We start from the raw sequence: 57,196 nt of genomic DNA, 5'->3' as shown, positions 1-57,196 counted from the left end.
CTGTTCGGCGTCTCCCCGGCAGCCGACGCCGCGGTCGGCGAGATGTTCGCCGAGCTGGCCAGACGACTGAGCGGGGGCTTCACCTCATACCAACCAGTCGGTAACGTGCGTCCATGACTTCTCTCACGCCCTCGTCCCCGGCCGCCGCGCTGCACCCGCGCGCGGGACGTCGATGTCACAACATGCTCAACTCGCTGCACTCCACGCACTACTTCTCGCCCGACGTGGGCCGCGAGCTCGCCGGCATCGGGATCACCAACCCCCGGGCCGTCAACTTCGCCGTACGCACGGCGGCGATGGGCCCGGTCGGCGCCGGGGCGGTCACCGCCGCGTTCTACAACTACAAGTACGACCTCGTCGCGGAGCACGTGCCCGCGATCTGGCGCGTCGCATCCCCCGAGGACGTACTCGCGGCACGCGCGCGTGCCGTCGACGCGACCCTGCGGCGCCTCCTCGGCGAAGAGGCCATCGCATCCCCGGAGATGGCGGAGGCGGCGGAGCTCGCCCTGCGCGCCGCCGAGGCCTGCTCCCGCTCCGGGCGCCCGCTGTACGCCGCGCACGCGGACCTGCCCGTCCCCGAGCAGCCGCACCTCGCGTACTTCCACGCCGCGACGCTGCTCCGCGAGCACCGGGGCGACGGGCATCTGGCCGTCCTCCTGAACGCCGAACTCGATGCGGTGGAGGCCCTGGTGAGCCACACCGCGACGGGCAAGGGCATGACTCCGAAGTGGATCTTCACCACACGCGGCTGGACCCAGGAGGACTGGGACGCCGCCGTGGAGCGGCTGCGGGCCCGCGGACTGCTCGACGGGGCGGGCGAGTTGACGGAGGCGGGCGTCGCGCTGCGCGGGGACATCGAGGAGGCCACGGACCGCCTCGACCGCGCGCCGTACGAGCACCTGGGCGCAGCGGGCGTCGAGCGCCTCACGGAGCTGGGGTCGGCGTTCATCGGAGCCGCGCTGACGGCGGGCGCGTTCCCGGCGGATCTGCTCGGCAAGGCCTGAGCGAGGCATACGGCGGGGACCCGGCCGGGCACGCCGGGTCTGATCCCCCCGCTGTCGGTGCCACCTGCCACAATTGCCCGGCAACCCCAGTGAGAAGGCGGTACCGGAACGTGGCACCTCTGCAGACGTCCACTCCAGCATCCATCGAAAGCAGGATCGCCGAGGAACTCGGTGTACGGGAGCGGCAGGTGAAGGCCGCCGTCGACCTGCTCGACGGCGGTTCGACGGTGCCCTTCATCGCGCGCTACCGCAAGGAAGCGACCGAGATGCTCGACGACGCGCAGCTGCGCACGCTCGAGGAGCGGCTGCGTTATCTGCGGGAGCTCGAGGACCGGCGCGCGGCGATCATCGAATCGGTCCGTGAGCAGGGCAAGCTCACCGACGAGCTCGAGGCGCGGATCCGCGCGGCGGACACCAAGGCGCGCCTCGAGGACATCTACCTGCCGTTCAAGCCGAAGCGGCGCACCAAGGCGCAGATCGCGCGCGAGGCGGGTCTGGAGCCGCTGGCCGACGGCCTGCTCGGCGACCCGTCGGTGGACCCGCATGCGGCGGCCGCCGCGTTCGTCGACGCCGACAAGGGCGTCGCCGACCCGCAGGCCGCCCTGGACGGCGCCCGCTCGATCCTCGCGGAGCGGTTCTCCGAGGACGCCGATCTGATCGGCGAGCTGCGCGAGCGCATGTGGGTGCGCGGCCGGCTCGCCGCGAAGGTCCGCGACGGCAAGGAGGAGGCGGGCGCCAAGTTCGCCGACTACTTCGACTTCGCCGAGCCCTTCAAGGAGCTGCCCTCGCACCGCGTCCTCGCGATGCTGCGCGGCGAGAAGGAGGACGTCCTCGACCTCGTCCTTGAGCCCGAGGAGGCCACGGAGGGCCCGTCTTCGTACGAGGGGATCGTCGCCCACCGCTTCGGCGTCGCGACCCACCCGGAAAGCAGTCGCCCGGCCGACAAGTGGCTGCAGGACACGGTCCGCTGGTCCTGGCGCACCCGCATCCTCGTGCACCTGGGCATCGACCTGCGCCTTCGCCTGCGCACGGCCGCCGAGGACGAGGCGGTGCGGGTCTTCGCGTCGAACCTGCGCGACCTGCTGCTCGCCGCACCCGCGGGCACGCGCGCGACGCTGGGGCTCGACCCCGGTTTCCGTACGGGTGTGAAGGTCGCCGTCGTCGACGCCACCGGCAAGGTCGTCGCGACGGACGTCATCAATCCGCACGTCCCGGCCAACAAGTGGGACCAGTCCCTGGCCACCCTGGCCAAGCTCGCCAAGGAGCACTCGGTCGACCTGATCGCGATCGGCAACGGCACGGCGTCCCGCGAGACGGACAAGCTCGCCGGTGAACTCATCACCAAGCACCCGGAGTTGAACCTCACCAAGGTGATGGTCTCCGAGGCGGGCGCCTCCGTGTACTCGGCCTCCGCGTTCGCCTCGCAGGAGCTGCCGGACATGGACGTGTCGCTGCGCGGCGCCGTGTCCATCGCCCGGCGCCTGCAGGACCCGCTCGCCGAGCTGGTGAAGATCGACCCGAAGTCCATCGGCGTCGGCCAGTACCAGCACGACCTCGCCGAGGTGAAGCTCTCGCGCTCGCTCGACGCGGTCGTCGAGGACTGTGTGAACGGCGTCGGCGTGGACGTGAACACGGCGTCCGCCCCGCTGCTCGCCCGGGTCTCCGGGATCGGCTCGGGTCTCGCCGAGAACATCGTGGCGCACCGCGACGCGAACGGCCCCTTCTCGTCCCGCAAGGGCCTCAAGGACGTGCCGCGCCTCGGCCCCAAGGCGTACGAGCAGTGCGCGGGCTTCCTGCGCATCCGGGGCGGCGACGACCCGCTCGACGCGTCCAGCGTGCACCCCGAGGCGTACCCGGTGGTGCGCAGGATGGCGAAGAAGACGGGCGGCGAGGTCGCCTCGCTCATCGGCGACACGGGGACGCTGCGCTCGCTCAGGGCGGACGAGTTCGTGGACAAGTCCTTCGGTCTGCCGACCGTCACCGACATCATCAAGGAGCTGGAGAAGCCCGGCCGCGACCCGCGCCCGGCCTTCAAGACGGCGACTTTCAAGGACGGCGTCGAGAAGATCTCCGACCTCGCGTCCGGAATGGTCCTGGAGGGCGTCGTCACGAACGTGGCGGCGTTCGGTGCCTTCGTGGACATCGGTGTCCACCAGGACGGGCTCGTGCATGTCTCGGCGATGTCCAAGACGTTCGTCAAGGACCCGCGGGACGTGGTGAAGCCGGGCGACATCGTCAAGGTGAAGGTGATGGACGTCGACATTCCGCGCAAGCGGATCTCGCTGACGCTGCGCCTGGACGACGAGGCTGCGCCCGCCGGTGGCGAGCAGCCCAAGCGCGGCGGGCGCCCGCCGCAGCAGAGGGGGCAGCGGCCCCCTCGCCAGCAGGGCGGCCAGGGTCAGCGGCAGCAGAAGCGGCAGGGGCCGCCGCCGGCCAATGACGCGATGGCTGACGCGCTGCGCCGGGCCGGGCTTCTGGACCCCAAGCAGCGCTGAGCCCACGGAGGTGGGCGGAGGTCAGGGTGACAGCTCGGTCACCTTGCCCTCCGTCACCTCCAGGCGCCGTGTCACGCGCACCGCGTCCAGCATCCTGCGGTCGTGCGTGACCAGGAGCAGCGTGCCCTCGTAGGACTCCAGGGCGGCCTCCAGCTGCTCGATCGCCGGCAGGTCGAGGTGGTTCGTCGGCTCGTCGAGGACGAGGAGGTTGACGCCTCGCCCTTGCAGGAGTGCGAGCGCCGCGCGGGTGCGTTCGCCCGGGGAGAGGGTGGCCGCCGAGCGCAGGACGTGCCCGGCCTTCAGGCCGAACTTGGCGAGCAGCGTGCGCACTTCGGCCGGTTCGGTGTCCGGCACGGCGGCGCAGAACGCGTCCAGGAGCGACTCGGAGCCGTGGAACAGCGCACGGGCCTGGTCGACCTCGCCGACGAGCACGCCTGAGCCGAGGGCCGCGTGCCCCGCGTCCGTGGGGACGCGGTTCAGCAGGGCGCCGAGCAGCGTCGACTTGCCCGAGCCGTTCGCACCGGTGATGGCGACGCGGTCCGCCCAGTCGATCTGCAGGGTGACCGGGCCGAGCGTGAAGTCGCCGCGGTGCACCTCCGCGTCGCGGAGCGTGGCGACGACGCTGCCGGAGCGCGGCGCCGACGCGATCTCCATGCGCAGCTCCCACTCCTTGCGGGGCTCATCGACGACGTCGAGGCGTTCGATCATGCGCTGTGTCTGGCGCGCCTTCGCCGCCTGCTTCTCGCTGGCGTCGCTGCGGAAGTTGCGGCCGATCTTGTCGTTGTCGCCCGCCTTGCGCCGGGCGTTCTTGACGCCCTTGTCCATCCAGGACCGCTGCATCTGGGCGCGGCCTTCGAGGGCGGACTTCTTGTCGGCGTACTCCTCGAACTCGTCGCGTGCGTGGCGGCGCGCGACGTCCCGCTCCTCCAGATACGCCTCGTAGCCGCCGCCGTAGAGGTTGATCTGCTGCTGGGCCAGGTCGAGTTCGAGGACCTTGGTGACCGTGCGGGTGAGGAACTCGCGGTCGTGGCTGACGACGACCGTGCCGGCCCGCAGTCCTCGTACGAAGCTCTCGAGGCGGTCGAGGCCCGCGAGGTCGAGGTCGTTGGTCGGCTCGTCCAGGAGGAACACGTCGTAGCGGGACAGGAGCAGCGAGGCGAGGCCCGCGCGGGCGGCCTGACCGCCGGAGAGGGAGGTCATGGGCTGGTCGAGGCTGACGCTCAGGCCCAGGGACGCGGCGACCTCGTCGGCCCGCTCGTCCAGGTCGGCGCCGCCCAGGGCCAGCCAGCGCTCCAGGCTCTGCGCGTACGCGTCGTCCGCGCCCGGCGCCCCGTCGACCAGGCCCTGGGTGGCCTCGTCCATCGTCCGCTGGGCCTCGGCGACGCCGGTGCGGCGGGCCAGGAATTCGCGGATGGACTCGCCGGGGCGGCGGTCGGGCTCCTGGGGCAGGTGGCCCACGGACGCGCTGGGCGGGGAGAGCCGGAGTTCGCCGGTCTCCGGGGTGTCGAGGCCCGCGAGGAGACGCAGCAGCGTGGACTTGCCCGCGCCGTTGGCGCCGACCAGGCCGATGACGTCGCCGGGGGCGACGACCAGCTCCAGGGCGGAGAACAGGGAGCGGTCGCCGTGGCCGGCGGCGAGGTTCTTGGCGACGAGGGTTGCGGTCATCAGGGGGTCGAGTTTAGGCGAGGCCCGGGGCCGGATCGTCCGGCACCTGGGAGGACCCTTCCAGCACACTCGGCCCGCTCGGCCCACCCGGCCCGCTGAGCCCGCTCAGCTTCTCCGGGTTGAACTGGAAGCGCATGTTGTGGATCAAGCCGTCGGCCAGGTCGAAGGTCAGACAGCCGCCGATGTAGTCGCCCGCCTTGAACAGGATGCCCAGTTCGCCGTTGATCGTGGCGGGCTCCAGCGTGACGCCCGTCAGCGCGGGCTTCGCCAGGACGCCCAGGAACCAGCGCGCCACATGGTCCGTGCCGTACAGCGGGCGGCGGGCCGCGGTGACCTTGCCGCCGCCGTCGGACCAGGCGGTGACGTCGGGGGCCAGCATCTCCATGACCGCGTTGAGATCGCCGCCCGAGCACGCCGCCAGGAACCGTGTGGTGACCTGGCGGCGCCGGCCGGCGTCGGTGTCGAAGCGGGGGCGGCGCGCCTGGACGTGCGCGCGGGCCCGGTGCGCGATCTGCCGGACGGTGGCCTCGGGGCGTTCGAGGACATCGGCGATCTCGGCGTGCGTGTAGCCGAAGACCTCGCGGAGCAGGAAGACCGCGCGCTCGACCGGGCTGAGCGATTCGAGCACGACGAGCATCGCCGTCGAGACGGTGTCGGCCATCTCGCTCTCCTCCGCGATGTCGGGTGACGTGAGCAGGGGTTCGGGGAGCCACGGGCCGATGTAGGTCTCGCGGGTGGCCCGCGCCGAAGTGAGCCGGTTGAGCGACAGGTTGGTGACCGTGCGCACCAGATACGCCTTGGGGTGGCGGACGGCGTCGCGGTCCGCCGAGTTCCAGCTCAGCCAGGCGTCCTGCAGGACGTCCTCGGCATCGGCGACGCTGCCCAGCATCCGGTATGCGGTGGAGTGCAGCAGCCGCCGGTGCTCGAGGAACGGGTCAAGTGCGGGCGTGGCGTCGGTCATCGGGGCATGCTCCCAGGGTGTCGACGGGATGCCTAGGTGTACGCGTCCCGCTACGCCCCTTCTTCACTTGCGGAGGCGGGCCGCCCGTACCGCGGTGACCAGGATCCAGAGGATCGCCGTGAAGCGGCCGAGCGGCAGGAGCAGCATGAGCGACTCGCTCACGAAGCTGGCGAGCGAGAGGAGCGCGAGCCCGGCCGACGTCAGGCCGAGGACCGTGGTCCAGCGCGGGACCGACGCACGGAAGGCGAGGGCGCTCGCACCGACGACGATGCCGAGGAACGGGACGTGGGCGGGGCCGCCCGCCATGAAGGTGAGGTAGTGCAGCGTGTGCAGGGCGTCGCCGCTCGCGTCGAGCACGGGGATGGCGAGGCCGATGAGCGCACAGGCCGCCAGGCCCGCGACGGCGCAGAGGCCGCCGGCCCTCGCGAGTCCCGGCCTCTTGGTCAGCGCCAGCACGAAGGCGGCCAGCGGCACGGCGGAAAGGAGCTGCAGGATGCCCATGCCGAGGACGACGCCGCCGTTGTCGGCGAAGTACGCCTCCGCCACCTTGTCCGCCTCGAACGGCGACGGGTAGGTGGCACTGCCGGCGAGGCCGGAGAAGACCAGGCTCGCGATGAAGAGGACGGCGAAGCCGACTCCGGTGAGGGCGAGGCGGTTGGACGCGGGTGCGGCCGCTGTGGCCGGTGCGGGAGAGGTGACGGCAGACATCTGGCTGACTCCTGGATGGGGATGAGGTGTTGGTGAGGTTCTGGTGCGGCGGCGACATCACGAGAATCGCGGTTCGCGCCGCGTACCGCGTCGTACGAGGGGCACGACCCGGGCTGCTCCCTACGTCGTATCCGCGGGCCGCGCCCTGCGCCCCGCGGCGTACTGCACGGGCTCCCAGTCGAGTTCCGCACGGGCCTTGGCGTGCGAGGCGCGGAGCGTGGTGTCGGCCATCAGCACACCGAGGTACGGGACCGTCCGGCGCAGCAGCCAGGTCGGGAGCCGCAGCGGGCGACCGCCGCGCGCCGCGGCCGTCGCGGCGGCGACCTCGCCCCAATTCGCGGGCCCTTCCTCGACGATGTTGTACGCCTCGCCACCGCGCCCCCGCTCCAGCGCGGCCACGGTGGCGGCCGCCGCGTCGGTGACGTGGATCCACGGGACGGTGCCGCCGCCGTCGCGCGGCACCGGGGTGGGCCTGCTGCCGGGCGTGGGGTCGAACCAGGTGCCGGGGCCGTGGAAGACGCCATAGCGCAGTGCGATGCCCTCCAAGTGGCCTGCGGTGAAGACCTGTTCCTCGGTGGAGCGGAGGCCGTCGATGATGAAGTCGGCGACATTGCCGTGCTTGACGGCGAAGTCGTCGGCCTCGGTGAAGGTCCGGGTGCCGTGGTCGGCGTACCCGTGGCCGAGGACCATCGACTGGGTGAGGAACCGGCTCGCGCCGACGGCCTTGGCGGCCTGCAGCAGGTGGGCGGTGCCCCGGGTGCGCAGCAGGTTGCTGGGGTCGTTCGCGTCGAGGGTGCGCCGGGGTGTCTTCAGCGAGGTCAGCTGGTGGATGACCGCGTCCGCCCTCAACCCCTCGACGGCGCGGAGGAGTTGGGTGCGGTCCAGGGCGTCGGCGCGTACCGGTTCGGCGCCGAGTGCGCGTACGGCAGCGGCGGCCGCATCGCTGCGGGACAGGGCCAGGACGTGATGTCCGGCCGCGGTCAGCGCACTTGTCAGGGGGCGGCCGATCGCGCCGGTGGCTCCGGCGAGCAGGACCCTCATCGCGCGTTCCGCTCGGGCCGGGTGGCGCGGCCGCCCTTGGAGAGGGAGGCGGACACGGTCATGCGCTTGTTCATGCGGTAGAGCTTCAGCGGGCTGCCGCTGATCGTCTCCTTGTAGGCGACGGCGGGCCTTCCGTGCAGGAACCAGCGGCGCGGGGTGTCGTCGGCGTGCGTGAACTGGATGACGGCGTCGCGGCGGCCGAGGCTGACGGGCTGGTGGAAGTAGCCGAAGCGGAACGGCTTGACGGCCTTGCCGCGCAGCCGGCGGGCCAGCGCGTCCGCGGTGTACGCGGCGACGGGGAGGCCGCTCTGGCAGGTGCCGTGGACCTGGCCCCACGCCTGGCGGACGGCGGCGGCGTCACCGATCGCGTGGATCTCCGGGTGCGAGGTCGAACGGAGGGTGGCGTCGACCAGGATGAGGCCGCGCCCGTCGACGGCGATTCCGGACTCCGCGGCGAGCGCCGGGACCCGTACGCCGGTGGTCCACAGGCATGCGTCGGACGCGATGTGCCGGCCATCGGCCAACTCGACGCCGTCGGGCAGGACTTTGGTGATCGCGGAGCCGGTGCACAGGGTGATGCCAAGGCGCTCGAACGCGGCGTCGAGATGGGCGCGCGCCTTCCGGCCCATCATGGCGCCCGGTTCGCCGCGGCTGATCAGCGTGACGCGCAGGCCCGGGTGGCTCTCGGCGATCTCGGTGGCCGCCTCGATGCCGGTGAGGCCGCCGCCGCACACGGCCACGGTGCCGCCGTCCGCCGCGAGCCGGGCGAGCCGGGTGGCGAAGTGGTGTGCCCCGGCAGGGCTGTTCAGGGTCTCGGCGTGCTCATCGGCGCCCGGCACCGCACTGGTGTCGGTGGAGCTGCCGATGGCGTACACCAGGTTGTCGTAGGGCAACTCGGCCGCACCCTCGGGCGTCCGTACCGCCACCGTCCGGCCCGCGGTGTCGATGCCCGTCGCCGTGCCCTGCACGAACTCGACGCCCGTGCCCGCCAGGAGCTCGGGGATCTGATGGTCCGCCAATTCCTGTCCGGCGACGACCTGATGCATCCGCAGCCGCTCGGTGAACCGGGCCGACGGATTGACCAGCGTGACGCGGGCGCCGGTACGCCGGGTGCGGCGGGCCAGGCGGATCGCGCACAGCAGGCCGGTGTAGCCGCCTCCGACGATGACGATCCGGTGGTCGGTGCTCATGCGCAACTCCCCTGCTCGTGCCCCGTATTCGGGGGGCGTCGTTTCGGTGACGCCCATGGGACAGACGAGCTCGGCCGCGCGTGACAGACCATCGATGTGATCCAGGTCACATCCCCAAAAAGGGTGCGGGCTACCTCCTTATCGGTGCGACCAGGACACTGTCCGTCGTCCGGGCCACCACGAACGACTCCCCCTTCGTCGTCTTGCCGTCCAGCGGGATGCGGTGCGCCCCCGGTTCGAGCACGTCCTCGAAGACCTCGTGGACCTGGGTGCGCGAGAGCCGGTCGAGGCGGTACGCGACGAGCTGGACCCGGCAGGTCGAGGTGATCTCGACGTCCGCCGAGCCGTCCATCGCCGCGAGACGCGTCAGGCGCCGCTGCTCCGACGGGCTGCGGTCCAGGGCGTGCTCTATCTGCGCCACCAGGAGCGGGATGATCGGGGCGAGGCCGTCGACGTACGCGACCTGGAGTCCCGCCCCTTCGAACGCGGCGCGCACCCCGTCGCGCGTCGCGGCCGGGACCGCGCGGCCGAAGGCCACCGCCCCGTACGTGCGCAGCTCGTCCGGTGGCACGCCCGCCGCGTCCGCGGCGATGTCGGCGCCGACACCGATCGTGCGCAGCGCGGCGGCGAGCTTGGCGAGGACGGCGACGCGCGCCCCGATCAGGAGCACCCGGCGGCGTGCCGCCGATTCACCGCCGCCGGTGAGCAACTGGCCGAGGGCGTCGCGATATTCGGCACCGCGGAAGCGGAAGGGCCCTATGCCGTGGTAGCCGTTGAGCTCCAGATCGGCCCGCTCGGCGGTCTGCCAGGCGAAGTCACGCCAGACATAGGCGTCGGCACCGTCCGGCGCCCGCTCGATGACGGCGGTGACCGCCCCGCACTCCAGGCCCTCGCATTCGGGGCATCCGTAGATGACGTGCCGGCCGTCGAGCAGAGGCGCCTCCGTTTCCAGGAGCAGTCCGCGCACATGATGGGTGAAGATCGCGGGTGGTACGTCGGCGGCGAGAGGGGATACGGCGTCGAGGTCGGAGAGCTGGAACAGCAGCGGTCGTCCGTTCACGATGAAGTCGACGAAATCCCGGTGGACTTGGTAGTCACCGTTGGCGAGAACTCCACCGGCGCGCATGGCCGGTGCCAGACCGAAGGTCGCGTACTCGGCAGACATGGTGTGAGTATCCCCATCTGAGACGTGATGTGAGCACGGCATGACGCATTCCGCTACGTTCCTGGGATGGACGAGGCGCGTGACAGCGATGTGATCGTGGTGGGCAGTGGTGTCATCGGTCTGACGACCGCCGTCCTGCTCGCCGAACAAGGGCGCCGGGTGCGGGTGTGGTCGCGGGAGCCCGCCGAGCGCACGACCTCGGCGGTCGCGGGCGCGCTGTGGTGGCCCTATCGCATTGAGCCCGCCCGGTCCGTGGGCGACTGGTCGCTCCAATCCCTGTCCGTGTACGAGGAGTTGGCGACGCGGGCCGACGAGACCGGCGTACGCATGGTCGATGGCGTACACGGCGAGACCCGGCTGGACGACCTCGGGCCGTGGGCGGCCCGGGTGACGGGGCTGCGGACCGCGAGCCGCGCCGAGTACGACGGCCCTGGCCTGTGGGCGCGGCTGCCCCTCATCGACATGCCGGTGCATCTGCGGTGGCTGCGCGAGCGTCTCGCGCGGGCGGGCGGGACCGTGGAGGCGCGCACGGTGGAGAGCCTCGCCGAGCCGCTGGCCGAGGCGCGGTGCGTGGTCAACTGCTCGGGGATCGGGGCGCGGACGCTGGTGCCGGACGCCTCGGTGCGGCCGGTGCGGGGGCAGCTGGTGCTGGTGGAGAACCCCGGGGTGCGGACGTGGTTCGCCTCCGCGGCCGCCACCGCGCAGACGTCGACGTACTTCTTCCCGCAGCCGGGCCGGCTCGTGCTCGGCGGCACGGCGCAGGAGGACGACTGGTCGTTGGAGCCGGATCCCGCGGTGGCCGATGCGATCGTGAAGCGGTGCGCGGAGGTTCGGCCCGAGATCGCGGGGGCGCGGGTGCTCGGCCACCGGGTGGGGCTGCGGCCCGCACGCCCCGCGGTGCGGATCGAGCGTGAACTCCGCGACGGTGGCCGGGTGTTGGTGCACAACTACGGCCATGGGGGCGCCGGGGTCACGGTGGCGTGGGGATGCGCCCAGGAGGCGGCGCGTCTCGCGGACGGGACGGCCGCCTCCTCCTGAAGGGACAGGGTCGGTCTTGACGGAAAGGGTCAGCCGGACTTGACCGGGTTCCCCTCGGACTCCGAGTCGCCCCCGCTCTCGACCGGGCCGATCTGGATCTCGAACTCGCCGTCGTACTGCTCGTGACCCGCGATCACGGCCTTCTCGACCGCTTCCGTGCCGTGCTCGCCCCGCACGATCAGCGGGTCGTGGCGCAGGTCCCGCATCAGCGCCACACACATCCCGATCATCACCAGGGTGAAGGGCGCCGCGACAAGGATCGTCAGATTCCGTAGCCCGGTGAGCGCGTCGTCCGAGCCGTCACCGATGAGCAGCATGATCGCGGCGACGGCGCCGGTGACCATGCCCCAGAACACGACGACGAGCTTGCCCGGTTCGAGCGCGCCCTTCTGGGAGAGCGTGCCCATCACGATCGAGGCCGCGTCGGCACCCGAGACGAAGAAGATGCCCACCAGGATCATCACGAGCAGGCTCGTGGCCGTGGCGATCGGGTACTCGTGAAGGAGGCCGAAGAGCTGGGACTCCGGGGTGTCCTGACCCTCGAGGCCGCCGCGGTCCTTGACCGTCATCGCGCTGCCGCCGAAGACGGCGAACCAGATGAGGCTGACCGTGCTGGGGACGAGAATGACGCCGCCGACGAACTGGCGGATCGTACGACCCCTGCTGATCCTGGCGATGAACATGCCGACGAAGGGCGTCCAGGAGATCCACCAGGCCCAGTAGAAGACCGTCCAGCCGCTCAGCCACTCCGCGACGCCCTTGCCGCTGGAGGCCTCGGTGCGGCCCATCAGCTGCGGGAGGTCGTCGAGGTAGGCGCCGAGCGAGGTCGGCAGCATGTCCAGCATGATGACGGTGGGGCCCGCGATGAAGACGAACAGCACGAGGATCCCCGCGAGCACCATGTTGATGTTGGAGAGCCACTGGACGCCCTTCTCCACACCGGAGACGGCGGACGCCACGAAGGCCAGGCTCAGCACGGCGATGATGGTGACGAGCAGGCCCGTGCCCGCGTCGTCCATCCAGTCGAGGACCTCGACGCCACTGCCGATCTGCAGGGCGCCGAGACCCAGCGACGCGGCGGAGCCGAAGAGCGTCGCGAGGATGGCCAGGATGTCGATGACCCTGCCCCAGGTGCCCTTGGAGTGCTTCTCACCGATGAGGGGCGTGAACACGGCGCTGATGGTCTGCCGCCGACGACGCCGGAACGTGCTGTACGCGATCGCCAGACCCACCACCGCGTAGATCGCCCACGGGTGGAGCGTCCAGTGGAAGAGGGTGGTGGCCATGGCGGTTTCCATCGCCGCGGCGGAGTCGGCGGGATCCGTGCCCGGCGGGGGCGTGGTGAAGTGGGCGAGCGGCTCACTCACGCCGTAGAACATCAGGCCGATGCCCATGCCGGCGCTGAACATCATGGCGACCCAGGAAACGGTCCTGAACTCCGGTTCCTCGCCCTCCTTGCCGAGGGTGATCTTCCCGTACCGGCTGATCGCCAGCCAGAGCGCGAAGACCACGAAGCCGCTCGCGGTCAGCATGAAGAACCAACCACCGTTGGTCATCAGGCCGTTGAGCATGTCCGTGGAGACTTCCTCCAGGGAGTCCGTCGCCACGGCACCCCAGACCACGAAGGCCAGGGTGAGCACGGCGGTCACTCCGAACACGACCCGGTCGGTCTGTGGAGACCGGCCGGAGGAGGAGAGCGCCGGATCAGGCGCCTCTCCTCCGCCGTCCGCTTTCTGCAGGTCTTGCGTCACAAGTGCACCTTTCACGGATTTCGTATTCGTACAATCTCTGTGCTCCGCTACCCACTACCACATGTGACGCACCACCCAACTGCTCAACAGGCGGTGTCGGGCCGACCTGTGACCAGGTGATAGGGAGCGCGCTCGTCGAGGAGCAGCGGCACGAGGGCGCGCGCGGACTGCCGCAGCGGCACGTACGCGCCCGAACCGTCCCGCTTCGCCTGCACTCCGTGCAGGGCGAGTTCGTCCTTGATGTCGCCGTACTGGGCGGCGTCGAGCCGGTAGCAGGCGGGCGGGTCCTGGATCACCTCGGACGGTTCGGCGGGGTCGTTGTCGGCGCCGCCGATGTAGACGGGACCGCTGTCGCGGAAGCCCTCGAGCCGGGCCGCGCCGGTGGCGGCCTCCAGTTGACCGCGCCGTTCGTCGGCGTAGGCGAACAGGCCGCCCAGGGCCGAGAGTTGGGACTTCACGCGGCGGCGGTTGTTCAGCGCCTCGTCCTTCTTCTCGGCATCCGTGAGCGGATCGACCCGGCTCTCGATGAGCAGGCCGGCGGCGTGCTTGATGCCGGAGACGTTGCGCAGGATGCGCTCCTGCCCGTCGCCCGCGGTCTGCTTGATGGGCTCACCGGTCACGGGGTCGGTCCAGATTCCGTACGTCCCCGTCGTGTACCCCGACTTGTTGGCGGCCGGCCTGACGTACGCCTCCGACAAGGTCTTCGCCTCGCCGTGGACCGCCTCGTCGGTGTTGAGGTTGCGCGGCCACAGGTCGAAGAGGTCCTTGTCGTAGTACTTGGGCGTCGCGCCGTACTCGTGCAGGTCGTAGATGGCGTCGGGCTTCCGGTCGCGGATGAGGGCGGCCATCGTACGGCCCTCCGCCGTCTGCAGGGCGATGTGGTCGCGGTTGATGTCGACGCCGTCGGAGTTGCCGCGGGTGTCGGCGGCGCGGCCGTCCGGGTTGGCGGTGGGGACGACGAGGAGCGTGGTGCGGGAGAGGAACTTGTGGGTCTGCTTGTCCTTCGCGTACGCCAGGTCGCGGACCGTCGACAGACACGCCTCACGGCCCGAGGGCTCGTCGCCGTGCTGGCTGCAGATCAGCAGCACCGTGTTCTTCGCGGGCCGGTCGCCGATGCGCACCAGTTGGAGCGGCCGGTTCTGCTTGGTGGTGCCGATGCGGGCGACGGAGACGCGGTCGGTCGACTTGTCGACGGCGGCGAGGAAGTCCTGCTCCTCGGGCTGGCTGGTCCAGCGCGCGCCGTTCGTCTCCTCGAATCCGGTACGTGGCGGGGTCCCCGATGCCTGCGCGGGCGCGGTCAGGAGCGGTGCGGCGAGCGCGGCGGTGGCGCAGGCAAGCGCCAGGGTGCGGATACGGGGTCTCATGAAGTGCTGCCTCCCGGGACGGGGCGGAACGGACGCGGCGGGGCCACGCCGTCGAGACGGGATTCGCGGGGGGTGACGTCTGGTGAGGTGGTGAAGGCACCGGCGCCGCCGACGAGCGGCACCTTCGCCGACGTACGGGAGAGGTCGATGGCGAGCGTCGGGGTGTCGGCGGGCGGATCGATGAGGTCCTTGTCGGTGCCCGCGACGATCAACGCGAGGCGGTGCCCCTTGGGTACGACGTGGTCGCTCGCGGCCAGGTCCAGGGTGATGGTGTGCGGCTTGCCCGGCGTGAGGGGGCGGCCCTGGTGGTCGTCGGCCCAGTTGCCCAGGTCGGCCCAACCGCGGCTGAAGACCGTGTAGTCGACGTCGGCGGTCTTCGCCTTCGTCTCCTTGAAGCAGGAGCTGTCGCCGCCGGTGCTCGCGCCCCAGCAGGTGCGTTCGGTGAGCGTGCTGATGCCCTCGCCGGCGCTCGCGTAGTCGCGGATGGTGTCGGGGCCCAGGTCGACGAGGACCGCGGAGAGGTGCGCGGTGCGGGTCGTCGGGGTCGCCGTGACGGTCACCTCGGAGGAGCCGGACAGGCGCAGGTCGCGGCCGAGCGGGCGGCTGATGAAACCGGCCTTCGAGGGCGTCGAGGTGTCGATCTGCGCGGCCCAGTCGGTCTCGCTCAGCTTCGGGTCGTCGGTGAAGGTCTCGCTGCCGGCGCCGGGACGGGTGCCGAGGGTGCCGACGCCCGGTGAAGTGCCCTTGCCGGGACGGAGTTTGACCGTGTCCGTGGCGCGCGGGGGCCAGACGCGGTCGGTGGTCCACCGGTCGGGGGCGCGCTCGATGTCGGCCATCGGCTCGCGGTCGATGCCGTTGTCGTAGCCGAGGAGTTCATGGTCGAACCAGCGGTGCAGGGTGCGCACCCAGTCGCCGCGCCGGAAGTCGAACGGATCGACGTGGCCGGTCTGGCTGAGCCACACCTTGCGGTCGACGCCCGCGTCGCCGAGCGCGTCCCACCACTGACCGAAGTGCTTCATCCGGACGTTCAGGTCCTGCATGCCGTGTACGGCGAAGACGCTGGCCTTCACCTTGTCGGCGTCCGGGACGTGGTCGCGCTCGCTCCACAGCCGGGTCCAGTCGCCGGTGCGGGGCGCCCCGTCGATGAGCCGCTGCTGCACGGCGCCGCAGCGGGCCCTGGCCTCCGGGCTCTCCACGTAGTCCGAGAGCCATTCGGGGCCGCTGTCGTAGAGCGGGGCGCCCTTGGCGAAGTAGTAGTCGTACCAGGAGGAGATGGCGCCGATCGGCACTATGGTCTTGAGACCTCGCACTCCAGTGGCGGCCACGCCCTGCGCGACGGTGCCGTCGTAGCTCTTGCCGATCATTCCGGTGGCGCCGTTGGTCCAGGTCGCCTTGGCGGATTCGGTTCCGGTCCGTGTCGTGTAGCCGCGGGCCCGGCCGTTCAGCCAGTCGACGACGGCCTTGGCGGACTGGACGTCGGAGCGGCCGCCGACGTCGACGCAGCCGTCGGAGCGGTTCGTTCCGGCGAAGTCGACGGCGACGAAGCCATAGCCGCGGGGCACGAAGTAGTTGTCGTAGTAGAGCGGCATCTGGACGACGTCGCCGTTCGCGTCGTACGTCTTCTTCTGGCTCTCGTTGCCGCGCCCGCAGCAGGAGTAGTACGGGCTGGCATCCATGATCACTGGTATCTTCCGGCCCTGCTGTGCCGGTTCGCGGGGGCGGACGATGTCGACGGCGACCCGGTCGGTCTTCCCGTCGCCGTCTCCGTCCATCTGTGTGTCGACCCAGACGGCTTCGCGGATCGCGCTCTCGTACGAGTAGACGGGCTTGCTCTCACGCGGGGCGCTCGGCGCCCCTTGTGCGGTGGCCGGGGACAGGAGCGTGGCCAACAGGGCGGCCAGGGCCGCCGTCACGAGGGATCTCCGGATCAGGCGTGTGCGTCGCGCACGTATCGGCATGGCGCGGAAGCTACACCGGTCAACTCCTGTGCGACAGAGGGCAGTACGCGGCGGTGACAGGTTCGTGGGGCGTATTGGCACATGTCGGCCGAATGGCGATCGTGTGACAGCTGCGGCCATGGACATGACCCGTGACCCGAGTGCTCAATAAGGTCGAACCCATCTACCGATGTGCCCCTACGACTTGGAGCTCTTGTGCACCGCAGACTCATCGCCCCTGGCGCGCTCGCGGCCTCTCTGCTGCTGGCGATCCCGGCATCGGCCGCCGACTTCACGCCCGGGGCGCCGGGGATCGGCGATCCCTATTACCCGGCGAGCGGCAACGGCGGCTACGACGTGTCGCACTACGACCTGCGCCTCAAGTACCAGCCGAAGACCGATCTGCTCGAAGGCACGGCGACCATCAACGCCACCACGACGCAGGACCTGTCCCGCTTCAACCTCGACCTCGGCCTGAAGGTCAGCGAGGTGCGGGTCAACGGCAAGAAGGCGTCCTTCAAGAAGTCCGGCGAGCAGGAGCTGGAGATCACCCCGGCGGCGGGACTGCCCAAGGGCACGCCGATCACCGTCGTCGTCCGTTACGCGGGCAAGCCGTCCGAGGTGAAGATCAACGGCTTCACGGCCTGGGCGCGCACGCCGGACGGCGGTGTCGCCGCGCAGGAGCCGGACTCGGCCGCCTGGTGGTTCCCGTCCAACGACCACCCGCTCGACAAGGCGACGTACGACATCTCAGTCTCTGTGCCGGACGGCTCGCAGGCCATCTCCAACGGCGTGCTGCAGTCGCAGAGTTCGAGGCTCGGCTGGACGCGCTTCAACTGGCGCTCGAACAAGCCGCAGGCCAGCTATCTGGCGACGCTCGCCGTCGGCAAGTTCGACATCACCACCGACAAGACGGCGGACGGCCTGCCCGTCCTGAACGCCTACAGCAAGGACCTCGGCGACAACGCCGGGGCCGCGCGGGCGAGCATCGAGCGGTCCACCGAGGTCGCGGAGTGGCTGGAGACCGTCTTCGGCAAGTACCCGTTCAACGCCCTGGGCGGGTACGTCCCGAACGTGACGAGCGGCTTCGCCCTGGAGACGCAGACGCGGCCGTTCTACAGCCCGCGGCAGTTCGCCAATGGGGCCAACGTGTCGGTCGTGGTGCATGAGCTGGCCCACCAGTGGTACGGCGACAGCGTGTCGGTGGACGGCTGGAAGGACATCTGGATCAACGAGGGCTTCGCCCGGTACAGCCAGTGGCTCTGGTCGGAGAAGGAGGGCGAGGGCACGGCGCAGGAGCTCGCGGACTACGTGTACGCGCAGCACCCGACCGACGACCCGTTCTGGAAGGTCAAGCCGGGCGACCCGGGTCCGGAGAACCAGTTCGACATCGCCGTGTACGACCGTGGGGCGCTGGCCCTGCAGGCGCTGCGCAACGAGATCGGCGAGAAGTCGTTCTCGGCGATTCTGAAGGGGTGGCCGAAGGAGCACGCGTACGGCAACGCGAAGGTGGGTGACTTCGTGAAGTACGCGGAGAAGGTGTCGGGCAAGCCGCTGGCTTCGCTCTTCGACACGTGGCTGTATCAGCCGGTCCGGCCGGCCGCTCCTGCCGCGCGGGATGCCGGGGTCGCCGCCCGCAGTGCGGGCGTCTCGGCTGCGCCGAAGTCCTGGAAGTCCATTGCCGCGACGAATGGTGTGCACGGGCACGGGCACTGAGACTGAACCGCCGCTTCGCGGCGGATGTTTCCCGCCCACCCACCCGATTGCCCCGCGTGATCAGTCGTGGGTGGGCGGGCCCGTCGTCGTCATCGCGGCCTCCTCGGCTGTGTACGCCGAGGCGAACGTGAACGCTCGCAGGGACGGGCCGTTCGACCGCAGATGCGCAAGGCGCTCCAACGCCTCGTCGACGGTCGGGAGGTGGCCTGCGGGGACCCACCACATCACCAGGTGCGCCTCGACGTGCCGTTGGAACCATTCGCGGCGGCGCCGCATCACCTCAAGGTGCCCGCTGCGGTAGGCGAAGTCCCACAGGGCCTCCTGGGTCTGCCACACCGTCAGGTTGACGATGACGTCCTCGCCCGCGGGGCGCAGTTCGGTGGCGTCGGCCGCCCCCTCCTCGACGAGCCGCCACACGAAGCCGGGCGCACCGTCCGCGGCGGCGTTGACCGGGTCGAGCAGCTCCACGAACGGCGCCATGCGCGGGTCGTCGAGGGGATGGCGGAGCGTGGCGACGTTGAGCTGGGCGAGGTGGGCGGCGTGCGGGGATGCGGTCATGGCCTCATCCCAGCACGGCCCACTTTTCTATGTCAATGAGAATTGTTTTTAGAAGCCTCAGAAGGTTCTGGATGCCTCAGAAGGCTCGATCACCACGCAGCACTCCCCCGGCCGGGCGTCCATGCGGGCGCGGACGGGTCCGTCCGTGCCGAGCAGGCCCTCGAGGAGTGCGAGATTCATGCCGCAGACGAGCGGCGGGAAGCGTTCGGCGACGGCGTGGAAGGGGCAGTTGCGCATGCGGACGACGCCCGCGGTCTCCCCCTCGGCATCTTCCACGTGCGGTTCGTAGCCGCGGTCGGCCAGCAGCTTCATGGCCTCTTCGAGGCCACCGCAGGGCGCCGCCGAACCGCGCAGGGCCTCGCCCCTGCGGCGCGCGGCCGCGCAGAGCCCGGCGTCGAGTCCGGCCTGCTCGGCGGCCTCGGCGAGCAGCTCGGCGGCGGTGCGGTAGTCGCGGGCGGGCAGCGACACCGCACGCTCGGCCCGCGAGCGCGTGTACACCTTGGCGGGGCGGCCCGCCCCCGGCCCCGAACGGCCCGTGAGGCGGCGGCTGCCGCTTTCCAGGAGCCCGGCCTCGGTCAGCTTGTCCAGATGGTGCGCGGCGAGCGTGCGCGCGACGCCGGCCGCCTCCGCGGCCTCGTTGCGGCCGACCTCGCGGCCCTGCGCCGCCACGTACTCGTACAGGCGACGCCGCACCGGATCCTGCAGGGCCGCGATCGCATCGATGTCCTCCACCGGGCCATTCTACGAACAACGCAGGTTGGAGATAGAAGAGCGGGAAGTGTGCCTCCCCTGGCGATGACGTTCCCGCCTTCGCGCCTCGCGGGCCAGTGGCAGGTAGCGCAGGCGTTCCGGAAGCAGCGGGACCACCGTGCGGACGACGCGTCCGAAGCGGCGAAGGCGGCGTTCCTGGGTCGTGGTCCAGGGGAGGCCGATGGCCTGCCGCGCGTCCGGTGGCATCAGGCCGATCGTGAGGAAGCGGCGGAAGCGGGCGAGCGGCGGCAGGACGAGCGGCCACAGGGTGCGCAGCGCGAGGCGCAGGGCGCGCGGGCCGCGGTCGGGCGGCGGGAGCGGGCGGTCCACGGCGACCAGTTCCCCGGCGACCGCCGTCAGTTCCAACTCGTCGGCGAGGACCTTCTCGTAGTACGGCCAGAACTCGTCCAGGGTCTGCGGCATGTCCCGGTCGCGGATCCCGAGGATGCGGCCCACCTGGAGCCACTCCGCGTACAACTGCCGCTCCTGGGCCGGGGTGAAGGGGCGGCCGAAGTACTGCCGCGCGTGCCGGTAGACGGGGAATCCGGTGGCGTGGACCCAGGCGTAATAGGCGGGCGTCAGCGCGTGGTAGCTGCGGCCGTGGGCGTCCGTGCCCTGGATCGTCTTGTGCAGCTCACGGAGCCTGCGGCCCTCATCGGCCGCGGCCTCGCCGCCGTACACCCAGGTCTGCAGCGACCGCAGCGAGCGCTCGCCGCGCCCCCAGGGGTCGGTGCGGAAGACGGAGTACATGTCGACGCCGGCGCCCACCGCGGGGTGCGCGACCTGCATCGTGAGCGCGGCGGGCAGGGCGAGCAGGGCGCGGACGTCACCGGCGATGTCCCACAGGATCCCGCCGGGCGGTGGCGGCTCGGGGACGGTCTGGCGGCGTGGCATCACACGACTCCCGGAGGGTGACCCGACCTGGCCGGCCGGTGCCCGGTATGTACGTGTTCCAGTATGCGACGGCCCTGGTCGAGGCGTGCTCCGGGAGTCGGGGTCCGCGGTGGGGGCCGCGGTGGGGACCGCTCAGCCTGCGGCCGCCTCGTGTGTCTGCAGGATGAGGTCCGTGACCGCGTCCGGCTCGCGCAGCGTCGGGAAGTGGTCGCTGTCGCGCAGGCGCACCAGGCGGCAGCCGGGGATGCGTTCGGCCATCTCCTCGTTGCAGCGGACCACCGAGGGCTGGTCGAGCTCCCCCAGGGCGAGGGCGCACGGCACGTCGAGCTCGCCGAGGCGGTCGAAGGCGGGCGGGTCGGGCACGTTGTGCGGCTGGGTGGCGAACCACGCCGGGAGGACCGCGAGGAGGTGCGCCCTTGCCTCGTCGTCGTAGCCGGTACCGGCCGCCGCCGAGCTGTGCATCAGCAGGCTCACGAGGCCTTCCATGTCACCCGCCTGCGCGAGCCTGACGAACTCGGCCATGAACTCCTCGGAGAAGAGGTCGGAACGGCCGGTGATGCCCGGCACCACCAGGGCGAGACCCGCGACCCGCGCCGGATCGTCGAGGGCGAGGCTGATGGCCGTGGCCCCGCCCATGCTGGACCCGGCGAGGACGGCGCGGTCGATCCGGAAGTGGTCGAGCACCGCGCCGAGATCCTCGGCCAGCGAGAACGCGGCGGTCGGGGCCGGCGACCTGCCGTAGGCGCGCGCGTCATAGCGGATGACGCGGTGCCGCTCGGTGAGGCGCGGCAGGATCCCGTCCCAGATACGGGAGTCGGCGACCCCCGGGTGCAGCAGGATCAGCGGCAGTCCTTTGCCGCCGGAGTCCTCGGCCCATACCTCGCCGCCCTTGACCGACACCATTTGTCCCATGGTGTGAGCCTGCCGGGCCGGCGGGGTCGGCGCCAGGCGAAACTTGGCCTCTCCGGCGGGGGCAGCGCCGCCCAGGCCCCGTGGGGGGAGAGCGCCCATGGCGTCCGCGGGTGCGCTCTGGCTGGTCGCGCCCACGCGGCGGAGCCGCACATGTCACTGCCCCGCGCCCCTAGGCGGTGACTCTTCGATCACGGATCCTGACAGGCACCCGCGGTGAGCTGGAAGATTGTGGAGTGGCAGGATGGAATTCCATGAAGATCGCAGCAGGTCAGTTCACCTGTGTTCCGGCTGATGTGGCCGCCAACGTCCGGCAGATGACTGCCCTCGCAGACCAGGCCCGCGCTCAGGGGGCAGAGCTCGTGGTCTTTCCCGAGCTGGCCTTGACCGGGTACGAGCTTGAGGGCGTACTCGCTGATCCTGGTCTCTGGGTGACGGCGGAAGATCCGTGCCTGGACATGGTCCGGAGGAGCGGCATTGCCACTGTCGTCAATTGCGTAGCAGCCACCGACGGGCCGCGGCCCGCGATTGAGACGCTGGTCTTCGGGGCCGACGGCGAGCTGCTCACCAGCTACCGGAAGCAGCACCTGGTCGAGCATGAGCAGGCGGCCTTCGCAGCCGGGCAGCACGATGGGCGATTCGAGTTCGGAGGTGTGCGCTTCGCGCTCGCCACGTGCTACGACAACCACTTTCCCGACCTGACCGTGCGCGGGTCTGCTGACGGGTGTCAGGTGCACCTGGCCAGCTCGCTGTACGGCACGGGCGGTGGAGTCGATGAGCTTGCGGCGATCTATCCGGGCATCGCCAAAGACTTGAACATGTACGTCGTGCTGGCCAACCATGTCGGACCGGTAGGGCCGTGGACCGGCTGCGGCCGTTCCTCCGTCTGGGCTCCGGGCGGCGCCCTTGTCTCGGAGGCCGACACAGAGACGGCCATGGTCGTCATGGCCGACGTCGGCTGAGCCTCGTTCGCCGGGCGGGGGCGAAACCTGGGGGCCGGCCACCCTGTGCACCGCGGGCGGCCCGATCCCATGCGGGGCACCCGGATCTTTTTCGCCGGTCTGACGCTCTACCAGGTCCTCGATGTCCTCCAGGGCCTGCTGCGGTGCTGGACCGGAACCTGCACCACCTGCGGAAAGCCCCTCACCCGCACCAGCACCTGACGAAGCACTACTAGCGGCCCGAACCCGCCGTCGCGGGGATCGGCTCGCCCACGATCCTGCTCGCCAGCGCCGACGCCAACTCGGATACCTGACCGCGCAGTTCTGCCTCCGCCGACGCGCGCTCGGTCTCGATTCTGGCCTGGCCCGACATCACGAGCTCGTCGCGCTCGCGCACGCCGTCCTCGCGGGCGGCGGCGATCAGGGCGGCGCCTTCCTCGCGGGCCCGCTGGCGCACCAGTGCCGCGTCGTGGCGGGCTTCGGCGAGCATCGCGTCCCGCGCTTCGCGTACCCGCTCGGCCTCGCTGCGCAGCTCGGCCGTCTGTCCGCCGGTGACCTCGTCGAGGATCCCGGCGCGTATCTCAAGTACGCGGTCGAGGCGCGGCAGTATGCGCCTGACCAGGAGGAAGACGGGGCCGAACAGAAGGGCTGCGGCAACGAGGTGTTGAGGTTCCGGCTTGAGGGGGCCCAGGTTCATCGCGATGAGCTGCATGCCGACGACCTACCCGCTCATCCGTGCACAACAACGCACATCTGCAAAGGAGTTGGGTGAGGCTCGTCACTCCCGGACCGAGGGCGTAGAGGGCTCAGTCCCCGAAGTCGTACACCGTCACGGCGATTCCGCGGGCCGTGAGCCGCCCGGCTATCAGTGGCTCGACCCGGGACCACTTGCCGCCCGCGAGTCCGCAGCCGATGCGCGGCATGTGCACGGAGGCGTCGAGTTCGGCCGCCTTGTCGGCGAGCTTCGACAAGGCCGCGTCGATCGCCTCGTAGCGCACGGGGACGCCCTTGCTGCCGGTGCGCATGCCGTGCTGGCCGATCATGTTGGCCAGCCACAGCAGCGGTCCGACCTGGACGAACTGGGCGGCGCCCAGGCCGAAGTCGTTCTTGGCGCGCTCCCGGTGCCACCGGCGGTACGCCTGCTCCGGCCCGGGCCAGCGGCGCGACACCGCGACGACAAAGCCCTTGCCCCAGCCGCCCAGGTCGTTGCAGACATGGGCGATCAGCTTGGTGCCCTTGCCGAACGGAACGGTGGCGTCACCCCGGACATACGTGATCTCCGACATGACGCCACCGTAGGCGTTGCCACTGACAGTGGCCCGCGCGTTGTTACTTGCCGGCCTTCATGAGGGTCTCGGCCTCGCGGTCCACGTTGCGGCGGATCGCGTACCAGCCCGCGACCAGCGCCGCGGCGATGATCGGGATGAGGTAGAGCGTCTTGCGGCCGACCTCGGGGTCCTTCCACATCAGGGCGAGCACGGACAGCAGGAAGACGATCGTGACGATCTCCGTGACCGGACTGCCCGGGAGCCGGAAGCCGGGCCGGGTGAGCAGGCCCTCCTTGGCGCGGCGGACGAACGCCAGGTGACAGACCATGATGATCACCCAGGTGCTGATGATGCCCAGGGACGCCACGTTCAGGACGATCTCGAAGGCCTGGCTCGGCATCAGGAAGTTGAGGCCGACGCCGAGCACGCACACCGCGGAGGTGAGCAGGATGCCGCCGTAGGGGACCTGGCTCTTGTTCATCTTCGCGGTGAACTTCGGTGCCGAACCCGCCATCGCCATCGAGCGCAGGATGCGGCCCGTGGAGTACAGGCCCGAGTTCAGCGACGACATGGCGGCCGTGAGGACCACCAGGTTCATCACGTCACCGGCCGCCGGGACGCCGATCTTGGAAAGGACCGTCACGAACGGGCTCTGGTCCGCCGAGTACACCGACCCGGGGAGCAGCAGCGCGAGGAGGATGACCGAGCCGACGTAGAAGAGGCCGACGCGCCACATGATGGAGTTCACCGCGCGGGGGACGACCTTCTGCGGCTCGGCGGTCTCGCCCGCCGCGACGCCGACCAGCTCCAGCGAGGCGTACGCGAAGACGACACCCTGCATCACGATCACGACCGGCATGATGCCGTGCGGCAGGAAGCCGCCGTTGTCGGTGATCACGCTCAGGCCGGGCGTCTGCCCGCCCACGTCGTGCTGAGTGACCAGCAGGAAGATGCCGATCAGCATGAAGGCGACGAGGGCCGCGACCTTGACGATCGCGAACCAGAACTCCATCTCGCCGAAGTACTTCACCGAGATCATGTTGATCATGAGGACGACGGCGAGGGCGATCAGCGCGAGCGCCCACTGCGGGACGTCGGTGAAGAAGCTCCAGTAGTGCGTGTAGAGCGCGATCGCGGTGATGTCGGCGATGCCGGTGGTCGACCAGTTGAGGAAGTACATCCAGCCGGCTACGTAGGCGCCCTTCTCGCCGAGGAACTCACGCGCGTACGAGACGAACGAACCGGATGACGGCCGGTAGATGACCATCTCGCCGAGGGCGCGTACGACGAAGAAGGCGAAGATGCCACAGACGAGGTACGCGACGGCGAGTGCGGGGCCCGCCGAGTGCAGGCGGCCGCCCGCTCCGAGGAAGAGTCCGGTTCCGATCGCGCCACCGATCGCGATCATGTTGACGTGGCGGGCCTTGAGGTCCTTGCTGTAACCGGCGTCGCCGGCGTCCGCGGGGGCCTGGGACGCATCTGTGCGGGATGCGTCCAGGGCGGCCGAATCTACGGCGTCCTTGCTCACGGGGGGATCTACTCTCTGGTGCCCGGAAGAGCTCCGGGGTCCGGATGTGCTCCGGTCCACGACACCCCTGAAGTGCGTGGACCGACGCGACACCTTCCCCCAGAGATCCCCGGACATGCGGTGGCGCACATCACATAGCGGCACTTCTCACATGGTGGGCAGGGGGTGTACAGCCGCTGATCAATGGGTGTACAGCCCATTGATCGCGTCCTTGTACTTCTCCTTGATGACCCTGCGGCGCAGCTTCAGGGACGGCGTCAGCTCCCCGGTCTCCGGGCCCCACTCCTCGCCGAGGAGCCGGTACCGCTTGATCTGCTCGGTGCGGTTGAGGCGCGCGTTGGCCGCGTCGACGGCCCGCTCGATCTCGTCCCGCACGGCCTCGCTCGCCATCAGGTCGCCCGTGATCCCCCGGGCGGCGGCCCACGCGGGGGCCATTTCGGCGTCCAGGACGAGCAGCGCCACCAGGTAGGAGCGGCCGTCGCCGTGGACGAGGGCCTGGCCGATGAGGGGGTGCTCCTTGAGGGCGTTCTCGACGAGTGCGGGCGAGACGTTCTTGCCCGTCGAGGTCACGATCAGTTCCTTCTTGCGGTCGGTGAGCCAGAGGAAGCCGTCCTCGTCGATCCGCCCGACGTCGCCGGTGGCGAACCAGCCGTCCGCGTCGCAGACCGAGTCGACGCCGCCGTCGGGCAGGAGATAGCCGTCGAAGACCGTCGCGCCGCGCACCAGGATCTCGCCGTCGTCGGCGGTCCGGATCTCCAGGCCGTCCAGGGGCTTGCCCACCGATCCGAGCCGGAAGGCGCCCGGGGTGTTGATGGTGACGACGCCGGTCGTCTCCGTCAGACCCCACGCGTCCATGATCACGAGGCCGAAGCCCGCCCAGAAGCGCACGATGTCCAGCGGCATCGACGCCGCCGCGCTCGCCGTCCACACCAGGCGGTCGAACCCGGCAAGGGAGAGCAGCGGATCGAGGACGTTCTCCTTGGCCCCGCGGTACGCCGCCTCGACATCGGCCGGCGGTTCCTCGCCGCGCTCCACGTACGCCACACGCGCGCGTACCGCCTCGTTCGCCGCCTCGATCGACTCCTGCTGCTCCTTCGGCAGCCCCGCGAGCGCGGCCCGTACCGACGCGGCGAGCTTCTCCCACACGCGCGGGACCCCGAAGAACTGCGCGGGGTGCAGCTCGCGCGCGGTCGCGGCGACGGCGTTCGGATCCGCGCACAGGTGCACGTGCGAGACGCGGAACACCGGCAGGTAGATGCCGAGCATGCGCTCCGCGACATGCGCGAAGGGGAGGTAGCTGATGTGCTCCACGAAGTCGGGGAGTTCGACGACGGAGTCCAGGGCGACGCCGTTGAGGACGACATTGCGGTGCGTGATGCGCACGCCCTTGGGGTCGCCGGTGGTGCCCGAGGTGTAGACGACGGTGAGCGGATCGTCGGCCCGTGCCTCGCGCCAGGCCTTCTCGAAGGCGTCCGGGTTGAACAGCCGGCCTCCCGTGGCGTGCAGGGAGCCGTAGGTGCGGTGCGGGCCCGCGTCGGCCGCCTCGACGACGACCAGGCGCTCCAGCGGGGCCGTGGCGTCCGACAGGAGTGGCTCCCAGCGGGCCAGTTCGCGTGCGCCCTCGACGATCGCGAAACGGGCCCGGCTGTGCCGGGCGATGTGCGCGATCTGCTCGGGGGCCGATGTGCCGTACACGGTGACGGGGACCGCGCCGAGGTGCACGAGGGCGAGGTCGCTGAGCCAGTGTTCGGGGCGGTTGCCCATCATCATGAGGACGTGCTCGCCGCGCCGTACGCCGAGCGCCGCGTATCCGGCGGCGAGGACGGCGACCTTGCGACGCGCCTCGCGCCAGGTCAGTGTCGTCCACTCCCCTTCGGGGGTGGTGCGCCAGGAGAGTGCGGGGCGGTCGCCGTGGTCCTCGGCGTTGCGGAGCAGCAGGGCGGGGAGCGTGGTTTCGGCGGGTTCCCCGGGGAGTCGCAGGATCGTGGTCATGACCGCCTCCTGGCGTCATCGACGAAGCAAGTGACTGGCCGGGACGCTTTCACAACAGTGGTGAGACAGCAATACTGTTGCGCTGGATCGGTGCACAACTCGGTGCACAACGGGGTGCATATCTGGGGAGGCGATGCGCAGCCATGACGATGACGACGACGTCGGACACCGACGAGCCGACGCTCACGGTCGACGAACTGGCCGCGCGCGCGGGCGTCACCGTCCGCACGATCCGCTTCTACAGCACCAAGGGCCTGCTGCCGCCGCCCGTCATCGGCCCGCGCCGCGTCGGCCACTACGGCCGGGACCATCTGTCCCGGCTCGCGCTCATCGAGGAGTTGCAGCACCAGGGCATGACCCTGGCCGCGATCGAGCGGTACCTGGAGCAGCTGCCGCCCGATCTGAGCGCCCACGATCTCGCCATCCACCGTGCCGTGGTGGCCTCTTGGGCACCCGACTCGTCCGAGGACATCGACCGGGCCGAGCTGGAGCGCAGGGCGGGCCGGGCGCTTGGCGAGGGGGATCTGGAGCGGCTCTCGGCGATGGGTGTCGTCACACGGGCCGAGCCGCGGGGGACGTACCGCATCGATGCGGGGCTGCTGCGGCTGGGCGTGCAGCTGCTCGACGTACCGATCGCGCACGAGACGATCCTGGCGGCGCGCACGGTCCTGATGGAGCACACCCGCTCGGCCGCCCACGAACTGTCCCGGCTCTTCCGCGACGAGGTGTGGGGGCCCTACCGGGAGCGCGAGTCGGACCCGGAGCACGTGGCGGCGATGCGGTCCCTTTCGGCCCATATGCAGCCGATGGTGGTGCAGGCCCTGGTGACCGCGTTCCAGCGCTCCCTCAAGGAGGAGCTGCGGGAGTGGCTCAAGGACAGCTGAGCCACTCCCGCGAACTCCTTGGCTAGACTTTGACGTTGGCCGCGGTGGCGGTCGGCGTCTCGTCCTGCGTGACCTGCAGCATCCGCGTGGCGTAGACCTCGGCGAGGACCTCGAGGTCCTTCCGCGTGTTCGCCTGACCGGAGTTGTCCCGGATGTCGAGCGTGGCGACGAACTTGCCCTGGAGGATCACGATCCGCTGTGAGGTCTTCATTGCGGGGTCCGTGTACCCGTAGGTGATGCTCGCGTTGCCCTGCGGCGGCCCGTCGAGGACCTTGAGCTCGCGGTGGTTGTTCTCCGCGTAGCTCTGCCAGGCGTGGAAGGCGCGCTCGGCGGCCGTGCCGTTCTTGTACACGATCAGGTCGTAACTGGCGCTCTCGGCCTTGTCGTTGGTGCGGTAGCCGACCTGGCCGTTGGCGACGGCGCCCTTGCACTTGCCGCTCGGGTCCTTGCACACCGACGGCTTCTTGGCGGCGCTGTACGGCTGCGTCGAGACGGTGCGCAGGGCGGCGGGCATGGTGTCGAGGGGCGGCAGGATCGCCTTCGCGTCCTGGGCGCCGCTCAGCGAACCGGCTGCCTTGCCCGCGGATCCGCCCGTCGCCCCGCCGATGGTGCGGCTGTGCGACGATCCCGAACCCGACTTGTGCTTCTTGTTCTTCTTCTTACCTCCGCAGCCCGTCAGGGCGAGCGAAAGGATCAGCACTCCGACGCCTACGGCTCGCGTCGTTCCCCCAGTTGTCAACCGCACAGCGGTCATCCTCCGTTTGTCGTGATCATGCTCTACGGCAGGATACGACGCCGGAACCGGGGTCCCGGGTTCCGCCCCCTTGCGTGCGGAACCCGGGAGATGACCGAGGTCAGGCGTCGCTGAACTGCTCGCCCTGCTCCGCCTTTTCGACCAGCAGCGCGGGCGGCGTGAACCGCTCTCCGTAGCGGTCGGCCAACTCACGCGCGCGTGCCACGAATCCGGGCAGGCCGCCTTCGTAGCCGTTGATGTACTGGAGCACGCCACCGGTCCAGCCGGGGAAGCCGATGCCGAAGATGGAGCCGATGTTGGCGTCGGCGACGGACGTCAGGACGCCCTCCTCAAGGAGGCGCACGGTGTCGAGCGCCTCGGAGAAGAGCATCCGCTCCTTCATGTCCGCGAACGGGATCCCGGCCCCCGGCTTCGCGAAGTGCTCGCGCAGGCCCGGCCAGAGACCGGCGCGCTTGCCGTCCACGTACTCGTAGAAGCCCGCTCCCCCGCTGCGGCCGGGGCGCTGGAACTCGTCGACCATGCGGTCGATGACGGAGTCGGAGGGGTGCCCGGCCCAGGTGCCGCCTGCCTCCTCGACGGCGCGCTTCGTCTCGTTGCGGATCTTGCGCGGCAGGGTGAGGGTCAGCTCGTCCATCAGGGAGAGGACCTTCGCGGGGTAGCCCGCCTGGGCCGCGGCCTGCTCGATGGATGCGGGCTCGATGCCCTCGCCGATCATCGCGACGCCTTCGTTGATGAAGTGCCCGATCACGCGCGAGGTGAAGAAGCCGCGTGAGTCGTTGACGACGATCGGTGTCTTGTTGATCTGGCGTACGAGGTCGAAGGCGCGCGCGAGGGCCTCGTCCCCGCTCCGCTCGCCCTTGATGATCTCGACGAGCGGCATCTTGTCGACCGGCGAGAAGAAGTGCAGGCCGATGAAGTCGACGGGCCGCGTGACGCCCTCGGCGAGCTGGGTGATGGGCAGCGTCGAGGTGTTGGAGCAGAGCAGCGCGTCCGGCTCGATGATGTCCTGGATCTCCTGGAACACCTTGTGCTTGAGCGCGGTGTCCTCGAAGACCGCCTCGATCACGGCGTCGCAGCCCACGAGGTCCTGCGGGTCGGCGGTCGGCGTGATGCGGGCGAGCAGCGCGTCGGCCTTCTCCTGGGTCGTACGTCCCCGCTGCACCGCCTTGGCGCACAGCTTCTCGGAGTACGCCTTGCCCTTGGCGGCGGCTTCGGCGGACACGTCCTTCAGGACGACCTCGATGCCCGCGCGGGCGCACGAGTAGGCGATGCCCGCGCCCATCATGCCGGCGCCGAGCACGGCGGCCTTGCGGACCGGGCGCGGCTCGATGCCCTTGGGCCGGTTGGCGCCGGAGTTGACGGCCTGCAGGTCGAAGAAGAACGCCTGGATCATGTTCTTCGCGGTCTGCCCGGTGACCAGCTCGGTGAAGTAGCGGGCCTCGATGGTCAGGGCGGTCTCGAAGTCGACCTGGGAACCCTCGACGGCGGCCGCGAGGATGTTGCGCGGGGCCGGGTAGGGGGCGCCGTTGATCTGCTTCTTCAGGTTGGCCGGGAAGGCGGGCAGGTTCGCGGCGAACTTCGGGTTGGCCGGGGTGCCGCCGGGGATGCGGTAGCCGGGCTTGTCCCAGGGCTGGGCCGACTCGGGGTTGGCGTCGATGAAGGCGCGGGCCTTCTCGATCATCTCCTCGCGGGTGGCGGCCACTTCGTGGATGAGGCCGTTCTCCAGGGCGCGCTTCGGGTTGTACTGGGTGCCCTGGAGCAGCACCTTCAGGAGCGCGTCCGCGATGCCCATCAGGCGTACGGTGCGGGTCACGCCGCCGCCCGCCGGAAGCAGTCCGAGGGTGACCTCGGGCAGGCCGATCTTGGAGCCGGGCGCGTCGAGCGCGACGCGGTGGTGGCTGGCGAGGGCGATCTCGTAACCGCCGCCCAGGGCGGCGCCGTTGATGGCGGCGACGACGGGCTTGCCCAGGGTCTCGATGCGGCGCAGGGAGCCCTTGATGGCGGTGCCCGTCTCGAACGCGGCGCGCGCGTTCTCGGGGCCGACCTGCATCATGTCCTTCAGGTCACCGCCCGCGAAGAAGGTCTTCTTGGCGGAGGTGTAGATGATGCCGCGGATGGAGTCCTGCTCGGCCTCCGCGCGGTCGGCGATGGCTGCGATGGAGTCCTTGAACGCCTGGTTCATGGTGTTCGCGGACTGGTTCGGGTCGTCGAGGACGAGAGTGACGACGCCGGTGTCGTCCTGTTCCCAGCGGATGGTCGTGCTTTCGGTCATGTCCGTGTCTCCGTGAAGTCTGTTGCGGTCGGGGTGGGCGGCTACTGGGGTGGGCGGTGCCGTTTCGTGGCCGTCTGCGGATCGTGGTGGGTTGCTCGCGCAGTTCCCCGCGCCCCTGAAAGCTGCGGCTGCGCCGCGCTTTCCCTTGATGGAGATGGCGCACGAAGTGCGCATCTCCAGGGGCGCGGGGAACTGCGCGGCCAGCCGCGACGCACCCGCAGTCGGCGACGGACGACAGCCCCACCGGCGCTTAGCCGGAGACCCGTTCCACGATCGTGGCGATACCCATGCCCCCGCCGACGCACAGCGTGGCAAGCCCGTACCGCAGGTCCCGCCGCTCCAACTCGTCCACCAGCGTGCCCAAGATCATCGCCCCGGTAGCGCCCAAGGGATGCCCCAACGCAATCGCGCCGCCGTTGACGTTCACCTTGTCCAGCGACAGGCCCATGTCCTTGACGAAGCGCAGCACCACCGCCGCGAAGGCCTCGTTGATCTCGACGAGGTCGATGTCGTCGATGGTCAGACCGGCCTTGGCGAGCGCCTTGCGGGCGGCAGGGGCGGGGCCGGTGAGCATGATGGTCGGCTCGGAGCCGGAGACGGCCGCGGAGACGATCCGGGCGCGCGGCGTGAGGCCGTTGCGCTCGCCGACCTCCTTCGAGCCGATGGCCACCAGCGCGGCGCCGTCCACGATGCCGGAGGAGTTGCCCGCGTGGTGGACGTGGTCGATCTGCTCGATCCAGTGGTACTTCTGCAGGGCGACGGCGTCGAAACCGCCCAGGTCGCCGATGTCCTTGAAGGACGGCTTCAGCTTGGCGAGCGAGTCGGCGGTGGTGCCGGGCCGCATGTACTCGTCGTGGTCGAGGACGACCAGGCCGCTGCGGTCCTTCACCGGCACGACGGACCGCTCGAAGCGGTTGTCCTTCCAGGCGGCCGCGGCGCGCTCCTGGGACAGTGCCGCGTACTCGTCGACGTCACGCCGGGTGTAGCCCTCGACGGTGGCGATCAGGTCGGCGCCGATGCCCTGCGGCACGAAGCCCGTCTCGTAGTTGGTCATCGGGTCGGCGAACCAGGCGCCGCCGTCCGAGGCCATCGGAACGCGCGACATCGACTCGACGCCGCCCGCGAGGACGAGGTCCTCCCAGCCCGAACGCACCTTCATCGCAGCCATGTTGACCGCTTCCAGACCCGAGGCGCAGAAGCGGTTCTCCTGGACGCCCGCGACGGAGTCGGGGAGCCCGGCGGCGATGGCCGCGATGCGCGCGATGTCGGAGCCCTGGTCGCCGACGGGGCCCACCACACCGAGGACGATGTCGTCGATGGCGGCCGGGTCCAGGTCGGGGAACCGCGCCCGGATCTCGTGGATCAGGCCGACGACGAGATCGATCGGCTTGGTGCCGTGCAGGGCGCCATTGGCCTTGCCGCGTCCGCGCGGGGTGCGGATCGCGTCGTATACGTACGCTTCGGTGGTCAAGACGGAGGCCTTTCGCATGGAACGTGAGGGTGAGGGTGAGGGGAGGCTGAAGGCCGGACGGGCTCAGGCGAGCAGGGAGCGGCCGATGATCTCCTTCATGATCTCGGTCGTGCCTCCGTAGATCGTCTGGATGCGTCCGTCGGTGAAGGCCCTGGCGACGCGGTACTCGGTCATGTAGCCGTATCCGCCGTGCAGTTGGAGGCAGCGGTCGGCGACGCGTTTCTGCAGTTCGGTGGCCCACCACTTGGCCATCGAGGCGTGCACCGCGTCGAGTTCCCCGTTCGAGTGATCGACGATGCAGCGGTCGAGGAACGTACGGGTGACCGCGCACTCGGTCGCCATCTCGGCGATCTCGAAGCGGATGTGCTGGAGCTTGGAGAGCGGGCGCCCGAAGGCCTCGCGCTCCTTGACGTACGTCGTGGTGATCTCCAGGAGGTACTCGGCGGCGGCGATCCCGGCGACGGCGATGCCCATGCGCTCCTGCGCAAGGTTCGTCATCAGGTGGATGAAGGCGCCGTCCAGCTCGCCGAGGAGGTTCTCCTTGGGGACGCGTACGTCGTTGAAGAACAACTCGGCGGTGTCCTGGGACTTCTGGCCGATCTTGTCGAGGTTGCGGCCGCGCTCGAAGCCGTCCATGCCGCGCTCGACGACAAGGAGGGACAGGCCCTTGGCGCCGCCCTCCGGTGTCGTCTTGGCGACGACGATCACGAGGTCGGCGATGATGCCGTTCGAGATGAAGGTCTTGGAGCCGTTGAGCAGCCAGTGGTCGCCCTCGTCGGTGGCGGTGGTGCGGATGCCCTGGAGGTCGGAGCCCGCGCCCGGCTCGGTCATCGCGATGGCCGTGACGATCTCGCCGGAGCAGAAGCCGGGCAGCCAGCGCCGCTTCTGCTCGTCGGTGGCCAGCGAGGTCAGGTACGGGCCGATGATGTCGTTGTGCAGGCCGATCGCGAGGCCGGGCGCGCCCGCGCGCGTGAACTCCTCGGCGATGACGGCGCTGTAGCGGAAGTCGGCGTTCCCGCCGCCGCCGTACTCCTCGGGGACGGCGAGCCCGAGGAGCCCCTGCTTGCCCGCCGCCCGCCAGGCGTCACGGCTGACGATGCCGTCCTTCTCCCACTCCTCGTAGTGGGGCAGCACTTCCTTGGCCAGGAAGGTGCGGACGGTCTCGCGGAACGCTTCGTGTTCGGCGGAGAAGATCTGACGCTTCACCTATGGCCTCCTAGAGCCAGCCCTTGACGGTCTCGATCAACTTGGCCGGCTCGGGGCCGACGGGAATGACGTTGAGCATCGTGACGCCCGCCTCGCGGAAGGCCTCGACGCGCTCGCGTACGTAACCGGCGGGCCCGCACAGCGACATGAGCTCGCAGAACTCGTCGGGGACCGCCGCCTCGGCTTCCTTCTTGCGGCCCGACAGATACAGCTCCTGGATGCGTGCGGCCTCCCGCTCGTAGCCGTACGCGACGGCGACGTCGTTGTAGAAGTTCTTCCCCGGGGCGCCCATGCCGCCTACGTAGAGGGCGATTTTGGGGCGCGCCAGATCGCGTGCGGCGGCCGCGTCCGCACCGATGGCGAGCAGCCCGCCGGCGACCGTCTGCAAGGGGCCGAGCGCCGGATCGCGCTTCTCCTTGCCCTCGGCGAGCGGGGCGCCCCACACCTGGTGGGCCTTTTCCGGGATGAACAGGGTGGGCAGCCAGCCGTCGGCGATCTCGGCGGTCATCCGGACGTTCGCCGGGCCGAGGGACGCGATGTACAGCGGCACTTCGGAGCGCACCGGCTTGGTGAGGATCTTCAGCGGTTTGCCCAGCCTGCCGCCCTTCTCCGGGGGCAGCGGCATGTCCGTGACGCCGTGGTGGTCGATCACCTCGCGGCGCAGGATGCGGCGGGTCAGCTCGATCGCCTCGCGGGTGCGGGCGAGCGGCTTGTCGTAGGGCCTGCCGTGCCAGCCCTCGACGACCTGCGGGCCCGATGCGCCGAGCCCGATGATCGCCCGGCCGCCGGAGATCGCGTCGAGTCCCGCGGCCGTCTGGGCGATGAGGGCGGGGGTGCGCGAGTAGACGTTGAGGATCGCGGCGCCGATCCGCATGCGCTCGGTGCGTGCGGCCAGGTAGCCCATGATGGTGGGCGAGTCGAAGCCGTACGCCTCGGCGACCCAGACGGCGTCCAGACCCGCGGACTCCAGGGCCGCCACGTCGTCGGCGGCCTGCCGCGCGTCGCCCTCGTAGGCGAGCGGTGTGGAGAGCTGCATCAGTCGGCTTCCTTCGTCGGTGCGTCGGTCGGGGCGAGCGCCGGTACGTCCCAGTCGCGGGCCACGTCCGCGGTGTCGGCGCCGGGCTGTGCGGGGCCGCGGCGGATGTCCGTCGGGGTCGCGGAGAAACGGGGCGCGGGCGCCGGCTGGGTGATTCCGCCGTGGTCGACGAAGGTGCCGCGGGCGGCGAGGTGATGGTGGGCAGGGGCTTCGCGCAACGAGAGCACCGGCGCCACGCACGCGTCCGATCCCTCGAAGACGGCCGTCCACTCCTCGCGCGTACGCTCCTTGAAGCGGGCCGCGACGGCCTCCCGCAGATCGCCCCAGCGCGCGATGTCCTTGCGCGGCGGCGCCTGGTCCGTCAGCCCGAGCAGCGCGACGAACTCGTCGTAGAACTGCTGCTCCAGAGCGCCGACGGCCATGTACCCGCCGTCCGCGGTCTCGTAGTTGCCGTAGAACGGGCAGCCGCCGTCCAGGAGGTTGGCGCCCCGCCGGTCCTGCCAGCCGCCGGCCGCGAGCATGCCGTGGATCATCGAGGTGAGATGCGCGGTGCCGTCGACGATCGCGGCGTCGACGACCTGCCCGGTGCCGTGCACGCGCGCGTGGTTGAGCGCGGCGAGGATGCCGACGACCAGGTAGAGCGAGCCGCCCGCGTAGTCGCCGACGAGGTTCGCCGGGACGGTGGGCGGCTCGTCGGGGGCGCCGATCATGCCGAGGGTGCCGGTGATCGCGATGTACGCGATGTCGTGCCCGGCGCGCTGGGCGAGCGGGCCCTCCTGCCCCCAGCCGGTCATCCGTCCGTAGACGAGCTTCGGGTTGCGGGCGTGGCAGTCGGCGGGCCCGACGCCCAGGCGCTCGGCGACACCGGGGCGGTAGCCCTCGATGAGGACGTCGGCGCGCTCGACCAGGTCGAGGACGCGGTCCGCGCCGTCAGCCGCCTTGAGGTCGACGATCACGGACCGTTTGTTGCGGTTGGTGATGTCGTACTCGGGATTGATCGCGAGAACGCCGCCGCCCGGCCGGTCGACGCGTACGACATCGGCGCCGAGGTCGGCCAGGAGCATGGCCGCGAACGGGCCCGGCCCGATGCCCGCGAGCTCCACCACGCGCACTCCGGCGAGTGGACCGTGAACGCCCTTGTCCGGCACTGCCATTGAGCCCCCAGCTCTGTGACACAACTGATGTAACACCAGTGATGCTAAGAACGTGTTCCACTCCGCACAAGACCCTAGCAAGCAAGCGCTTAGACAATTCCACGGCCGGCCCACGGACAGGCCGTGCCGCGCCTAACCTGGGGCCCATGGATTCCGTACTGGTCAGCGCGTGTCTACGCGGGGTGCGCCCGCCGCCTCCGGGCAGAAGGACACGGCCTCGCGTCCCGCGTCGTCGAGGACACGGGACGTGATGTGACGGCGGAGGTCGTGGCGGGCGCGAACCGCGCGCTCGCCGCGGCGCGGGCCCACGGCTGCACCGAGGCGCTGCTGATGCCGCGCAGCCCGTCGTGCGGGCGCGGCCTGGTCCACGACGGGTCGTTCGGCGGGGAGCTGGTGGCGGGCGACGGGGTGACGGCCGCGCTGTTCGAGCGGAACGGGATCGCCGTGCGGGCGGCTCCCGGGGTGTGACACGCGACGGCGCTTACCGGGCGCGGCCGTCCAGTTCCGCCACCAGCTTCTTCGTGGCGATCACGCGGTAGCTCTCCTCCACCCAGTCGCAGAGCAGCGCGGCCGATGGTGCGCCCTTCTCCTCCAGCGGGATGGTCACCCAGCCCGCCTTGCCCAGGCCGTACCCGGCGGGCTCGGCGCCCGGTGCGGTCAGGGCGTGCGCGTGCTGCTCCTCCTCCTTGAGCTTGACGGTGATGCCGAGGGGATAGCTGCCGTCGTCCATACCGAGGAAGACGAACACCTTCTTGTTGACCTTGGCGACGGTCTCGCCCCACGGGAAGTCCTCGGTGGCGCCCGGCATGCCCAGGGCGAAGTCCCGCACCCGCGTCCACTTGGTCAGGGCGCCCTTCGAAGGCCCGCTCTTCGCGACGGCCATGGTTACCTCCTGGTACGTCGTCCCGGAACTCACGCTAGCCTCAGCCACCGACAACGGCGCGGGGTGACGGCGGAGAGGTGCCATGAGCAGTCAGAACGGCAAAGAACGTACGAAGGACCGCATGAAGGACCGCACGTACGACATCGTGCTCTTCGGAGCGACCGGCTTCGTGGGCGAGCTCACCGCGGAGTATCTCGCCGCGCATGCGCCCGAGGGACTGCGCTGGGCGATCGCGGGGCGCGACAAGGGGAAGCTGGAGCGGCTGCGGGAGCGCCTGACCGGCACGCACCCGGCCTGCGCCGAGCTCCCGCTCCTCCAGGCCGACGTGGCCGACACCGCGTCCCTGCGGGAACTCGCCGCCCACGCGCGCGTGGTGGCCACGACCGTCGGCCCGTACATCACGTACGGCCAGGAACTCGTCGCCGCGTGCGCGGAGGCGGGCACGGACTATCTGGACCTCACCGGGGAGCCGGAGTTCGTCGACCTCATGTACGTGCGCCACGACGCCCGCGCGCGGGAGACCGGCGCCCGCCTCGTGCACGCCTGCGGCTTCGACTCGGTCCCGCACGACCTGGGCGCCTACTTCACGGTGCGGCAGCTGCCCGAGGGGGTGCCGCTGCGCGTCGACGGGTTCGTACACACCAATGCCACGTTCTCCGGGGGCACGTTCGCCTCCGCGCTCAACCAGTTCGCGCGGGGTCCGCAGATGATGGCCGCCGCGCGGGACCGCCGGCGTCACGAGCCGCGCCTGGTGGGCCGCAAGGCGTACGCCCCGACGAGCGCTCCCCGGTACGCGGGCGAGGTGGGCGCGTGGGCCCTGCCGCTGCCGACGATCGACGCGCAGGTGGTGCAGCGCTCGGCGCGGGCACTTGAGCGGTACGGCCCCGACTTCCGCTACCGCCACTACGCGGCCGTGAAGACACTGCCGTTCGCGGTGGGCGGCGTGGCGGCCGTCGGCGCTGTGGCGGTGGCCGCGCAACTGCCGCCCGCGCGGCGGTGGTTGTCGGACCGGCTCAAGCCGGGTGAGGGGCCCAGCGCCGAGCGGCGGGCCAAGAGTTGGTTCTCCGTGCGGTTCGTCGGCGAGGGCGGCGGGAAGCGGGTGTTCACCGAGGTCTCCGGCGGCGACCCCGGGTACGACGAGACGGCGAAGATCCTGGGTGAGGCGGCGCTGTGCCTGGCACTCGACGACGACCTGCCCGCGGTGGCCGGGCAGGTGACCACCGCGGTCGCCATGGGTGAGGCGCTGACGTCGCGCCTCACGGCGGCGGGCCTCACGTTCCGGGTGGCCGCTGCCCTGTAGCGCGCCGCCCGCTCAGCCCGCTGTGGCCTCCCGCAGCGCCTTGCGGCACAGCGCGTCCGCCCGCCTGGTCGACTCCGGCAGCCGGTAGCGCGGCGTGAGGCGCAGGGTGTGCGCGCAGGCGTTGTCCAGGCTCACCCGGTGGCCGACGGAGACGAAGACCGGCTTGACGCCCTCGCGGGTGCGCAGGGCGCGGCCGATCTCGTCCCTGCCGTCGAGCAGGGGCGCCGCGCTGCCCCGGGGCTCGTCCGGAGCGTCGTACGAGAACGTGAAGGGGTTCTTGGCGACGCCGATCGTGGGCAGGCCGGTGAGCACACCGAGGTGGCTCGCGAGGCCGAAGCGGCGGGGGTGCGCGATGCCGTAGCCGTCGCAGACGAGCAGGCCGGGGGCGGTCTTGAGGTCGGCGAGGGCCGCGAGGACGGTGGGGATCTCGCGGAAGGCGAGGAGTCCCGGCACGTAGGGGAAGGCCACGCGGCCCACCGCGGTCGCCTCCTCGACCACGTCGAGCGAATCCCCGTCCAGGACGACGAGCGCGGCGGCCACGACGTCCCGCTCGTCGTCGTAGGCGACGTCGACTCCCGTGATGTGCCCGGTGCCGGGCGGCGGGCCCGCTTCGTCGAGGACGACCCGGGGGCGCAGTGCGTCCTGGACGGCGCGGGCGGATGCCTCGTCGGTGGGCCAGTCGGCGGGGGTGGGCGGGGGCGTGGCGTAGGTAGTCATGGTGCGGCCAGCGTAGTTTCCCGCGGCTGCACCGGCCTCGACGCCCGGACGGCCGGCACGCGCCCGCGGGCGCGTGCCGGCCGTCCGGTGTCAGCTCACTTCGTAGCGGCGAACTTCCAGATGAACGGCTCGCCGTCCTCCTCCGACCACTGGACCTCGAGGTCCTTGGCGTCCTTGGGAATCAGGTAGGTCTCGCACAGGACGTGGCTCTCACCCTGCTTCCAGCCCTTGAGGGAGTAGGTGTCCTCGCAGCCCGGAGCGTCCTCCGAGGCGCCGATGACGAGCGTTCCGCGCCGGCCGTCCGCGAAGATCCTGGTTCCGTCGTTGGCGTCCGGGGTCTCCTTGAGGGCCGCGCCCGACTTGTGCGTGAACTTCACGTGGGCGATGGCGGGGACCAGGCCCTTGGCCTTCTTGGGATCGACCCCCATCTTCTTGGTGTCGGCCTCCGTGCCCACGTCGACCTTCTGCGCGGTGATCTCGTACGTGACGGGGGCGTCGCCCTCCTCCACCTTGCCGGTGGCGCTCTCGCCGGTGCCGAGCTCGCCGCCCGACTCCGGCTTCGCCTTGGCCTTGTCGGCCGCGGCCGGCTTGTCCTTCGACTTGCCCGACGATCCCTTCTCGTCGTCGCCACCCCCGCAGGCGGTCAGCGCGAGGGCCAGAACGGCCACGGGCGCGGCAAGGCGAAGGGCGGTCTTCTTGTACAGCAAAGTGAACTCCCGGCAGAAATGGGCCCGCCGCTCACCCTGTGGTCAACCCACGCGAGCGGCCGGAGGAGCGGTCAGCATATGAGTCGACCACACATCACGTCGAGGCGGTTCCACTGCGTTCGACAGGGATTCGTTAGCACTTGCGACGCTTTCGGGAGGAAGCGAACGGCCCAGCGAGGACTACGTATTGCGTCTCGCAGCGGTAGCCTCGCGATCATGTTCGTTCTCGAGTTGACCTACACCGCGCCCGTATCCGCCGTCGACCAGGAGATGGAGGCCCATGTCACCTGGCTCGACCAGCTGTTCGCCCAGGGCGTCTTCATCGCCTCCGGGCGCAAGAACCCGCGCGACGGCGGCGTGATCCTCGCCGTCGCCGACGACCGCGCGACGATCGAGGAGATCGCGGCGAGCGACCCCTTCGTCACCGCGGAGGTCTGCGAGTACCGGATCACGGAGTTCATCGCGACGAAGACGGCCCCGGAACTCGCCCCGTACCGCCAGCAGTTGCCCTAGTTCCGCCCCGCGTCGGGCTGCCGGCCCCGCTCCCAGCGGGCGATGCGGCCCTTCTCGCCGGACGCCCAACAGGACCGGTCCCTGGCGCAGTCCACCGTGTCGTACGACCCCGTGTCCACGGTGCGCCAGCTGCGCCCGCCGTCCGCGGAGACGTCGGTGCCGGTCGGGCCGACGGCCAGGGCCGTGGTGCGGCTCCCCGGCAGCCAGGTGACGCCCGAGCGGTAGGCGGGCGGGGGCTGCGCGGACGGGGTCCAGGTGCGGCCGCCGTCGCCCGTGGTGGCCGCCGCCTTCGGAGAGGGCTGGTCGGCGCGGTAGTCGCCGCCGACCGCGATGCCGTGCGTACGGTCGCGGAAGGCGAGGCCGAAGACACCGCGGGCCGGGTCGCCCGCGGGGATCGGCGCGTCGGTGGCCTGCCAGGTGCGGCCGCGGTCGGCGGAGTGCAGGACACGCCCGCGCGGCGCGCCGCCGGTGGCCAGCCACACGTCGCGGGGGCCCGAACTCACCAGGCACTGGCCGCTCGCCGCGAAGCCCGCCTCGCCCGCCTGGGCCGCGGGCATCCCGTCACTGGGCAGCACCTTCCAGGAGCGGCCGCCGTCGCCGGTGGACAGGATGCGGTACTTGCCGTCGACCGGATCGCTCATCGCGAGGCCGTGGCGACGGTCGAAGAAGGTCATGCAGTCGTAGAAGGCCTTGGGGTCGGTGTTGCGGAACGACTCGGTCCAGGTCGCGCCGCCGTCCGCGGTGCGGAAGACCCGTGACGCCTCGCCCTCGCCGATGGCGAGGACCACCGCGCGGCGGCCGTCGAACGCCTCGATGTCGCGGAACTCCAGCTCGGCGGCGCCGGGCGGGGAGACGTCGCGCCAGCTCGCGCCGCCGTCCGTGGTGCGCAGGACCGTGCCCTTGGAACCGGCCGCCCAGGCCGTGTCGCGGCTGACGGCGGCGAGGCCACGGAAGCGGGCATCGGTTCCGCTGTCCTTCACGTCCCAGCCGCCGCGCTGCCCGGTCGATGCCTGTGCGTGGGCCGGTGCCTGTGCGTGGGCCGGCGCCTGCACGTCAGCCGTCGGAGCCGCCTGCGCCGACCCGGGCGCCGCGAGCACCGTCGCCGCGAACGCCGCCCCGCACAGTCCCACCGACATCACGCGGCCCCATGACCGTGCCCGCCCCGCCCGCACCGTCCGCCTCGAATTCCCCATACCCCTCATGGCGCGCGAAGCTAGTCCACTCCCCCGGCCCCGTCCAGATGGCCTCCCTGTCCCGCCGGGGCCCCCGGAACACCCGGATCCTTCCGGGAATCCCGTGAAAAGAGTGAATAGAGGGCGGTGACCGAGGTCACTCGGTGTTCGCGTGCACGGATTCCTTCATTCCGACGTCTATCTCAGTGCCGACCCCAGTCGTCCAGCTGTGAGTGAGGGAGCAGGCGTTGTCCAACCGCATCGAGCAAGCCGTAGAGGCCCGCCTGGTAGCCGCCGCACCGCGGATGCCGACCATCCCCGCGAAGCTCCACTACGACCCGCGCGACCCGTTCGCCGTCCACATGAGCTTCCCCGCCCCGGCGACCCTCGAGGGCGTCGAGGTCTACTGGACCTTCGCCCGTGAACTGCTCGCCCAGGGCACGGAGAACGCGGTGGGGGACGGCGACGTCCGGGTGCGCCCCTACGGATTCGACCGCACCGTCCTGGAGTTCCACGCCCCCGAGGGCACCGCGATCGTCCACATCCGCTCCGGCGATCTGCGCCGCTTCCTGCACCGCACCATGGCCCTGGTCCCCGCGGGCGACGAGCATCTGCACGTCGACCTGGACCAGGACCTCGCCGAACTGATGCGGGACGCCTGCTGACGCCACCGCCCCGGCCGCCCCGCCCTCAGGAGCCGAGCAGCGCGTTCAGCTCCCCGTAGTCGAGCCCGCCCGCGAGCGACTCGTACGTACCCTCGGCGAGCAGCTCCCGCGCGGCCCTGCGTACGACGGCGTGCGCGGCCTGCGCGATGCCGGCGCCCACGCTGATCCGCGCGACCCCGAGCCCGGCGAATTCGGCGACCGACGGCGCACCCGGGCCCGCCATCACATTGAGCGGCCCCGCCACGCCCTCGACGAGCACCTTGACCGTCGCCGGATCGACCGCCCCCGGCACGAAGATCCCGTCCGCTCCCGCGGCGAGGAAGGCGGCCGCCCGCTCCAGGGTCAGGCCGACGCGGTCGACATCCGCCCCCACACCGCGCAGATACGTGTCGATGCGGGCGTTCACGAAGAGCGGCACACCCGCGGAGTCGGCCGCCGCACGGGCCGCGGCGATGCGCTCCGCCTGCTCCGCGACCGGACGCAGCGGTGCGTCACCGTCGTACAGAGCGTCCTCGATGTTCACGCCCACGGCGCCCGCCGCGAGCACCGCGCGCACGGTGTCGGCGACGCCTGCCAGGTCCTGCGCGTAGCCACTCTCGATGTCGGCCGTCACCGGCACCCCGACCGCCGCCGCGATCCGGGCGACCGCGCCGAGCGCGCGGTCCCTGCCGAGGTGGTCGCCGTCCGCGGCCCCGAGGTCCCAGGCGACCCCGGCACTGGTCGTGGCGACGGCCGTGGCACCCGCGGCCTCGATGATGCGGGCACTCGCCGCGTCCCACGCGTTCGGCAGCACGAGCGGCCGTCCGGCGGTGTGCAGGGAGCGGAACTTCAGAGCGCGGTCACGGAGGTTCGTCGTCGTCATGCGGACCACTCAACCAGCGTTCCGTGGTCCGGGGCTGGCGAGAATCCGACATGTACGTCGCCGTGGTTGGTTGTGGTTCGTTGTAATCCGTTGACAGCCGGGCGATCTCCTCGTACGTTGTAGAACGGTTCTGTTGTCGCCGATAGGAGAAGGACGTTGCTCGTCTGAGGTCTGGAGTCACCGCGTCACACGGCTCGGCTGTGTGCGTAGCGTGCGACCTCGGCGTTCGAGCCGTCCCCGGCGCAGGGCCTTTTTTCATGCCCCCGCGCTGACGCCTCCGTCTCCGCCTCTGTCTGTCGCACCCCGCGGTGTCCCGAAACGCGTTGCCCCTTGACCGCGCTTCATCTCACGCAACCGCGAGGCCTGTATGTCTACTCACCCCACCTCCATCACCTGCACGTCGCTCGACTTCACCTGGCCGGACGGCACCGGAGTCTTCGACGGGCTCCAGGTGGCCTTCGGCCCCGGCAGGACCGGTCTCATCGGCGTCAACGGGTCAGGAAAATCAACCCTGTTGAAGCTGATCGCCGGTGAGCTGACGCCGGGCGACGGCGCCATCCGGGTCGCGGGCGACATCGGCTATCTGCCGCAGAACGTCACCCTCGACACCGGACTGCGCGTCGACGACGTACTCGGCATCGCCGGAACGCGTGCCGCGCTGCACGCCATCGAGGCGGGCGACGTCGCCGATGAGCACTTCACCGCGGTCGGTGACGACTGGGACGTCGAGGAGCGCGCGATCGCGACCCTCGACCAGCTGGGCCTTGGCCACATCGGCCTTGACCGCACCACGGGTGAGGTGTCGGGCGGCGAGTCGGTGCTGCTGCGTCTCGCCGCGCTGCTGCTGCGCCGCCCCGACGTGCTGCTTCTGGACGAACCCACCAACAACCTTGATCTGTACGCCCGTCGACGCCTTTACGAGGCCGTCGAGGCCTGGTCCGGAGTGCTCGTCGTGGTCAGCCACGACCGTGAACTCCTCGATCTGGTCGACCAGATCGCCGACCTCAGGGACGGCGAAGTGAAGTGGTACGGCGGCAATTTCACCGCATACGAGGAGGCCCTTGCCACCGAACAGGAAGCGGCGGAGCGCATGGTGCGCGTCGCCGAGTCGGACCTGAAGAAGCAGAAGCGTGAACTGGCCGATGCCCAGGTCAAGTTGGCGCGGCGCAAGCGGTACGGCCAGAAGATGTGGGACCAGAAGCGCGAGCCGAAGATCGTCATGGGCGAGCGCAAGCGTGCGGCCCAGGTGTCCGCGGGCAAGCACCGCATCATGCACGAGGAGAAACTCTCCGAGGCCAAGGAGCGTCTTGACGATGCCGTGGAGGCGGTGCGTGACGACGACGAGATCCGTGTCGACCTGCCGTTCACCGCGGTCCCGCCGGGCCGCACCGTACTCGGTCTCAGCAATCTGACACTGCGTTACGGAGCGCGCGTGGCGGGCGAGTTCGAGCTGCGCGGGCCCGAGCGGGTCGCGCTGGTCGGCCGCAACGGCGCGGGCAAGACGACCCTGCTGCGGACGATCGCGGGGGAGCTGGCCGCCGAGGAGGGTGAGGCACTGGCGCACGTCCCGATGCGCTTCCTGCCGCAGCGGCTCGATGTGCTCGACGATGAGCTGACCGTCGCCGAGAACGTGGCACGGTTCGCGCCCGACGCCACCAACAACCGGATCCGGGCGCGCCTCGCCCGCTTCCTGTTCAAGGGGGCGCGGGCCGACCAGCGGGCGGCGACCCTGTCGGGCGGCGAGCGGTTCCGTGCGGCGCTCGCGGCGCTGCTGCTCGCGGAGCCCGCGCCGCAGCTCCTGATGCTCGACGAGCCGACGAACAACCTCGACATGGCGAGCGTGAAGCAGCTGGCCACGGCCCTGGAGTCGTACGAGGGGGCGCTGATCGTGGCCAGTCACGACGTGCCGTTCCTGGAATCGATCGGCATCACGCGCTGGCTGCTGCTCGACGGCGAAATGAAAGAAATCACGACAGAAGCTGTCGGGTATCCCGGCTAGCTTCGCGTGTATGCACCAATACATCACCATCAGGGGAGCCCGTGAGAACAACCTCAAGGAGGTGAGCCTGCGCATCCCGAAGGGCCGGCTCACGGTCTTCACCGGAGTCTCGGGGTCGGGGAAGTCGTCGGTCGTCTTCGACACGATCGCGGTCGAGTCGCAGCGCCAGGTGAACGAGACCTTCACGTGGTTCATCCGCAACCGGCTGCCGAAGTACGAGCGGCCGCACGCGGAGGCCATCGAGGATCTCTCGCCCGCGATCGTCGTGGACCAGAAGCCGATCGGCGGCCACTCCCGCTCGACGGTGGGCACCATGACGGACATCTACTCGGTGATGCGCGTGCTGTTCTCGCGGCACGGCACACCGAGCGCCGGTCCTGCCACGGCGTACTCGTTCAACGACCCCTCGGGCATGTGCCCCGAGTGCCACGGCCTCGGCAGGGCCGTGCGGCCCGACTACGACCGCATCCTGGACCCCGCCAAGTCCCTCGCGGACGGCGCGATTCTCTTCCCGCCGTTCGCCGTGGGGACCTGGCAGAGCCAGACGTACACCAACACCCCCGACCTGGACACGCACAAGCCGGTGGGTCAATTCACCGCTGCCGAGCGGCAGTTCCTGATGCGCGGCGACGGGAACGGCGGCAAGGTCAACGTCAACAACACCGGCGGCGCACGGGACATCGACTACGAAGGTCTCGCCGACCGCTTCGAGCGGCTCTACCTCAACCGCGACCTCTCCGCGCTCTCCCAGAAGACCCGTGACCTGGTGCAGCGTTTCCTCGTCGAGGGCGAGTGCGACGCCTGCCACGGGGCGCGGCTCAACGCGGCGGCGCTCGCGACGCGGATCGACGGCAGGAACATCGCCGACTGCTCGCGCATGGAGGTCACCGACCTCATCGCCGCCTTGGAGCGGATCGACGACCCGGTGGCGGGCCCCATCGCGGGAGCGGCCGTGGCGGCGCTCGAACGGATCGAGGCGATCGGCCTCGGCTATCTCAGCCTCGGCCGCGAGACGTCCACACTCTCCGGCGGCGAGGGGCAGCGCCTGAAGATGGTGCGGCACCTCGGCTCCAGCCTCACCGGCATGACGTACATCTTCGACGAACCCAGTGTCGGCCTGCACCCGCGCGACGTGGGCCGTCTCAACGATCTGCTGCTGCGGCTTCGCGACAAGGGGAACACCGTCCTGGTCGTCGAGCACGACCCCGACGTGATCGCCGTCGCCGACCACGTCGTCGACATGGGTCCTGACGCGGGCGCCGGCGGCGGCCTGGTCGTCTTCGAGGGGACACCGGACGAGCTGCGGCACGCGGACACGCTCACCGGCCGGTTCCTGCGGCGCTCCACGGGCGTCAAGGAGAGCCCGCGCCAGGCGGTCGGCGGACGCTGGGTCAAGGGCGCCGACCTGCACAACCTCAAGGACGTCAGCGTGCGCGTGCCGACCGGGGTGCTCACGGCGGTGACCGGGGTCGCGGGCTCCGGCAAGAGCACGCTCGTGTCGCGGGCGTTCGTCGACGAGCATCCGGACGCCGTGGTCGTCGACCAGTCGGGCATCGGCATCTCGGGCCGGTCGACCCCGGCGACGTATCTCGGCATCATGGACTCGCTGCGCAAGCTGTTCGCCCGCAAGACCGGCCAGGAGGCGGGGCTCTTCAGCTTCAACTCCGCCGGGGCGTGCGAGAGTTGCCAGGGGCGCGGGATCATCTACAGCGACCTGGCGTTCATGGATCCGGTGACCACGACCTGCGAGGCGTGCGAGGGGCGGCGCTTCAAGGAAGAGGTGCTGCGGCTCACCGTGGACGGCTGCTCCATCGTCGACGTCCTGGAGATGACGGCCGAGCGCGCGCTCGACTTCCTCGCCGCCGTCGATGACAAGGCGGTACGCCGCCGGCTGCGCGCCCTGCGGGACGTGGGGCTCACCTACCTGACGCTCGGGCAGCCCCTGAGCACGCTCTCGGGCGGCGAGCGACAGCGCATCAAGCTGGCGACACAGCTGCACCGCACCGGCACGACGTACGTCCTTGACGAGCCGACGACCGGCCTTCACATGGCGGACGTGGGCGGGCTGCTCGCCCTCCTCGACCGGCTTGTCGACACGGGGAACACGGTGCTGGTCGTCGAGCACAACCTGGAGGTCGTCAAGCACGCGGACTGGGTGATCGACCTGGGCCCTGACGGCGGCAAGCACGGCGGCCGCGTCGTCTTCGAGGGGACACCGCGGCAGCTGATCGGCGCGGAAGGGTCGTTCACCGCCGCCCATCTGCGGCGAGACCTGGGCCTGGAGCCCTCGCGCGCTGCATGATGTGCGGCAACACCCCGGCCCGGCACCCCGCCGGGCCGGGCGCCCCCGCCGCCTTACGGAGAACGCCCCGTGCCCAGCAAGAAAGCGCTGATCCGCCGCCCCAGCCCGCGCCTCGCCGAAGGCCTGGTCACGCACATCGAACGGACGCCGGTCGACGCGGACCTCGCCCTCGAGCAGTGGGAGGCGTACGCCGAAGCGCTGCGGGCGCACGGCTGGGAGACGCTCGAAGTGGAGCCCGCCGACGACTGCCCGGACGCGGTCTTCGTCGAGGACGCGGCGGTGGTCTTCCGCAATGTGGCGCTGATCGCCAGGCCGGGCGCCGAGTCGCGGCGCGGCGAGACGGCCGGGGTCGAGGAGGCGGTGGCCCGGCTCGGCGCCTCGGTGAACTGGGTGTGGGAGCCCGGGACGCTCGACGGCGGCGACATTCTCAAGATCGGCGACACGATCTACGTCGGACGGGGCGGGCGCACGAACGCCGCGGGCGTACGGCAGCTGCGGGCGGCCTTCGAGCCGCTCGGCGCGCGCGTCGTCGCCGTACCCGTCAGCAAGGTCCTGCACCTGAAGTCCGCCGTGACGGCGCTGCCCGACGGCACGGTCGTCGGCCACCCGCCGCTGGTGGACACCCCCTCGCTCTTCCCGCGCTTCCTGCCCGTGCCGGAGGAGTCGGGGGCGCACGTGGTGCTGCTCGGCGGTTCGAAGCTGCTGATGGCGGCGAGCGCGCCGAAGACCGCGGAGCTGTTCACGGATCTCGGGTTCGAACCCGTCGTGGTGGACATCAGCGAGTTCGAGAAGCTCGAAGGCTGTGTGACATGCCTCTCAGTGCGACTCCGTGAGCTGTACGCCTGACCAGTACTGGGGCGGATGGGGCGAGCGGGGCCGGTGGGCCCCGCTTCCTCGGGCACTTTACGGAGGGTTTAACCTACGGCAACGTAACCTACGACACCGTAGGTAGGTAGCACCCGCTCGTGCGACCTGGTAACCCCCTGTAGCCCGATATCCGAAAAATCTCCCGTCCCCCCTGGAGCCCCCGTGACGATCACCTCTCCCCACCTCGGCAGCACGGACGACTGGACCGACGCCCGGTTGCTGTTCGCCCTGGAAGAAGTGGTCGAGAAGGAGCTCAACCGCCACCTGAAGGTGGCCAAGGACTGGATGCCGCACGAGTACGTCCCGTTCTCGGACGCCCGGAACTTCCCCGGCTACTTCGAGGACGGCGAGGCCTGGGAGCCCGAGCAGTCCAAGGTCACCGACATCGGCAAGGTCGCCCTGGTCGTCAACCTCCTGACCGAGGACAACCTCCCCAGCTACCACCACGAGATCGCCTCGCTCTTCGGCCGCGACGGCGCCTGGGGCACCTGGGTGCACCGCTGGACCGCCGAGGAGGGCCGCCACGGCATCGTGATGCGCGACTACCTGCTGGCCTCGCGCGCCGTGGACCCGGACAAGCTCGAGCAGTTCCGCATGGCGCACATGGCCGAGGGCTTCGAGTCCGACAACCGCCACTCGATGCTGCACTCGGTCGCGTACGTCGCCTTCCAGGAGCTCGCGACCCGCGTCTCGCACCGCAACACCGGCCACCAGTCGGGCGACCCGGTCTGCGACCGGATGCTGGCGCGCATCGCCACCGACGAGAACCTGCACATGGTCTTCTACCGCAACCTCCTGGGCGCGGCCTTCGAGCTCGCCCCCGACCTGACCATGCAGTCCGTGCGCGACGTCGTGGTCAACTTCCGGATGCCCGGTCACGGCATGCCCGGCTTCGAGCGGGCCGCCGCGCAGATGGCGATCGGCGAGATCTACAACATGCGCATCCACCACGACGACGTGATCCAGCCCGTCCTTCGCTACCTGAAGGTCCTGGACATCGACGGGCTCGGCCCCGAGGGTCTCAAGGCGCAGGAGGAGCTCGGTCTGTACATGAACGGGCTCGACACCGAGGCCGCGAAGTTCGACGAGAAGCTGGCTGCGCGTAAGGCGCGGATGGCTGCGCGGGGGAAGTAGGCGACCCGCACCGGCGCCCGGCAGCTCTGCTGCCGGGCGCCGTCGTACTTGGCGGTCACTCGTCCGCCGTGCACACCGCCAGAGCCGCGTCCCGGACGTCCGGGACCGGATGGAGCCGCAGGGACACGAGAAGGTCCCGCCAAGGCGCGGGCCAGTTCGTCCGCTCTCCGAGCGCATCCGTGATCGCCAGGGCGAAGACCCCCTCCGCATGGCCGCCTTCCTCCGCGAGGCGGTGCGCCACGGGCAGCAGCAGGGCCTCCTTCGTGTGCTCCATGTCCGCGAAGCGTTCGCTCAGGGCGCCCGCGGTCCGCACCGCGAGCGCCGGCCGCCCCTCGTGCAACCGGGCAAGGCGCAGCAGCGCCGCACCGGGCTCCGCGTCGACATCCAGCGCCGCCGCAAGGATCTCCGCTGCCTGCGGCACGTACTCCGCGTAACCGGCGAGCACGTCACCGGCGGCCAGAGCGGGAATCCGATACGCCTCGCCTTCCTCGGCCAGCGTCTCCGCCAGATACTCGATCCGCCGCCGGGCGGGCAGGTCCCGGCCCGGAGTCGCAGCGGGCGCCGCCTCCGCGAGCGCCGCAAGCGCCCCGCACAACGCCCCTCCCCCGCGCGGCGCGGTGGCCGCCGCCGCCACGAGTCCTCGCGCGGCCACCTGCCACGTGGCTCGCCGGGACAGATCGGCGACGGCCTCCGCGAGGACCCCGGCCGCGTCCGGCGACCACGGGGCCCACCGTGCCAGCGCCGACAGCGCCAGGGCCGCCGCGTCGTCGTCATCAGCGCCCACCGCCTCACGCACGAGACGCGCGTACCGCTCCCGATGCCCCTCCGCCAGATCGAGCGGCCGCACCCGCAGCACGGCCGTCCGCAGCACCGCCTCGCCCGCCGCGGCGTCCCGCAGCAGCGCCCAGACCCGTTCCTCGCCCAGCAGCCCGCCCGCGAAGGCGACACACGCCGCCCGTACGTCACGGTGGGCGCCCGGCGCCTCGTAGGCATCGCCGAGCAGCGCCGCCGCCTCGGGCGCGGGCAGCCGTACGGCGGCGAGCCTCGCGGCCTCCTTGCGGCTCGTCACCTTCTTGCCATCGCCGCACAGGACCTCCCGCAGCAGCGCCGCGAGACGGGACGGTGCGAGGTGGCGTGACGCCTGCGTGGCCGCGTACACCGCGACGCGCGCCCGCTCGCCCCCTGCGTGCGCGAGCAGCTCGGGCAGGGAGTCCCCCGGCCGCTGGGTGTGGGCGAGCGCGCCGAGGGCCGCCTCGGCGAGCACCGTGTCGGGTGATCCGGTCCAGCGGCGTACGAGATCCTCCCCGGCGCCGGGCATGCACGCGCCGCGCGCGATCGCCGTCGCGCGGTTCCACTTCGGCAGCCCCGCGTCACTCGCCGCTTGGGCCAACTGCCTTACCAGCGCGTCCTGTTGACGCGGCAGCCAGCGGCGTATCTGCCAGGCGTAGGCCGGTACGGTCCACGCCGCGCCCTTGGTCAGGAACCGTCCGTACGGCGGTGTGCCGGACAGGAGTTGGTCGAGCAGGTCCGTGCGGCGGGCGCACAGCAGCGAGTACACCGGGGGCAGCACGGCCGTCGACGGCTCCTGTGCGAGAACCCGCGCCACGCGCTCGTCGCGCGTCGAGGCCGGTTCCAGCCACAGGGCGATCGCCTTCGAGACGGTCGCGTTGTCGCCGAAGCGGATGGCCTGCCAGAGGAGTTCCTGGAGTTCGGGCAGGCCCGCGGCGCGCTTGCCGACGGCTCGGGCGAGCGCGAAGGCCAGGCTGTAGTCCGCCTTCTCGGCGCCCGCCTCGATCCAGGGGCGCAGCGCTTCGAAGACCTGGTGTTCCTGGCCGCGGCGCAGTGTGCGGTCGAGGCGGCCGAGGTCGGCGCCGCCGGTGCTGCCGGAGATCCGGACGAGGGTGCGCAGCGCCCAGTTCACCAACTCCCGCTCCCCGCCCGCCGCGTGCTCGCGCAGCACGGCGACGGCGAGGCGGCTGAGGGCTCCGCGGGTGCCGTACGAGGAGTCGCGGGCGGCGACGGCGTCGGCACAGATCCGGTCGAGAAACGGTTCGGCCTCCACACCGAAGAGGGCGGGGCGGGTCTCGGCGAGCGCGGACAGAGCGGCGGAGCGCACCGGGTCCTGCTCGTTGGCGAGGCGCGTCATCTCTTCGAGTACGGCAGCGACTTGGGCGCGTTCCCCGGAGCGCGCGGCATTGCGGACGAGCAGCGGCCAGGCCTCGGCGCGCTCCTCCGCGGCCGACCGCCGCGTCGCCGCCACGAGCCGCTCGCGCACCTCGGCGCAGGGCAGGAAGGACTCGGCGAGCAGGACGGAACTCCCTTGCCCGCCACGCTCCTTGGCCCGCTCGGCCATCCGCCGGGCCACGTCGGCAACCGCACTGCGGGGCAGCGCGCCGAGAAGAACACCGTCGACGGTGGCGAACCCCGCGCCGCGCCCCTCGACGGCCCGCGCGTACACGGCGGCCCGCTCCCCCGGCGGGTGGGCGAGGATCAGCCGGGAGAGGTCGGCGGAGTCGTCGGCGACGGAACGGGCGTACGCGAGGAGTTCGGGCGCACCGGAACGGGCGAGCTTGCGCAGCACGGGCATCGTGAGCCAACTGCTGTGCCGCAGCGGCTGCCCCCAGGGACCGGTGAGGATCTCCAGGACGCGCCCCGGCGCCGCGTCGGTGAACACGCCGAGATGCGACCGGAGTTGAGCGGGAAAGACATTGGGTGCGAACCGGTCGAGCAGGTCGAGCACCCGGACCGGCTCGGCGTCCGTGGCCGCCGCGATCCCTGCCGCGTACCGCTGCCACCAGGCGTCCCGCAGCGCCTCGGGCAGCGCGCCGAGTTCGCGTGCCGCCACGTCGATGAGCACACCCGCGTGCCGCTTCGCCAGCGGCCGCCATCCGCGTACGGCGTGGAAGAGCTCCGGCAGCAGCCGCTCCACCACGGGGAACGAACAGCCGGGCAGCAGCCTGGCCGCTTCCGTGTCACCCCACGCGCGCCGCAGCGGGCCGATGACGCGATCGGCGAGCGCGGTGCGGCGCCCGGCGACGATCGCGTGCAGCAACTGCCGCCGCACCGCTTCGGAGGCATCGTCGAGCGCGGCCTCGAAGGCGGCGTCCGGCACCCCATGGCTCTCCGCGATCCGTAGCGCGTGACCGCGCACGAAGGGGTCGAGGTCGGTGAGCCGCGCCCCGGTCCACTCGGCGTCCCCGCCGGCACAGGCGAGCACGATGGCCACTCCGCGCTCGTACGCCCCGCCGCACTCCAGCTCCTCCAGGACCGACCGCAGCGCGCCGCGCGCCGCGAAGTCCCGGGCGCTCTCGGCGATCTCGCGCATCCGGCGCGGATAGGGCAGCAGGTCGAGGTCGGAGAGCAGATAACGGGCGGCGGTCTTCTCGGGCGGGGCCATGCGCGGATTCTGCCTGGCGGGACCGGCCCGGGGACAGCGAATTGCGGAGGTGAGGGGGCACGGGGGTGCAGAGGTGAGGGGGCGGGGCGGCTGGATTCGAACCAGCGTGTTCCGGTTTTGGAGACCGCCGCGACTGCCTCTGCGCTACGACCCCGCCCTTGGGGTGAATCGTATGCTCCGGCTTCGCGCCCCGTCAGGCCCTGGGGTCGAGCAGTCGGTGCCGTGTGCCGAGGCGCACGTGCAGGTCCGTTCAGCCGAGCCCGTCTGGCAGGGGACCGAACGACGCCGAAGGATGCTGCCACCGGACCGATCCGCAGCAGCCCCGGCGGGAGATGCCATGCACACCACCCCAGGGACCCCCGAACGCGCACCAGGGGTCCGGACGCGATGGCTCCTGCTGTGCCTCTGCCTGATCGCGAGCACCTTCGGCACCGGAACGGTATCGACGGCCGCTGCCACCAAGCCGTCGGCCCGGCAATGCGACGAGGTGCCGACCGGCGTCGACACCAGGAATCACTGGCTGATGTTCAGGGTGCCGCGCGGGCTCATGCCGGACCCCCGGTTCGACGGGCGCCCGGCGAGGATCCAGGTGCACCGCGTCCGGCCGGTGTACGCGAACGGCAAATGCCCAGGGGTGACCAACAGGGCCGCGGTACTGATCCACGGCCGCACCGAAACCGCCTCGCCGACGTTCGACCTGCGCCACCCCGCCCCGGAAGGCGGCCAGCTCAGCACGCAGGAAGCACTCGCGCGTGCGGGAATCGACACCTTCGCCCCGAGCCTGCTCGGCTACGGCCGCTCGACGCGCTTCGACGAGGGCCTGAACGATCCCGGCAACGCGAGCCTCAGGCCCTACAACGCGGACGGCAGCTGTTCCCACCCCGAGGGGTGCGACCGCACACACAACCCGGCGGCATTCGCCCTCGATCAGCAGGGGGCGCTGCTCCTGACCAATCCGCTCGCCGGGCAGAGGCGCCCGCACTCGAGCCAGCACCGCTTCGCGCGCGTCGACACCTTCGTACGCGACATCCGCCAGACCATCGACGACGCCATCACCCGCGCACAGCCGACGGACGGCAAGGTCACCCTGGTCGGCTACTCGCTCGGAGCGCAGCACGTCGGGCGGACGCTGTACGCGGCCAACCCGGTCCTTCCCGGAAGCGCGGCCGTCATCGCGAAGGTCAACCGTGCCGTGTTCCTTGCGCCCTTCTTCGGAGGGCCGACCGAGGAGACGACGCCGCCGGCGGGCTTCGTCACGTACCCGCTGAACGTCGCGCCTCGCCAGCCACCGTCGATGCTGCCGCCGGATCGCGAGGCTGCGTGCACCGGGCGGATCATCCCGGGCAGCCTGGATCAGATCTGGGAGCAGATCATGGAACAGGACACCGAGGGGCGGAACTGGGGAGGGGACGACCCCGGCAACCCGACTGGCATCAACCGCTCGCCGACGTTCTCCAGCTACGGCTGGAATGCCGCCGTAGCGGGGCAGCTGACCCCACCGACGCTGGTCATGCAGGGTATTGAGGACAGGGGCGTTCCGGGAGGAGCGGCCAACGCGCCCGCCGTCTACAACGCCCTCCCGGCAGCCATGACGAACAAGCTGCTCGTGCAGGTGCAGTGCGCGGCCCACCAGCTGCACAACGAGGGCTGCACCGGCCCGCGCTGCACACCGGAATCCGGGACGCCCTATGGAGGCCGCCCCGGCGAACCCTGGGCAGGCCCCCACTCCACGACCAAGGCGGCACTGATCGAGTGGGTCAAGAGCGGGACCTTCAACGGCGCCGCGAGCGGACGCTTCACCGTGGACGAGAGCGGCGTGGCCGCCCCGACGACTTAGACAGCCAGGGCTACCGGGCCCGTTAGGGGCGCGAGGAACTGCGCGACCAGCCCCCACCGATCCGCAGATCCTGACAGCACTCCCAACGGAGCCTTCAGCGATGCACGCTGCGCACAGCGGCAACGTCCACCGGGACCGCCGGTGCAGGGATGCCCCAACTGAACGCAGCCAGCCGCCGCTTGACACTCGCCGCGACACCCTGGCCGAGGACGAACCGCGTAGGCGTCAGCGCCAACGCGGCGGTGTCCAGAAACCGGTGCGCCTCCCGGCTGCGCAGCCCGGTGTGGCTGAGCACCAGGTGGGCCAGGCGGTGCTCGCCCGCGGCGAGACTTCCGGCGATGGCGGTGGCGGCCGCGTCGTCGACACGGTTGTCCGCCGCGCCGAGCACACCCGCGGCACGCACCCGGCCGAGGTCGAGCAGCTCGACCCCGGCGGAGACGGCCGCCGCGACCAGGCGCGCGGCGGCGCGTGGCCCGATGCCGTTGCTGGCGACGGCGAGGCGGTCGAGCCCGCCCCACGGCGCACGCTCAAGACCGTCCGCGATCCGCAGCGCTCCCGCGTCGCCCAACTGCGCCGCCGATACGTACAGTTCACGCACCCCGCCACCGGAGACCAGCTCGGCGAGCGGTGCGGCCCCCGCCGGGCCGAGCGGATTGCCGCCCAGGAAGACCCGCTCGACGCGCCGGCCCGCAGCGGACGCCGCGAGCAGCGCGTCGGCGAGGACGGCGGCACCGGCCGCGTCGAGCCCCGTCTGGACGAGGTCGAGTGTGCGCAATGTCCGTACGGATTCGATCAGTTCGGTCGCCGCGGCGCCGCCCTGCGGACCCAGCGGATTGCGCTTGAGCCAGACGCCCGTCACCACCTGCGGCGATGCCCGCAACTGATCCGCGATGCGGCAGGCGCCGCCCGCCGTGATGCCGTTGCAGCCGAGGTAGAGGGTCTCCACCCCCTTGGCTCCTGTCGCGGTGGCCGCTGCGACGGCCGCCCCCTCGTCACCCAGGCCGTCGGTGCCGAGCAGCAAGTGACGTACGGGAGAAGGCCGTTCAGCCTCCGAGCCACCCCGCAGCGCATCGGCGACCAGCGCGGCGCCCTCCGCTCCGAGCGACTGCTTGCACAGGTCGAGCCGCCCGTCCGGAAGCACCGTCCCGGCCGCGAAGTCGAGGCGCTCGCCTGCCGGACGGCCGCCCCGCAACCAGTCGAGCAGCGGCTCCAGTTCGGCGGCGGGTCGTGGCACTACGCGCGGAACTCCCGCGAACGCGAACGCGAACGGGCCCACGGCCGTCGGGTCGTTCACCACTCCGCCTCCCGATAGTCCTTGAGGAAGACCCCGGAGACGGGTGCGCCCGCCTCGCCGCGCACGATCGGGTCGTAGATCCGCGCCGCGCCGTCCACCACGTCGAGGGGTGTGCGGAAGCCGGCGCCGGCGATGCGGTCCTTCTTGGGTGCCGGGTTCTCGTCCGTGATCCAGCCGGTGTCGACGGCGCACATGTGCACGCCGCGCTCGGCGAGTTCGGCCGCGCTGGTGCGGGTGAGCATGTTCAGGGCGGCCTTCGCCATGTTCGTGTGCGGGTGTCCCGGCATCTTGTTGCGCACCGCGAAGCGGCCCTCGACCGCCGTGACGTTGACGATGTACGTACGGGGCCGTGGCGAGGCAAGGAGCAGGGGCAGCAGGCGGTCGCAGAGCAGGGCCGGGGCGAGCGCGTTGACCAGCTGGGTCTCCAGGACCTCGGCGGGGTCGAGGTCGCCGAGCCGGGCCGACCAGGAGTTCTCCGGCGAGGGGTCGGGCAGCAGCCCCGCCTCGTCGGCCTCGCGAAGGACCAGGGCGATGGCGCCCCGCGCCGCGGAGCCGTCGAGCGCCCGCATCGGCCGGAACCCGGGCGCCGCACGCGCCCCGGCGGGCAGCGTCGCCGACTCCCCCGCACTGAGCGCCGCGTACGACTCCGGCGGCCGCCGGACCGTCTGCGCGGCGTTGTTGACCAGGATGTCCAGCGGCTCGCCGGACTGCCGCAACTCCTCGCACAGGCCGAGGACTTGGCGCGGGTCGCGCAGGTCGACGGCGAGCACCGTGAGCCGGTCGAGCCACTTCTCGCTGCCCGGCACCGCACGGAAGCGCCGCTCCGTGTCGTGCGGGAAGCGGCTGGTGACCAGGAGTTCGGCGCCGTCGCGCAGCATCATCAGGGCCAGCTGGAAGCCGATCTTCACACGGCCCCCGGTGAGCAGCGCGCGGCGCCCGCTCAGATCGGTGGTGAGCGCGCGCCGGGCGCGGTTGTCGGCGGCGCAGTCGGGACAGAGCCGGTGGTAGAAGGAGTCGACCTGTCGATACGAAGCCTTGCAGACATAGCAGGGCCGTGGCCGCCGGAAGACCCCCGCGGCACCCGTCGAGGCCTCGGCGACCAGCGGCGCGTCCTCGCGGCGGTCGTCGGCCCCGGTGGCGGTGGCGGCCATCACGGCCGCGTCGGCGGCGGAGAGTTCGGCGCCGCGCGCCTTGCGCCTGCGCAGCCGTCCGTCGCGGGCGAAGGACGCGGCGACCTGCTCGGCGCGCAGCCGCACCGGGTCGTCGACGGGCAGCTCGCGGAGTCTGCCGACCACGTCGTGGAAGACCGCGAGGTCCGCCTCGCCGATCCCGCCGCTCTCACTCATCCGTCCCGCCCCGCCCGTGCCGCTCGCCCGTGGTCCCGGCCGGATTCGAACCGGCGTATCCGCCATGCCGTGGCGGCGAGTCTGCCTCTGCTCTACAGGACCCCGCATACGCGCGGACCAGCGGTGATCGGCCCGCCCGCGCCCCCGGATCGTAACCGTGCGAGGACCGCCGTGCCGAACGGATTTACGGCCGCCCGCCCTGGTGCAACGGTGGGCAGCGGGGGTGGAACCCATGGCGCAGACCCATGAATGGATGTTCTACGAGGTCATGTGGCGCGGCTGGGCGGGGAGGGCACGCTTGCCCTATCCCGTGCCGTGGTGGGCGCAGGCGGCCTTCCGGCGCTGGAGCGACGACTTCGACCACGGAACGTACGAGTCCAAGGAGGCGGCCTTCGCCTCCAACGCCCTGTACCGCTACTGGCACATGGTGGGTGTGAAGGACCACCGCCAGGAGTCACTGATCGGCCAGGCGGGCGAGATCGAGCCCGTCTACGACAAGTACTGTCTCTCCTTCTTCCTCTACGAACCGGCGAGCCGCGCCCTGCATCT

At 71.1% G+C, this 57,196-nt stretch carries 48 protein-coding genes, 2 tRNA genes and 1 pseudogene (2 of these 51 cut by a window edge); 18 read left to right on the top strand and 33 right to left on the bottom strand.

Annotation, left to right across the window (positions count from 1 at the left end):
- The 3 genes from OG453_RS34030 to OG453_RS34020 form a co-directional block, all read left to right on the top strand.
- A protein-coding gene (locus OG453_RS34030; RefSeq protein WP_266872407.1) for an alpha/beta hydrolase crosses the window boundary here: on the top strand, positions 1-117 show its end. Its footprint begins 861 nt before the window's first position; 117 of the gene's 978 nt are visible here — the last part of the coding sequence; the start codon falls outside the window, past its left edge; it ends in the stop codon at positions 115-117.
- A complete protein-coding gene (locus OG453_RS34025) occupies positions 114-1,004 on the top strand; it encodes a hypothetical protein (protein ID WP_266872406.1) in 891 nt (296 codons plus the stop codon). Before OG453_RS34030 ends, OG453_RS34025 begins: the two co-directional genes overlap by 4 nt.
- Before the next feature lie 110 nt (positions 1,005-1,114).
- Positions 1,115-3,499 carry a Tex family protein gene (locus OG453_RS34020; protein WP_266872405.1) on the top strand — a complete coding sequence of 795 codons (2,385 nt, stop codon included), beginning with the start codon at positions 1,115-1,117 and terminating at the stop codon, positions 3,497-3,499.
- 21 nt (positions 3,500-3,520) lie between these two features.
- Here the strand turns inward: OG453_RS34020 and OG453_RS34015 are convergent, their stop codons facing one another.
- From OG453_RS34015 to OG453_RS33990, 6 genes are all read right to left on the bottom strand, one after another.
- On the bottom strand, positions 3,521-5,164 hold the full coding sequence (locus OG453_RS34015; protein ID WP_266872404.1) for an ABC-F family ATP-binding cassette domain-containing protein: 1,644 nt from the start codon (positions 5,162-5,164) through the stop codon (positions 3,521-3,523).
- A gap of 13 nt (positions 5,165-5,177) precedes the next feature.
- Positions 5,178-6,125: an RNA polymerase sigma-70 factor gene (locus OG453_RS34010; RefSeq protein WP_266872403.1), complete on the bottom strand. Its 948-nt coding sequence runs from the start codon at positions 6,123-6,125 to the stop codon at positions 5,178-5,180.
- Between the two features lie 63 nt (positions 6,126-6,188).
- Positions 6,189-6,833 carry a hypothetical protein gene (locus OG453_RS34005; protein WP_266872402.1) on the bottom strand — a complete coding sequence of 215 codons (645 nt, stop codon included), beginning with the start codon at positions 6,831-6,833 and terminating at the stop codon, positions 6,189-6,191.
- A gap of 120 nt (positions 6,834-6,953) precedes the next feature.
- Positions 6,954-7,874 carry an NAD(P)-dependent oxidoreductase gene (locus OG453_RS34000; RefSeq protein WP_266872401.1) on the bottom strand — a complete coding sequence of 307 codons (921 nt, stop codon included), beginning with the start codon at positions 7,872-7,874 and terminating at the stop codon, positions 6,954-6,956.
- Positions 7,871-9,064, bottom strand: coding sequence for an NAD(P)/FAD-dependent oxidoreductase (locus OG453_RS33995; protein ID WP_266872400.1), 1,194 nt, complete (start codon positions 9,062-9,064; stop codon positions 7,871-7,873). Before OG453_RS33995 ends, OG453_RS34000 begins: the two co-directional genes overlap by 4 nt.
- Positions 9,065-9,194: 130 nt before the next feature.
- Positions 9,195-10,229, bottom strand: coding sequence for an oxidoreductase (locus OG453_RS33990; RefSeq protein WP_266872399.1), 1,035 nt, complete (start codon positions 10,227-10,229; stop codon positions 9,195-9,197).
- A 66-nt stretch (positions 10,230-10,295) separates the two neighbouring features.
- On the opposite strand from OG453_RS33990, the gene OG453_RS33985 reads away from it, so the two are divergent.
- Positions 10,296-11,267 carry an FAD-dependent oxidoreductase gene (locus OG453_RS33985; RefSeq protein WP_266872398.1) on the top strand — a complete coding sequence of 324 codons (972 nt, stop codon included), beginning with the start codon at positions 10,296-10,298 and terminating at the stop codon, positions 11,265-11,267.
- A gap of 29 nt (positions 11,268-11,296) precedes the next feature.
- Here the strand turns inward: OG453_RS33985 and OG453_RS33980 are convergent, their stop codons facing one another.
- The 3 genes from OG453_RS33980 to OG453_RS33970 all read right to left on the bottom strand — a co-directional run bounded on the left by OG453_RS33980 (position 11,297) and on the right by OG453_RS33970 (position 16,340).
- Positions 11,297-12,925, bottom strand: coding sequence for a BCCT family transporter (locus tag OG453_RS33980; protein WP_266873226.1), 1,629 nt, complete (start codon positions 12,923-12,925; stop codon positions 11,297-11,299).
- Between the two features lie 176 nt (positions 12,926-13,101).
- The gene (locus OG453_RS33975) at positions 13,102-14,382 is read right to left on the bottom strand and encodes a M14 family metallocarboxypeptidase (protein WP_266872397.1); all 1,281 of its coding nucleotides are present in this window, start codon (positions 14,380-14,382) and stop codon (positions 13,102-13,104) included.
- Positions 14,379-16,340 carry a Xaa-Pro dipeptidyl-peptidase gene (locus OG453_RS33970; protein WP_266872396.1) on the bottom strand — a complete coding sequence of 654 codons (1,962 nt, stop codon included), beginning with the start codon at positions 16,338-16,340 and terminating at the stop codon, positions 14,379-14,381. Before OG453_RS33970 ends, OG453_RS33975 begins: the two co-directional genes overlap by 4 nt.
- Positions 16,341-16,535: 195 nt before the next feature.
- Here OG453_RS33970 and OG453_RS33965 point away from each other — a divergent pair, with 195 nt between their 5' ends.
- Positions 16,536-18,035 (top strand): M1 family metallopeptidase, encoded by a 1,500-nt coding sequence (locus OG453_RS33965; protein ID WP_266872395.1) that lies wholly within the window; start codon positions 16,536-16,538, stop codon positions 18,033-18,035.
- 60 nt (positions 18,036-18,095) lie between these two features.
- Here the strand turns inward: OG453_RS33965 and OG453_RS33960 are convergent, their stop codons facing one another.
- The 4 genes from OG453_RS33960 to OG453_RS33945 all read right to left on the bottom strand — a co-directional run bounded on the left by OG453_RS33960 (position 18,096) and on the right by OG453_RS33945 (position 21,149).
- Positions 18,096-18,593, bottom strand: coding sequence for a DUF3291 domain-containing protein (locus OG453_RS33960; protein ID WP_266872394.1), 498 nt, complete (start codon positions 18,591-18,593; stop codon positions 18,096-18,098).
- A gap of 57 nt (positions 18,594-18,650) precedes the next feature.
- Positions 18,651-19,325, bottom strand: a complete 675-nt coding sequence (locus tag OG453_RS33955; protein ID WP_266872393.1) for a metalloregulator ArsR/SmtB family transcription factor — start codon at positions 19,323-19,325, stop codon at positions 18,651-18,653.
- Positions 19,326-19,334: 9 nt separating this feature from the next.
- Positions 19,335-20,237 (bottom strand): oxygenase MpaB family protein, encoded by a 903-nt coding sequence (locus OG453_RS33950; protein ID WP_266872392.1) that lies wholly within the window; start codon positions 20,235-20,237, stop codon positions 19,335-19,337.
- A 132-nt stretch (positions 20,238-20,369) separates the two neighbouring features.
- Positions 20,370-21,149, bottom strand: coding sequence for an alpha/beta fold hydrolase (locus tag OG453_RS33945; RefSeq protein WP_266872391.1), 780 nt, complete (start codon positions 21,147-21,149; stop codon positions 20,370-20,372).
- 251 nt (positions 21,150-21,400) lie between these two features.
- Between OG453_RS33945 and OG453_RS33940 the strand changes: the two genes are divergently transcribed.
- Positions 21,401-22,108, top strand: a complete 708-nt coding sequence (locus OG453_RS33940) for a carbon-nitrogen hydrolase family protein (protein ID WP_266872390.1) — start codon at positions 21,401-21,403, stop codon at positions 22,106-22,108.
- A 69-nt stretch (positions 22,109-22,177) separates the two neighbouring features.
- Positions 22,178-22,309, top strand: a complete 132-nt coding sequence (locus tag OG453_RS33935; protein WP_266872389.1) for a hypothetical protein — start codon at positions 22,178-22,180, stop codon at positions 22,307-22,309.
- 10 nt (positions 22,310-22,319) lie between these two features.
- Here OG453_RS33935 and OG453_RS33930 read toward each other — a convergent pair whose 3' ends face one another.
- From OG453_RS33930 to OG453_RS33915, 4 genes are all read right to left on the bottom strand, one after another.
- Positions 22,320-22,799 (bottom strand): hypothetical protein, encoded by a 480-nt coding sequence (locus OG453_RS33930; protein WP_266872388.1) that lies wholly within the window; start codon positions 22,797-22,799, stop codon positions 22,320-22,322.
- A gap of 94 nt (positions 22,800-22,893) precedes the next feature.
- Positions 22,894-23,373, bottom strand: coding sequence for a macro domain-containing protein (locus OG453_RS33925; protein ID WP_266872387.1), 480 nt, complete (start codon positions 23,371-23,373; stop codon positions 22,894-22,896).
- Positions 23,374-23,416: 43 nt separating this feature from the next.
- Positions 23,417-24,883, bottom strand: a complete 1,467-nt coding sequence (locus OG453_RS33920; RefSeq protein ID WP_266872386.1) for an amino acid permease — start codon at positions 24,881-24,883, stop codon at positions 23,417-23,419.
- Between the two features lie 180 nt (positions 24,884-25,063).
- Positions 25,064-26,875: a long-chain fatty acid--CoA ligase gene (locus OG453_RS33915; protein WP_266872385.1), complete on the bottom strand. Its 1,812-nt coding sequence runs from the start codon at positions 26,873-26,875 to the stop codon at positions 25,064-25,066.
- A 149-nt stretch (positions 26,876-27,024) separates the two neighbouring features.
- Here OG453_RS33915 and OG453_RS33910 point away from each other — a divergent pair, with 149 nt between their 5' ends.
- The gene (locus tag OG453_RS33910) at positions 27,025-27,759 is read left to right on the top strand and encodes a MerR family transcriptional regulator (protein WP_266873225.1); all 735 of its coding nucleotides are present in this window, start codon (positions 27,025-27,027) and stop codon (positions 27,757-27,759) included.
- Positions 27,760-27,781: 22 nt separating this feature from the next.
- Here the strand turns inward: OG453_RS33910 and OG453_RS33905 are convergent, their stop codons facing one another.
- The 6 genes from OG453_RS33905 to OG453_RS33880 all read right to left on the bottom strand — a co-directional run bounded on the left by OG453_RS33905 (position 27,782) and on the right by OG453_RS33880 (position 35,652).
- Positions 27,782-28,459 carry a hypothetical protein gene (locus OG453_RS33905; RefSeq protein ID WP_266872384.1) on the bottom strand — a complete coding sequence of 226 codons (678 nt, stop codon included), beginning with the start codon at positions 28,457-28,459 and terminating at the stop codon, positions 27,782-27,784.
- Between the two features lie 154 nt (positions 28,460-28,613).
- Positions 28,614-30,785 carry a 3-hydroxyacyl-CoA dehydrogenase NAD-binding domain-containing protein gene (locus OG453_RS33900; protein WP_266872383.1) on the bottom strand — a complete coding sequence of 724 codons (2,172 nt, stop codon included), beginning with the start codon at positions 30,783-30,785 and terminating at the stop codon, positions 28,614-28,616.
- A gap of 250 nt (positions 30,786-31,035) precedes the next feature.
- A complete protein-coding gene (locus tag OG453_RS33895; protein ID WP_266872382.1) occupies positions 31,036-32,256 on the bottom strand; it encodes an acetyl-CoA C-acetyltransferase in 1,221 nt (406 codons plus the stop codon).
- 63 nt (positions 32,257-32,319) lie between these two features.
- The gene (locus OG453_RS33890; RefSeq protein ID WP_266872381.1) at positions 32,320-33,462 is read right to left on the bottom strand and encodes an acyl-CoA dehydrogenase family protein; all 1,143 of its coding nucleotides are present in this window, start codon (positions 33,460-33,462) and stop codon (positions 32,320-32,322) included.
- 10 nt (positions 33,463-33,472) lie between these two features.
- Complete coding sequence (locus tag OG453_RS33885) at positions 33,473-34,498, bottom strand: LLM class F420-dependent oxidoreductase (protein ID WP_266872380.1); 1,026 nt, start codon at positions 34,496-34,498, stop codon at positions 33,473-33,475.
- Positions 34,498-35,652, bottom strand: coding sequence for a CaiB/BaiF CoA-transferase family protein (locus OG453_RS33880; RefSeq protein WP_266872379.1), 1,155 nt, complete (start codon positions 35,650-35,652; stop codon positions 34,498-34,500). Before OG453_RS33880 ends, OG453_RS33885 begins: the two co-directional genes overlap by 1 nt.
- Positions 35,653-35,856: 204 nt before the next feature.
- Here OG453_RS33880 and OG453_RS33875 point away from each other — a divergent pair.
- Positions 35,857-36,120, top strand: a pseudogene (locus tag OG453_RS33875) (DUF523 domain-containing protein); the annotation flags it as partial.
- A 13-nt stretch (positions 36,121-36,133) separates the two neighbouring features.
- Here OG453_RS33875 and OG453_RS33870 read toward each other — a convergent pair.
- Positions 36,134-36,535, bottom strand: a complete 402-nt coding sequence (locus OG453_RS33870; protein ID WP_266872378.1) for an MmcQ/YjbR family DNA-binding protein — start codon at positions 36,533-36,535, stop codon at positions 36,134-36,136.
- An 82-nt stretch (positions 36,536-36,617) separates the two neighbouring features.
- Between OG453_RS33870 and OG453_RS33865 the strand changes: the two genes are divergently transcribed.
- The gene (locus OG453_RS33865; RefSeq protein WP_266872377.1) at positions 36,618-37,835 is read left to right on the top strand and encodes a trans-acting enoyl reductase family protein; all 1,218 of its coding nucleotides are present in this window, start codon (positions 36,618-36,620) and stop codon (positions 37,833-37,835) included.
- Between the two features lie 12 nt (positions 37,836-37,847).
- Here OG453_RS33865 and OG453_RS33860 read toward each other — a convergent pair whose 3' ends face one another.
- Positions 37,848-38,552, bottom strand: a complete 705-nt coding sequence (locus OG453_RS33860) for an endonuclease V (RefSeq protein ID WP_266872376.1) — start codon at positions 38,550-38,552, stop codon at positions 37,848-37,850.
- A 95-nt stretch (positions 38,553-38,647) separates the two neighbouring features.
- Entirely contained in the window at positions 38,648-39,259 is a 612-nt protein-coding gene (locus OG453_RS33855; protein ID WP_266872375.1) for a hypothetical protein, read from the bottom strand.
- A 216-nt stretch (positions 39,260-39,475) separates the two neighbouring features.
- Here OG453_RS33855 and OG453_RS33850 point away from each other — a divergent pair, with 216 nt between their 5' ends.
- The gene (locus OG453_RS33850) at positions 39,476-39,772 is read left to right on the top strand and encodes a YciI family protein (protein WP_266872374.1); all 297 of its coding nucleotides are present in this window, start codon (positions 39,476-39,478) and stop codon (positions 39,770-39,772) included.
- On the opposite strand, the gene OG453_RS33845 is transcribed toward OG453_RS33850, so the two are convergent.
- On the bottom strand, positions 39,769-40,908 hold the full coding sequence (locus OG453_RS33845) for an oxidoreductase (protein ID WP_266872373.1): 1,140 nt from the start codon (positions 40,906-40,908) through the stop codon (positions 39,769-39,771). The two genes, OG453_RS33850 and OG453_RS33845, sit on opposite strands and share 4 nt — an antisense overlap.
- A 284-nt stretch (positions 40,909-41,192) precedes the next feature.
- On the opposite strand from OG453_RS33845, the gene OG453_RS33840 reads away from it, so the two are divergent.
- Positions 41,193-41,609 carry an SsgA family sporulation/cell division regulator gene (locus OG453_RS33840; RefSeq protein WP_266872372.1) on the top strand — a complete coding sequence of 139 codons (417 nt, stop codon included), beginning with the start codon at positions 41,193-41,195 and terminating at the stop codon, positions 41,607-41,609.
- Positions 41,610-41,634: 25 nt separating this feature from the next.
- On the opposite strand, the gene OG453_RS33835 is transcribed toward OG453_RS33840, so the two are convergent.
- Positions 41,635-42,471 carry an isocitrate lyase/phosphoenolpyruvate mutase family protein gene (locus tag OG453_RS33835; RefSeq protein WP_266872371.1) on the bottom strand — a complete coding sequence of 279 codons (837 nt, stop codon included), beginning with the start codon at positions 42,469-42,471 and terminating at the stop codon, positions 41,635-41,637.
- 367 nt (positions 42,472-42,838) lie between these two features.
- Here OG453_RS33835 and OG453_RS33830 point away from each other — a divergent pair, with 367 nt between their 5' ends.
- From OG453_RS33830 to OG453_RS33815, 4 genes are all read left to right on the top strand, one after another.
- Positions 42,839-44,470, top strand: coding sequence for an ABC-F family ATP-binding cassette domain-containing protein (locus OG453_RS33830; protein ID WP_266872370.1), 1,632 nt, complete (start codon positions 42,839-42,841; stop codon positions 44,468-44,470).
- Between the two features lie 10 nt (positions 44,471-44,480).
- Complete coding sequence (locus OG453_RS33825) at positions 44,481-46,772, top strand: excinuclease ABC subunit UvrA (protein ID WP_266872369.1); 2,292 nt, start codon at positions 44,481-44,483, stop codon at positions 46,770-46,772.
- 69 nt (positions 46,773-46,841) lie between these two features.
- The gene (gene ddaH / locus OG453_RS33820; RefSeq protein ID WP_266872368.1) at positions 46,842-47,618 is read left to right on the top strand and encodes a dimethylargininase; all 777 of its coding nucleotides are present in this window, start codon (positions 46,842-46,844) and stop codon (positions 47,616-47,618) included.
- Between the two features lie 183 nt (positions 47,619-47,801).
- Positions 47,802-48,773, top strand: a complete 972-nt coding sequence (locus OG453_RS33815) for an acyl-ACP desaturase (RefSeq protein ID WP_266872367.1) — start codon at positions 47,802-47,804, stop codon at positions 48,771-48,773.
- Positions 48,774-48,828: 55 nt separating this feature from the next.
- On the opposite strand, the gene OG453_RS33810 is transcribed toward OG453_RS33815, so the two are convergent.
- Together OG453_RS33810 and OG453_RS33805 are read right to left on the bottom strand one after the other, a co-directional pair.
- Positions 48,829-52,170 (bottom strand): hypothetical protein, encoded by a 3,342-nt coding sequence (locus OG453_RS33810; protein WP_266872366.1) that lies wholly within the window; start codon positions 52,168-52,170, stop codon positions 48,829-48,831.
- An 80-nt stretch (positions 52,171-52,250) separates the two neighbouring features.
- A tRNA-Trp gene (locus OG453_RS33805) sits at positions 52,251-52,326 on the bottom strand.
- Between the two features lie 181 nt (positions 52,327-52,507).
- Here OG453_RS33805 and OG453_RS33800 point away from each other — a divergent pair.
- Positions 52,508-54,007, top strand: coding sequence for an alpha/beta fold hydrolase (locus tag OG453_RS33800; protein ID WP_266872365.1), 1,500 nt, complete (start codon positions 52,508-52,510; stop codon positions 54,005-54,007).
- A gap of 94 nt (positions 54,008-54,101) precedes the next feature.
- On the opposite strand, the gene OG453_RS33795 is transcribed toward OG453_RS33800, so the two are convergent.
- From OG453_RS33795 to OG453_RS33785, 3 genes are all read right to left on the bottom strand, one after another.
- Positions 54,102-55,301 (bottom strand): ribonuclease inhibitor, encoded by a 1,200-nt coding sequence (locus OG453_RS33795; RefSeq protein ID WP_266872364.1) that lies wholly within the window; start codon positions 55,299-55,301, stop codon positions 54,102-54,104.
- Positions 55,298-56,647, bottom strand: coding sequence for an SDR family oxidoreductase (locus OG453_RS33790; RefSeq protein ID WP_266872363.1), 1,350 nt, complete (start codon positions 56,645-56,647; stop codon positions 55,298-55,300). The genes OG453_RS33795 and OG453_RS33790 overlap by 4 nt, the downstream gene beginning before the upstream one ends.
- A gap of 30 nt (positions 56,648-56,677) precedes the next feature.
- A tRNA-Ala gene (locus OG453_RS33785) sits at positions 56,678-56,749 on the bottom strand.
- Between the two features lie 130 nt (positions 56,750-56,879).
- Between OG453_RS33785 and OG453_RS33780 the strand changes: the two genes are divergently transcribed.
- Positions 56,880-57,196 carry the beginning of a hypothetical protein gene (locus OG453_RS33780; RefSeq protein ID WP_266872362.1) on the top strand. The gene runs 2,155 nt beyond the window's last position, so only the first 317 of its 2,472 coding nucleotides appear in the window; it begins with the start codon at positions 56,880-56,882; the stop codon falls past the right edge of the window.

The sequence above is a fragment of the Streptomyces sp. NBC_01381 genome (genome assembly GCF_026340305.1).
Classification (GTDB): domain Bacteria; phylum Actinomycetota; class Actinomycetes; order Streptomycetales; family Streptomycetaceae; genus Streptomyces.
This window is presented reverse-complemented; position numbering and strand designations above follow the sequence as displayed.

Bases quoted from the DNA above. Each gene is read 5' to 3' on its own strand.
- OG453_RS34025 (WP_266872406.1), top strand. From the start codon at position 114: ATGACTTCTCTCACGCCCTCGTCCCCGGCCGCCGCGCTGCACCCGCGC.
- OG453_RS34015 (WP_266872404.1), bottom strand. From the start codon at position 5,164: ATGACCGCAACCCTCGTCGCCAAGAACCTCGCCGCCGGCCACGGCGAC.
- OG453_RS34010 (WP_266872403.1), bottom strand. From the start codon at position 6,125: ATGACCGACGCCACGCCCGCACTTGACCCGTTCCTCGAGCACCGGCGG.
- OG453_RS34005 (WP_266872402.1), bottom strand. From the start codon at position 6,833: ATGTCTGCCGTCACCTCTCCCGCACCGGCCACAGCGGCCGCACCCGCG.
- OG453_RS34000 (WP_266872401.1), bottom strand. From the start codon at position 7,874: ATGAGGGTCCTGCTCGCCGGAGCCACCGGCGCGATCGGCCGCCCCCTG.
- OG453_RS33995 (WP_266872400.1), bottom strand. From the start codon at position 9,064: ATGAGCACCGACCACCGGATCGTCATCGTCGGAGGCGGCTACACCGGC.
- OG453_RS33990 (WP_266872399.1), bottom strand. From the start codon at position 10,229: ATGTCTGCCGAGTACGCGACCTTCGGTCTGGCACCGGCCATGCGCGCC.
- OG453_RS33985 (WP_266872398.1), top strand. From the start codon at position 10,296: ATGGACGAGGCGCGTGACAGCGATGTGATCGTGGTGGGCAGTGGTGTC.
- OG453_RS33975 (WP_266872397.1), bottom strand. From the start codon at position 14,382: ATGAGACCCCGTATCCGCACCCTGGCGCTTGCCTGCGCCACCGCCGCG.
- OG453_RS33970 (WP_266872396.1), bottom strand. From the start codon at position 16,340: ATGCCGATACGTGCGCGACGCACACGCCTGATCCGGAGATCCCTCGTG.
- OG453_RS33960 (WP_266872394.1), bottom strand. From the start codon at position 18,593: ATGACCGCATCCCCGCACGCCGCCCACCTCGCCCAGCTCAACGTCGCC.
- OG453_RS33950 (WP_266872392.1), bottom strand. From the start codon at position 20,237: ATGCCACGCCGCCAGACCGTCCCCGAGCCGCCACCGCCCGGCGGGATC.
- OG453_RS33945 (WP_266872391.1), bottom strand. From the start codon at position 21,149: ATGGGACAAATGGTGTCGGTCAAGGGCGGCGAGGTATGGGCCGAGGAC.
- OG453_RS33940 (WP_266872390.1), top strand. From the start codon at position 21,401: ATGAAGATCGCAGCAGGTCAGTTCACCTGTGTTCCGGCTGATGTGGCC.
- OG453_RS33935 (WP_266872389.1), top strand. From the start codon at position 22,178: ATGCGGGGCACCCGGATCTTTTTCGCCGGTCTGACGCTCTACCAGGTC.
- OG453_RS33930 (WP_266872388.1), bottom strand. From the start codon at position 22,799: ATGCAGCTCATCGCGATGAACCTGGGCCCCCTCAAGCCGGAACCTCAA.
- OG453_RS33925 (WP_266872387.1), bottom strand. From the start codon at position 23,373: ATGTCGGAGATCACGTATGTCCGGGGTGACGCCACCGTTCCGTTCGGC.
- OG453_RS33915 (WP_266872385.1), bottom strand. From the start codon at position 26,875: ATGACCACGATCCTGCGACTCCCCGGGGAACCCGCCGAAACCACGCTC.
- OG453_RS33910 (WP_266873225.1), top strand. From the start codon at position 27,025: ATGACGACGACGTCGGACACCGACGAGCCGACGCTCACGGTCGACGAA.
- OG453_RS33900 (WP_266872383.1), bottom strand. From the start codon at position 30,785: ATGACCGAAAGCACGACCATCCGCTGGGAACAGGACGACACCGGCGTC.
- OG453_RS33885 (WP_266872380.1), bottom strand. From the start codon at position 34,498: ATGCAGCTCTCCACACCGCTCGCCTACGAGGGCGACGCGCGGCAGGCC.
- OG453_RS33880 (WP_266872379.1), bottom strand. From the start codon at position 35,652: ATGGCAGTGCCGGACAAGGGCGTTCACGGTCCACTCGCCGGAGTGCGC.
- OG453_RS33870 (WP_266872378.1), bottom strand. From the start codon at position 36,535: ATGGCCGTCGCGAAGAGCGGGCCTTCGAAGGGCGCCCTGACCAAGTGG.
- OG453_RS33865 (WP_266872377.1), top strand. From the start codon at position 36,618: ATGAGCAGTCAGAACGGCAAAGAACGTACGAAGGACCGCATGAAGGAC.
- OG453_RS33860 (WP_266872376.1), bottom strand. From the start codon at position 38,552: ATGACTACCTACGCCACGCCCCCGCCCACCCCCGCCGACTGGCCCACC.
- OG453_RS33850 (WP_266872374.1), top strand. From the start codon at position 39,476: ATGTTCGTTCTCGAGTTGACCTACACCGCGCCCGTATCCGCCGTCGAC.
- OG453_RS33845 (WP_266872373.1), bottom strand. From the start codon at position 40,908: ATGTCGGTGGGACTGTGCGGGGCGGCGTTCGCGGCGACGGTGCTCGCG.
- OG453_RS33835 (WP_266872371.1), bottom strand. From the start codon at position 42,471: ATGACGACGACGAACCTCCGTGACCGCGCTCTGAAGTTCCGCTCCCTG.
- OG453_RS33830 (WP_266872370.1), top strand. From the start codon at position 42,839: ATGTCTACTCACCCCACCTCCATCACCTGCACGTCGCTCGACTTCACC.
- OG453_RS33825 (WP_266872369.1), top strand. From the start codon at position 44,481: ATGCACCAATACATCACCATCAGGGGAGCCCGTGAGAACAACCTCAAG.
- OG453_RS33810 (WP_266872366.1), bottom strand. From the start codon at position 52,170: ATGGCCCCGCCCGAGAAGACCGCCGCCCGTTATCTGCTCTCCGACCTC.
- OG453_RS33800 (WP_266872365.1), top strand. From the start codon at position 52,508: ATGCACACCACCCCAGGGACCCCCGAACGCGCACCAGGGGTCCGGACG.
- OG453_RS33790 (WP_266872363.1), bottom strand. From the start codon at position 56,647: ATGAGTGAGAGCGGCGGGATCGGCGAGGCGGACCTCGCGGTCTTCCAC.